The following is a 57,671-nucleotide window of genomic DNA, read 5'->3' on the forward strand; positions in this document are numbered from 1 at the left end:
GGCCGAAAGGAACAAGCGGCGGGTGAATTCTCCGCGGCGCTTTCCCTCTGGAACGGTCCGGCGCTGGCGGACCTCCGAGAGGTACCCGCCCTGCGGGACTATGCCCGGCAAATGGACGAGCGGCGAAATTCGGTATACGAGCAGTGGCTCGAACTGGAAATCAGTCTGGGGCGCCACTCGATGCTCACCGGCGAGTTGTACGGCCTCATCGCCGACAAACCGATCCGGGAGAACCTCTACTACCTCCTCATCATCGCCCTCTACCGCAGCGGCCGGATCTCCGAATGCCTCGACGTCTACAACCGCTTCCGCCACAGCCTGGTCGAGGAACTGGGCATGGAACCCAGCCCGCGGCTGCAGGCCCTGCATCACGCCGTGCTGGCCCGCGAGCCGTGGCTGGAGCCCTCCGCCGCGCCGCTGCTGGCGGCGGCCTGTGCGCCGTCGCCGTGACGCTTCCTCAGTCCGCCGCGCCGGGACGCTCCGGCTCCGGCCCGTGCAGCAGGGCGGACAGATGCGCGCCGGCCTCGGCCGCCGCCCGCTCGGCGTCCCCGGCCCGCACCGCTTCGAGGAGCCTGCGGTGGGAGGCGAGACCGGACCCGGCGCCGCACGGGTCCACGCACGTGATCACGCTGGCCAGCACGGCCTCGTAGAAGCCCCGGTACAGAGCGGCGAGAACGCCGTTCCCGGTGTACTCCACCAGTGCCGTGTGGAACTCGGTGTCCTCCTGCGGCACGGCCTCCCAGCGCCCCGCGCGCGCCGCCGCCTCGCACGCCGAGAGGCGGGCCTCCAGAGCGCGCAGGCCGTCCTCGTCCCCCACGTGGGCCGCGAGCCGCGCCGCCTCGACCTCCAGCCCGCGCCGCACCTGGAGCACGTCGCGCAGCTCGGTCGTGCGCAGGCGGCCCAGCGCACCGGACAGCTCGCTGGTGGCCCGGACGTACGTGCCCCTGCCCTGCCGGACGTGCAGGAGCCCGGAGTGCGACAGCGCCCGGACCGCCTCGCGCACGGTGTTGCGCGCCACCCGGAGTTCGTCGGACAGCTCGGTCTCGGTGGGAACGCGGTGCCCGACCGGCCAGGCACCGGTGGTGATCTGCTGCCGCATGTGCTCGATCACCTGGTCCACCAGGAGCGCGCGGCGGACCGTCATCACGACGAAAGCCTCGTCAGGAGCTCGGAATTCAGCATGGAGAGGAAGGACTCCGCATTGTCCCGGAGGAAGAAGTGCCCGCCCTCGATCTCGTGATACCGGAAGTCCGCGGTGGTCTGCTCGGCCCAGGCGCGGACGTGCTCGACCGGCGCGAGCGCGTCCCCGGGGCTGGTGAAGGCGGTGAGCGGGCAGGACAGCGGGGCCGCGGCACGGTACCGGTAGGTGTCCACCACCGTCAGGTCGGCGCGCAGGGTCCGCACGACCATCGTGCGCAGCTGCTGGTCCTCGAAGACCCAGGCCGGTGTGCCGTGCATGTCCATGACCCGCTGGACGAACTCCTCCTCGGGAAGGTGGTGGATGGCCGGCCACGGCGGCGGGATCTGCGCCGCGCCGCGGCCCGACACGATGACGAACTCGGGTGCCGGGTGGCCTTCGGCGCGCAGCCACCGCGCGGTCTCGAAGGCGAGCAGGCTGCCCATGCTGTGCCCGAAGAGGGCGTAGGGCCGGTCGGTGTGCGCGGCCAGCACGGCGCCGAGACCGGCGACGACGTCGTCGAGGCTGCGCACCGGCTCCTCGCGGAAGCGCTCCTCGCGGCCGGGCAGTTGGACGGCGTTGACCTCCACTCCGGCCGGAAGCCGGTGCGCCCAGCTGCGGTACATCGACGCTCCGCCGCCCGCGTACGGGATGCAGAAGAGCCGCAGCCGGGCGTCGGCGTCGGGCTTGGGGGTGATCAGCCACGGGCTCGTGAGGTTCGTGGTTTCCATGTGCTCTCCGGGACCTTTCGGGGTGGGGCGGTTCAGTGCGAGGAGGGGGCCGGAAGCCGTCCGGCGCAGGCGTCCAGGGCGTCGGCGACCGTACGCGTGTGCCGCACCGCCTCAAGCGACCGTCCCCGTACGAAGCCGCGCGCCCGGGCGGCGTCGAGCCAGTCGAGCAGGCCGCCGAAATGGTCATCGGGGTCGAGCAGGACGAGGGGTTTGTCGTGCACGCCGACCATGCGTTCCGTCCACGCGGTGAAGATCTCGTCGCAGGTGCCGAGGCCGCCCGGCAGCGCGAGCAGGGCGTCGGCCTCCTCGGTCATCCGCTGTTTGCGGGCGCCGAAGCCAGGGGTGACGATCAGCCGGTCGCTGGCGTGGTCGGCGCGGTGCAGCAGCGACTCCGACACGATCCCCACCGTCTGCCCGCCGGCCGCCCGGGCGGCGGTGGCCACCGCGCCCATCATCGAGACGTGCTCGCCGCCGGAGACCAGCGTCCAGCCGCGGGCGGCGACGGCGGTGCCCACCTCTTCCGCCAGCTTCAGGTACCGGGCGTCGACCGAGTCCGAGGCGCTGCAGAACACACACACCGAGAGATTCATGCAAGCCGTCCTGTCCGATCTGTTGTGCGAGGGAGTGGTGGCCGCGTGAAGGCCGTCGTCGACATGAGTGCGGAACTGCCCGAGGACACCGTCCACGTGTGGTGGGGGAGGGTGGGCGACGTGCGTCCGCACCACCGCGAGCTGCTCGACGAGCGGGAGCGGGAACGCCTCGCGGAGATGCGCAGGGACGATGCCGCGGCCCGGTTCGTCATGGGCCGCACCCTGCTCCGGCTGGCCGTGGGCGGGTACACGGGCATCGCGCCCGGCGACGTGCCCGTCGTCGGGGAGTGCGACGGCTGCGGAGGGCCGCACGGCAAACCCCGGGTGGCCGTGGGCGGTTCCGTCGAGGTGTCGCTGTCCCATTCGGGCGAGCACATCGTCCTCGCCGCGGCCCGCGAGACGCCCCTGGGCATCGACGTGGAGAGCGACGACGGAAGCGTCGACCTGCTGCGGCTCGCGCCCCGCGTGCTCTCGCCCGGGGAGCGCCCCGCCTACGAGGAGCTGCCGGAGGCGGCGCGCAGGCGTCGGCTGCTGTCCGTGTGGACCTGCAAGGAGGCGGCGCTGAAGGCGACCGGCGACGGACTGCGGTTCCCCATGCACCGGTTGGGCGTGGCGGATCCGGAGGGCGCGCCGCGTCTCACGCACTGGGAGGGCAGGCCGGGGCCGGCCGCGAGGATGCGGCTGGCCCGGCTCGCCGCGCCCCGCGGCTACACGGCGGTGCTCGCCGTCCTCGGATCGGCCGGCTTCACCGTCCGGCACGGGGACCTCGCGGACCTGTCCGGGGCGGGTACGGATCATCGGCGTGCGGCCCGCTCCGCCGCCACCAGCCGTGCGGCCTCGGCGCGCAGCGCCACCTTGTTCACCTTCCCGACGCCGGCCAGCGGCAGGGACTCCACCGGCACCAGCCGCTCCGGCAGCTTGTAGCGGGCCAGCCCCTTGTCCTCCAGGTGGCGCCGCAGCTCGCGAAGGGTCGGAGCGGCCGGTGCCGGCGGGGGCCCGGCCGCCACCACGAAGAGGCAGACGGCCTCGCCGTACAGGGGATGCGGCATCGCCACCGCGGCGGCGGCGCGGACGCCCGGATGGGTCAGGACCACGGCCTCCAGCTCGTCCGCGGGGATCTTCTCGCCGCCCCGGTTGACGACGTCCTTCACCCGTCCGGCGACCACCAGGTTGCCGCTGGGGTGGAGCCGCACCAGGTCGCCGGTGCGGTAGTGGCCGTCCGCGGTGAAGGAGCGGGCGTTGGTCTCGTCCTCGCCGTAGTAGCCGGCCAGCACGCTCGGTCCCCGGGTGAGGAGTTCACCGGTCTCGCCGGGGCCCACCTCGCGACCGGATTCGTCGACCACGAGGAGTTCGTCGCCGGCGGCCGAGGGACGGCCCTGCGTCTCGTCCACCACCGCGTCCGGGTCGTCGAGCCGGGTGAAGTTCAGCAGGCCCTCGCTCATCCCGTAGACCTGCTGGACCCGGCAGCCCAGTTGCTCGCGCACCCGGCGGGCGGTGGTGGGGTCCAGCCGCGCACCGCCGACCTGGAGCACTCGAAGGCTCGACAGGTCGAACTCGCCCGTCTCGGCGGCCGCGAGCCACTGGAGGAGGACCGCGGGGGCCAGGGCGCAGTGGGTGACCCCTTCGCGCTCGACGAGCGCCAGGGTCCGCCGTGGGTCGTCGGGGGAGTCGAGGACGATCCGGCCGCCGCGGGAGAGGGTGCCGAGGATGCCCGGGTGGCCGAGGACGAAGCTGTGCGACGCCGGCATCACCGCCAGGTAGACGGAGGAGTCGGACAGCCCGGAGACCTCGGCCGCGGAGCGGATCACGTGTCCGAACGCCTCGTGGGGGCGGGGTATCGCCTTCGGCGGGCCGGTGGTGCCGCTGGAGAGAAGGAACAGCGCGTTGTCCCGCGGGCCGGGCGGCTCCGGGGCCTCGTCCGCGGCGTGGAGCGGCCCGCCCGGGGCGTCCACGCCGGGCACCACACCGCCCAGGGTCAGCGAGGTGAGGTCGGCGAGGTCCGCCCGGACGGGCACGCCCTCGCCCGCCGCGGCCCCGTCCGCACGGGTCACGAGCAGCATGCGGATGCCCGGGTGCCGCTCCCGCAGGCGCTCGGCCATCGCCAGGTGGTCGAAGCGGCGTGAGCGCAGCGGCACGGCCATCGCGACCGGCCGGGTGACGCTCAGGACGTGGTCGAGTTCGTGCTCGCGCAGCGCGGGCAGGGCCACCACGGGGGGCGCGCCGAGCCGGATCAGGGCGAGCGTGGTGATCACGTACTCCAGGCCGTTGGGCAGCTGGACGAGGACGGGGTCGCCGCGGCCGATGCCGAGGCGCCGCAGCCGGGAGGCCGCCGCCTCGACGGCGGCGGCGAGTTCGCCGTACGTGAGGCGGTGACCGGCGTCGACGACGGCGCAGCGGTCCGGGTACTCCGGTGCGGAGCCGAGCGCCACGTCGGTGACCAGCCGGGGCTGCCACCATCCGCGGCGGCGGTACTCCTCGGCGCGCTCGCCGGGGACGCGCACGATGCCGTCGGTCACCGGGCCACGCTCCCGGACCCGGCCTCGGACCCGGCCTCGGACCCCGTCCCGGATCCGGCGCCGGCCTCCTGGTCGATCGCGTCGGCCAGTTCCGCCAGGGAGTAGTCGTGCCGGTCCCAGAGGTCGACGTGGCCGCGCAGCCGCTCCTCTATCTCCAGCTCCAGCTGGGCGGTCTCGGTGGAGTCCAGACCGAGACCGGACCGCAGACGGCATCCGGGCGTCAGCTCCTCCTCCTGCACACCCAGTTCCATGAGAATGCTGCGCAGTTCATCGAGAGTCGCGTTCACAGAACCTCCTGGAGAAAGGCTTCTCCGCATGGGATTTTGACGGTAAACCGAGTGCCTGGCGGCCGTGCGTCACGTGGTAAGCCGTCATGCTAGCGCCCTGATCGGTGAAATATTCGTCGGATCTGCGGGAGTTCTGCGGTTCTTTAGTGTTGGATATCCGGTCTGCCAGGCGGATTTTAAGGACGGTTTTAGAACGACCGTTTACTTTGATCTCCTGAGACAAATTGGATCCGCAGGCTTTCGGTTGGAAGGGCTTGAACAGATGACGGCGGAAGCAATTCCCGTGGTGGCCTCGTCCGGAGAGGGTCGGGCGGAGGGCGACCTGACCCCGTACGGAGGGGTGGCGGCCGATGCGGCCTGGCGCGACGAGGTGCTGAGGCTCGCCGAGCAGCACAACGCGGTGATTCTCGCGCACAACTACCAGCTCCCCGAGATCCAGGAAATCGCGCACCACGTGGGCGACTCGCTCGGGCTGAGCCGAATCGCCGCCGAGTGCGATGCCGACACCATCGTCTTCTGTGGTGTCCACTTCATGGCGGAAACGGCCAAGATGCTTGCCCCGGAAAAGCGCGTCATCATTCCGGACGCCCGGGCCGGCTGCTCGCTGGCCGACTCCATCACCGCCGAAGAGCTGCGTGCATGGAAAGCAGAACACCCGGGCGCCGTGGTGGTCTCGTACGTGAACACCACCGCCGAGGTGAAAGCGGAAACCGATATCTGCTGCACCTCCTCCAACGCGGTCGAGGTGGTCGAGTCGATTGCGGCCGACCGTGAGGTCCTCTTCTGCCCGGACCAGTTCCTCGGTGCCCACGTGAAACGGGAAACGGGCCGGGCGAACATGCACATCTGGGCCGGCGAGTGCCATGTGCACGCCGGTATCAACGGGGCCGAGCTGGCCGACCAGGCGGCCGCCAACCCCGGAGCCGAACTCTTCGTCCACCCCGAGTGCGGCTGCGCCACCTCGGCCCTCTACCTCGCCGGCGAGGGCATCGTGCCCCAGGAGCGGGTGAAGATCCTCTCCACGGGCGGGATGCTCGACGCGGCCCGCGAGACCGGGGCGACCTCCGTCCTGGTGGCCACCGAGATCGGCATGCTGCACCAGCTGCGCAAGGCGGCGCCGGAGATCGACTTCCGCGCCGTCAACGAGCGCGCCTCCTGCCGCTACATGAAGATGATCACGCCGGCCGCGCTGCTGCGCGCGCTGCGCGATGGCGCCGACGAAGTGCACGTGGACCCGGAGGTGGCCGCGCGCGGCCGGGCGTCCGTACAGCGGATGATCGCCATCGGCCGGCCGGGCGGTGGCGAATGACCGGTCCGTGCTGGGAAGCCCGCGCGGACCTGGTGGTGGTGGGGACCGGCGTCGCGGGCCTCACCGCCGCCCTCACCGCCGTCGGACTCGGGCTGCGGGTCCTGGTGGTGACCAAGGGCGGCCCCGGCGACGGCAACACCCCGCACGCCCAGGGCGGTGTGGCCGTCGTCCTGCCCGCCGCACACGAGCCCGGGGACACCGTCGAGCGGCACGCCCGGGACACCCGCGTGGCCGGCGCCGGGCTGTGCGAGGAGGACGCGGTCGAGCAGATCGTCACGTACGGTCCGGACGCGGTCGAGCGGCTGCGCCGGACCGGCGCCCGGTTCGACACCGGCGACGACAACGCCCTGGCCCGCACGCGAGAGGGCGGTCACAGCGCCTTCCGCATCCTGCGCGCCGGCGGCGACGCGACAGGCGCCGAGGTCGAACGGGCCCTGCTGGCGGCCTCCCGCGACCACCGCGTCGCCGTACTGACCGGACACACCGCCCTGGACGTGCTGCGCACCCCCGGCGGGGAGGTCGCGGGCCTCGCCGTGCTGGACTCGGCCGCGATACCGGGCCTGATCAGCGCCCCCGCCGTGCTGCTCGCCACGGGCGGTCTCGGACAGCTCTACCAGGCGACCTCCAACGCGGAGGGCGCCACCGGCGACGGACTCGCCCTGGCGCTGCGCGCCGGAGCGGGCCTGGCGGACCTCGAGTTCGTCCAGTTCCATCCGACCGTGCTGTTCACCGGCTCCGGTGCGCGGGGCCGCCGCCCCCTGGTCACCGAGGCCGTCCGGGGCGAGGGCGGCATCCTCGTCGACAGCCGGGGCCGGCGGGTGATGGCCGGCGTGCACCCGCTCGCCGACCTCGCCCCGCGCGACGTGGTGGCCGCCGCCCTCACCCGCCGCATGGCGGAGACGGGAACCGACCACGTCCTGCTGGACGCCACCCACTTCGGGCCGGACGCCTTCCGGCGCCGGTTCCCGACCGTCCACGCCATGTGCGCCGCCGTCGGCGTCGACCCGGCGCGCGAGCCCATACCGGTCGCGCCCGCGGCCCACTTCGCGTGCGGCGGGGTGGTGGCGACCGTCGACGGCCGCACCGACGTGCGCGGGCTGTACGCGGCCGGGGAGGTCGCGCGCACCGGACTGCACGGGGCCAACCGGCTCGCCTCCAACAGCCTGTTGGAAGGGCTCGTCGTGGGGGAGCGGGCGGCGCGGGCCGTCGCGGCCGACCTCCGTGACCGCACCGCGCCGGCTGTGGACGCGGCCCCCTGGCCGAACCGCCCGGCGGCCGTGGCGGACCGTGCCGTCCTGCAACGGGCGATGAGCGGCCACGCGGGCATCGGCCGCACCGCGGCCGGCCTGGCGGAGGCCGCACGCGTCATCGCCGCCGACGCCCGCCACCGGCCGCTCGACACGACCTCGGCGGTCGAGGACGCGGCGCTCACCCTGGTGGCCGAGGCCCTCCTCGGCGCCGCGGCCGAGCGCCGCGAGACGCGCGGCTGCCACGTGCGCACCGACTTCCCCGGCACCGACGACATCACCTGGGGCCGCTCGACGACCGTCCGTCTCGACGCGGCCACCGGCCGTCCGTCCGTCCACCGTCCCGTTCCCGTCGGAGGAGCCGCATGATCGCCGAGGCCTGGTCGTCCGCGACCGACGAACGCCTGCGCGCCGCCGGCATCGACACCGAGGACGCCCGCCGCGTCGTCGGCGAGGCGCTCCGGGAGGACCTCCGCTACGGCGCCGACGCCACCACCGACGCCACCGTGCCCGCCGACGCCGTCACCGAGGCCGTCGTCGCCTCCCGCCGGCCGGGCGTGCTGGCCGGCACACCGGTGGCGCTGGCCGTGCTCGACCTCGTCACCGGGGGACGGTTCGAGGTCACCGAGTACCGCGCGGACGGCGACCGGATCGGCCCGGGCGAGGTGGTGCTCCGGCTGACCGCGCCCACCCGCGAACTGCTCCACGCCGAGCGCACCATGCTCAACCTCCTGTGCCATCTCTCCGGCATCGCCACCCTCACGGCCCGGTGGAACGACGCACTGGCGGGCACCGGCTGCACGGTCCGCGACAGCCGCAAGACCCTGCCGGGGCTGCGCCTGCTGGAGAAGTACGCGGTGCGCCGCGGCGGCGGCGAGAACCACCGCTTCGGCCTCGGCGACGCGGTCCTGATCAAGGACAACCACATCGTCGCCGCCGGATCGGCCGGCGCCGCGCTGCGGGCCGCCCGCGCCCACGCGGCCGGACTGCCCTGCGAGATCGAGGTGACCACGCTCGCCGAGCTGGACGAGGTCCTGGCCCTCGGCGCCGACGAGGTGATGCTGGACAACTTCGGCGTCGAGGAGTGCGCCGAGGCGGTCCGCCGCCGTGACGCCACCGCGCCCCGCACCCGCCTGGAGGCCTCGGGAGGCCTCACCCTCGACGTCGCCGCCGCCTACGCACGGACCGGCGTCGACCTGCTCGCCGTCGGAGCGCTGACCCACTCGGCGCCCGCCCTGGACCTGGGGCTGGACTTCGCCCCCCGCACAGAAGGAGGAGAGGGGCAGTCATGATCCGACGCGAGACGGCCGCCGCCGCCGACACCGCCGACCGCCCCGCCGACGTTCCCGACCGCCGCATCGCGGTGGTCGGCATCGGCTGCCGGTTCCCCGGCGCCGACGGCCCCGGGGCGTTCTGGCGCAACCTGCGGGACGGCACCGAGAGCGTCACGTTCTTCGACGAGGAGCAGCTGACGGCCGCGGGGGTGCCGCAGGAGCTGCGCGCCGACCCCGACTTCGTCCCGGCGCAGGCCGTGCTGGAGGACGAGTTCGGCTTCGACGCGGGCTTCTTCGGCGTCAACCCCCGTGAGGCGGACATCATGGATCCGCAGCACCGGCTGCTGCTCACGTGCGCCTGGGAAGCCCTGGAGGACAGCGGCCGCCGGCCCGACCAGCCCGGCGGCACCGTCGGCGTCTTCGCCGGCGGCTACCGCAGCGACTACCTCCGGCACGTGCGCACCGACGGGGACGCGGCCGCCGAGTTCGCCCGCGACGTCGCCAACGACAGCGACTACCTGGCCACCCGGATCTCGTACAAGCTCAACCTGACCGGCCCGTCGGTGACCGTGCAGACCGCCTGCTCCACTTCGCTGGTCGCGGTGCACCTCGCCTGCCAGAGCCTGCTCCTCGGCGAGTCCGACACGGCTCTGGCCGGCGGTGCCACGGTCCGCTCGGGCCAACAGCGGGGCTACGTCTTCCAGCGCGGGGGCATCCTCTCCTCCGACGGCCACTGCCGCGCCTTCGACGCCGCCGCCGAGGGCACGGTCATCGGCGACGGCGTGGGCGTCGTCGTGCTGCGCCGGCTGGCGGACGCGATCGCCGACGGGGACCCGATCAGGGCCGTGATCCTCGGCTCGGCCGTCGGCAACGACGGCGCCGACCGCGTCGGTTTCACCGCCCCCGGCGTGCAGGGGCAGGCCGAGGTCGTCCGGACCGCCCTGGAACGCGCCGGGGTCCACCCCCACACCATCGGCTACGTCGAGGCACACGGCAGCGGCACACCGCTCGGCGACCGCATCGAGGTCGACGCGCTCGACCGCGCCTTCCGCGCCGCCGGCTGGCGCGAGGGCGACTGCGCCCTCGGCTCCGTCAAGACGAACATCGGGCACACGCACGCGGCCGCCGGCATCGCCGGTCTGATCAAGACGGTCCTCTCGCTCCAGCACGCCGCGCTGCCGCCGACCCTCCACTTCGAACGGGCCAACCCGCGCATCCGCTTCGCCCGCACCCCCTTCCGGGTCAACCACCGGCTCACCCCCTGGACGGCCGGATCCGGCCCCCTGCGGGCCGGGGTGAGCTCCTTCGGCCTGGGCGGTACGGGCGCGCACGTCGTCCTGGAGCAGGCACCGCAGCCGGTCCCCGCCGCCGAGGACGCCGGTCCCCGTGACCGCCGGTACCTGCTGCCGGTGTCGGCCGGCACCCCGGAAGGCGCCGAACTCGCCGCCGAGCGGCTGGCCGCACACCTCGCGGACCACCCCGGACTGCGGCTCGCCGACGTCGCCCGGACGCTCCAGAACGGCCGGATCCACCTCCCGCACCGGCGGGTCGCCGTCGCCCGCGACCTGGACGAGGCGGTCGCCGCGCTGCGCGGCGCGTCCGCCGACGCCCTCTTCGCCGGCCGGGCGGCGCCGGACGCCCCTCCGGTCGCCCTGCTGCTGACCGGCCTGGGAGACCAGTACCCCCAGATGGGACGTCAGCTCTACGAGAGCGAACCGGTCTTCCGCGCCGAGGTGGACCGCTGCGCGGCCCTGCTGAAGGAGCAGTCCGGCATCGATCTGCCGGCCCTGCTCTACCCCGGGCCCGCTCCCGCCGACGAGCCGGAGCAGGGCACCGACCTGCGCAGGCTGCTCGGCCGCGGGGCCGCCGCGGTCGAGGGGCTCAGCGAGACCGAGGAGGCCCAGCCGGCCCTGTTCGTCGTGGAGTACGCGCTGGCCAGACTGCTGGAGCACCGCGGGGTCCGGCCGGACGCCCTCATCGGCTACAGCCTGGGCGAGTACGTCGCGGCCTGCCTGTCGGGCGTGCTGACCCTGGAGGACGCGCTGCGGCTGGTGGCCGCCCGGGCCGAGCTGATCGGCCGGCTCGCGCCCGGAGCGATGCTCGCGGTGCCGCTGCCCGAGTCGCGGGTCCGCCCGCTGCTCGACGACCGGCTCTCCCTCGCCGCGGTCAACGGGCCGGACCTGTGCGTCCTGTCCGGCGAGCCGGACGCCGTCGCCGCCGTCGAGGCCGACCTCGCCGCCGAGGGCGTGGCCGCCCGCCGGCTCAACGCCTCGCGCGCCTTCCACTCCGTCATGATGGAGCCGATCGTCGAGGAGTTCACGAAGCTCGTCGCCGGCTTCACGCTCAAGCCGCCGGCCATCCCGTACCTGTCCAACGTGACGGGTGACTGGATCACCGACGACGAGGCCACCGATCCCGGCTACTGGGCACGGCACCTCCGCGAGCCCGTCCGGTTCGCCGACGGGGTCCGCGAGCTGTGGTCGGAACCGACCAGGATCCTCCTGGAGGTCGGCCCGGGCTCCACGCTCGGCGGCATCGCCCTGCGCAACCGTCCGGCCGGGGACGCCGCGGCACAGCTGGTGCTCGCCACGCTCCCCCCGTCCTTCGACCGCCGGTCGGCCGCCGGGTTCCTGTACGGCACGATCGGCAAGCTCTGGCTCGCCGGAGTCCCGGTGGAGTGGCCCGCCGTCGACGGGGACCCGGCCAGGATCGCGCTGCCCACCACCCCCTTCGAGCTGCGCGAGCACCGGGTCGCCCCCCACTGGGAGACCCGGCCGGCCGCGCCCGGGGCGCCCGCGCCGGTGCGCAGGGAGAACCTCGCCGAGTGGTTCTCCGTGCCGGGCTGGGAACCCCTGCCGCCGCTGCTCACCGGGCCCGGCACCGCCGACGAGCCCGCCACCTGGCTGGTGTTCCTCGACGACCAGGCGGTCGGCGACCACGTCGTCGCACGACTGACCGAGCAGGGCCACCGCGTGGTGACCGTACGGCCCGGCGACGCGTGGCGGGCCCCGGCCGACGGGCACGGCACCGTACGGCCCGACCGGGCCGAGGACTACGCCGCCCTGCTGCGGGAACTCGACAGGGCCGGCGCCCTGCCACGGCACGTCGTGCACTGCTGGACCGTGACCGGCCCGGGCGACCGCGCGGATGCCGCCGAGCTCCGGTGGCGCGCCTTCGACAGCCTGCTCTTCCTGGCCCAGGCCCTCGGCGGGACCGCCGCCGAGGAGGTGGCCGTCACCGTCGTCTCCGACCAGCTCCACCCGTGGGGCGGCAGCGGGTCGCAGCCGCTCAAGGCCCTGCTGCTGGGCCCCACCCAGGTGTGGCCGCGCGAGTCGGCGGGCGTCGCCTGCCGCAGCGTGGACATCGGCCTCACCGCCCCGGCGGGCCGCCGCGACACGGCCCGGTCGCTCGACGCGCTCGTGGCGCAGCTGCACCAGCCGGTCACCGACACCCAGATCGTGCTGCGCGGCACCGGCCGCTGGCGGCGGGTGTTCCTGCCCGCCCCGATCGACGGCACGGAGCAGGACCACCCCCGGCTGCGCCGAGGCGGCACGTACGTGATCACCGGCGGCCTGGGCGGCATGGCCCTGGAACTGGCCGGTCACCTGGCCCGCACGGCCGGCGCCAACCTCGTGCTGATCGGCCGCCACGGGCTGCCGCCCCGCGAGGACTGGGACGTCCCGGCCGCCGGGACGGGGGCGGACGCCGCGCTCCTCCGGCGCATCGAACGGGTACGGCACCTGGAGGAGCTCGGCAGCCGCGTCGAGGTCGTCCGCGCCGACATCACCGACGGCCCGGCGGTGGCTGCGGCGATGCGCCGGGCCGCGGAACGCTTCGGCACCGTGCACGGCGTCATCCACGCCGCGGGCGTGCCCGGTGGCGGCCTGATGCAGCTCAAGGACCCGGAGGCGGCCGCCGAGGTGCTCGCGCCGAAGGTGAACGGCACGCTCGCACTGCTCGACGCCTGCCGCGAGGTCGCCGACGGCCTGGACTTCGTCCTCCTGTGCTCCTCCCTGCTGTCGGTCACCGGCGGGCTCGGGCAGGTGGACTACTGCGCGGCCAATGCCTTCCTGGACGCCGTGGCCCACCACCACGACGCCCTCGGCGACCTGCCGGTCACGGCGGTCAACTGGGACGCCTGGCGCGAAGTGGGCATGGCCGAGCGCACCGTGGGCGGCGCCGCCGCGGCGGACACCCCCGCGGAGACCGGCCATCCGCTGCTGGGCCGGCGCCTCGTCGCCACCGGGCGGCACGCCGTCCACGCCGCCGAGTTCAGTGCCGACCGCAGCTGGCTCGTCGACGAGCACCGGATGCTGGGTCACCCGGTCGTCCCCGGAACCGGACACCTCGAACTGGTACGGGCGGCGCTGGCCGACCACTCCGGCACGGAGCTGCGGGAACTGTCGGACATCACCTTCTACTCCCCGATCGTGGTGGACGAGGACCGCTCCCGCGAGGTGCGGGTGGTCCTCGACCGCACCGGCGACGACTACACGTTCTCGGTGGTCAGCCGCCACGACGGCAAGGCCGCCTGGCAGCTCAACTCCACCGGCAGCGCGAGCGTCGGAGACCGGGGGACCCCGGCCGGCACGCACCTGGACCTCGCGGCACTGACCGGGCCGAAGGGCCTGCGCCCGCTGGATCCCCCCGTGCACGAGGGCCCGATGGGCTTCGCGGGCCGGTCCCTGTGCCTGGAGCGCATGTACGCCGGCGACGGGGAGTTCCTGGCCCTGCTGGCCCTGCCCGCGGAGTTCGTCCACGAGGTCCCGGAGCTCGCGCTCCATCCCTCCCTCATGGACCTCGCCACCGCCTTCGTCGGTGTCCACGTGGCGAAGGAGTTCCGCATCCCCATCTCCTACGGCCGGATCACGCAGTTCGCACCGCTCACCGCCCGCGTCTACAGCCACCACCGCTACGCCGTGGCCGACGACGCGGGTCTGGAGACCCTCTCCGCCGACGTGACGATCACCGACGAGGAAGGCCGCGTACTGGTCACCGTCGAGGGGTTCACCCTGAAGCGGACCGGCGACCTCACCGACCGGCTGGCGGGCCTGCGCGCCGGAACGTCCGACGAGATCGTCCGCTACCGCTTCCCCCAGGCGGAGCAGGAGCGCGAGGCACCCGGCGTCGCCTTCCTGAGGCAGCAGCTGGAGCAGGGCATCCTGCCGGGCGAGGGCGTGGCGGCCTTCGACCGGATCCTGGCGGCGGACCCGGGCCCCCAGGTCGCCGTGTGCACCCAGGACCTCGCCGCCGTCATGGCCCAGGTGCTGACCGAAGGCGCACAGCCGCAGGGGACCACGGCGGGCGGTGCTCCGGCCGGCCCCGCCCATCCCCGGCCGCACCTGATGACGCCGTACGCCGCGCCGCGCGGTGCCACCGAGAGCGCCCTGGCCGCGCTCTGGCAGGACCTGCTGGGCCTGGACCGGGTCGGCGCGCACGACAACTTCTTCGACCTGGGCGGGCATTCCCTGCTGGGCATCCAGCTCGCGGCGCGGCTCCGCACCGACCTGGGCGCGGACGTGGCCGTCGGCACCGTGTTCAACGCGCTCACGGTCGCCGAGCTCGCCACGGTCGTGGACCGGACGAGGGCGGAGGCCCGGTGACGGCCGGCCGGCCGGCGGCCCCTCCGGGGAGCGAACGCAACGACAAAGGCATGGAGGAGAACATGGAAGCACTGCGTACGGTCGGCGTGGCCGGCGCCGGCGTGATGGGCCGCGAGGTGGCCCAGGTACTGGCCCAGAACGGACTGCGCGTCGTCCTCGTCGACATATCCGAGGAGGCGCTGGCGGGAGCCCGCACTGCCATCGATCAGAAGGTCCGATTCCAGCGGCTGCTGGGCGCCGGCGGACCGGTGGTCCCGGCGGCCGAGGTACTGGAGCGCATCACCTTCGCCACCGACTACAGCGGGTTCACCGAGGTGGACTTCGTCATCGAGAACGTCACCGAGGACTGGGACACCAAACAGCGGGTGTACGCGGAGATCGACCAGCTCTGCCCGGAGCACGCGGTCTTCGCGGTGAACACCTCGTGCATCCCGATCACCAAGGTCGGCGGCTCGGTGTCGCGCCCGGACCGGGTCATCGGCACCCACTTCATGAACCCGGTCACGCAGAAGCCGGTCGTCGAGGTGATCCGGGGGCACCACACCTCGGACGCGACCGTCGACACCACGCGGCGGCTGCTCGCGGCGATGGGCAAGGAGGGCATCGTCGTGAACGACTCGCCCGGCTTCGTCTCCAACCGCGTCCTCATGCTGACCATCAACGAGGCGGTCTTCCTCCTCCAGGACGGGGTGAGCACCGCCGAGGACATCGACCGGATCTTCGTGACCTGCTTCGGCCACACGATGGGACCGCTGGAGACGGCCGACCTCATCGGCCTGGACACGATCCTGCTCTCGATCGAGGGCCTGTACGCGAGCTTCGCCGACAGCAAGTACCGGCCGTGCCCGCTGCTGCAGCGGATGGTCCACGCGGGCCTGCACGGACGCAAGAGCGGTCGCGGCTTCTACGACTACGGCGGCCGGGCCACCGCCTGACCGGGCCCGCCCCGCCGCCCTCCCGCCTCCCTCCCCTCTCCCCTTCCCTTCTCCGCTCCTTCCCACCACACCCATCACAGAGAGGTCCCGATGGACGCCATCAAGTCCGCCACCAGGGAATTCATCGGCAAGTACGTGCGCAACCGCGAGCTCGCCGACAGCGACGACCTGTTCGCCTCCGGGTACGTCAACTCGCTCTTCATCATGCAGCTGGTGATGTTCGTCGAGAGCGAGCTGGCGACCCCGGTCGCCGACGACGACCTGGAGATGGACAACTTCCGCAGCGTCGACGCCGTGGTCGCCTTCGTGGCGCGCAAGGCGACGGCCGGACATGCCGCCTGACGACCACGGGGGACGCACGATGCAGTTGACGGCACGGCAGGAGAGCCTGTTCGCGGAGGCCCGGTCCTACGTGGCACAGGACATCGCTCCGTACGCCGGATCATGGGACGAGAACCAGGCCGTGCCCGAGGAGGCCGTCACCGGTTTCGCCGCGCGCGGCCACCTCGGCGCACTGGTGCCCAGCGAGTACGGCGGCGCGGGGCTCGACGCGGTCTCCTTCGGTCTGCTGAACGAGGCGGTCGGCGCCGGCTGTTCGTCGATGCGCAGCCTGCTGACCGTGCACAGCATGGTGGTGCACGCGGTGACCCGCTGGGGCGGCGAGCGGCAGCGCGCCCACTGGCTGCCCCGCCTCGCGAGCGGCGAGAGCGTCGGTGCCTTCGGCCTCTCCGAGGCCGGGGCCGGCAGTGACGCGGGGCAGCTGCGCACCACCGCGGAACGCCTGCCGGAGGGCGGCTACACCCTGACCGGCCACAAGATGTGGACCACCTTCGGGCAGCGGGCGGACGTCTACCTGGTGTTCGCCCGCCTGGAGGGTCGGATCACCGCGTTCCTCGTTGGACGCGACGCACCCGGGCTGGACGTCGTACCCGTCACCGGCATGCTGGGCACCCGGGCCTCCCTGCTCGCGGAGCTGCGGCTGGAGGACTGCCGGGTGCCGGCCGACGCCGTCGTGGGACGGCCCGGATTCGGCCTGTCCGCGGTGGCCACGAGCGCGCTCGACATCGGCCGCTACAGCGTGGCGTGGGGGTGCGTCGGCCTGCTCGCCGCCTGCGCGGACGCGTCCATGGCGCACGCGGACGAGCGCGTCCAGTTCGGCAAACCGCTGGGCGAGCACCAGCTGGTGCGCCGCATGATCGCCGACATGGTCACCGACACGACGGCGGCCCGGCTGCTGTGTCTGCGGGCGGGCCGGCTGAAGGACGCGGGCGACCCGGAGACCGTGAACGCGACCTGGATGGCCAAGTACTTCAGCTCGGTCAAGGCGTTCCGCGCGGCGGCGGACACCGTACAGATCTTCGGGGCCGCGGGCTGCGCGGAGGGCCACCCGGCCCAGCGCATGCTCCGGGACGCGAAGGTCATGGAAATCATCGAAGGAAGCACCCAAGTGCAGCAGGACTACCTGGCGCAGGCCGCCCTGCGGGAGCGTGCCGTATGAGCGAGACCCGCAAGACCGTGAAGTGTGTCGTGTGGGACCTGGACCACACCGTCTGGGACGGCGTGCTCCTGGAGGACGGGAAGGTCGCGCTGCTGCCCGGCGTCGCCGACGCCATCCGCACCCTCGACGCGCGCGGCATCCTCCACTCGATCGCCAGCCGCAACGACCACGCGGCCGCCATGGCCCGGCTCGAAGAGCTCGGCCTGGCCGAGTACTTCCTGCACCCGCAGATCAACTGGGGGGCCAAGTCGGAGTCCTTGCGCTCCGTGGCCGAGGCGCTGAACATCGGCCTCGACGCGATCGCGTTCATCGACGACCAGCCCTTCGAACGGGACGAGGTCTCCTTCGCGCTGCCGCAGGTGGTCTGCCTGGACGCGGCCGCGGCGCCCGAACTGACGCGGATGCCCGAGCTGATGCCGCGGTTCGCCACCGAGGACTCCCGGCGCCGCCGCGAGATGTACCGGGCGGACCAGGTCCGCAAGGAATCCGAGGAGAGGTTCGGCGGGGCCCAGGACGAGTTCCTGGCCGGCCTGGACATGCGGTTCGAGATCACCCCCGCGGGCGAGTCCGACCTCCAGCGCGCCGAGGAACTCACCGTCCGCACCAACCAGTTGAACACGACGGGCGTCACCTACTCCTACGAGGAGCTCGACGCCTTCCGCACCTCGGACCGCCACCTCCTGCTGACCGCCTCCCTGACCGACCGGTACGGCCCGTACGGCACCATCGGACTGGCCCTGGTCGAGACCGGCGAGGAGGACTGGCACCTCCGGCTCCTGCTGATGTCCTGCCGGGTGATGTCGCGCGGCGTGGGCACCGTCCTGATCAACCACGTCAAGCGGCGGGCCCGGGACGCGGGCGCCCGCCTGATCGCGGACTTCGTGCCGACCGACCGCAACCGGATGATGTACGTCTCCTTCAAGTTCAACGGCTTCGACGAGATCTCCCGCGAGGACCACCTGGTCCGGTTCGCCGCAGACCTGTCGTCCATCCCCCCGGACCCCGCGTACCTGGAAGTCCGGGCATCGGCCTGACCCGGTTGAGGCGGCCGGCTCCCGCCTCGTCCCACCCGTTTCCGTACCCCTAGGACACATCGTGAAGCTCTCCCAGAAGAAGGCACTGGTCACCGGAGGCTCGCGCGGCATCGGCCGCGGGGTCGTCGAGCGCCTCGCCGCCGAAGGCGCCGACGTGGCCTTCACCTACCGCGAGCGGGAGGCGGAGGCCAAGGAGGTCGTGGCGGCCGTCGAGGCCGCGGGCCGCACCGCGCACGCCATCCGCGTGGACCTCACCGAGGTCGCCGAGGTACGCCGCACCGTACGGGAGGCGCACCGGCTCCTGGGCGGCCTGGACATCCTGGTGAACAACGCCGCGGCGGCGGCCACCGCGACGCGCATCGACGCGACGACGGAGGAACAGTTCGACGGGGCGATGGCGGTCAACGCCCGTGCCGTGTTCTTCGCCCTCCAGGAGGCGTCGCGGCTGATGAACGACGGCGGCCGCGTCATCAACCTCTCGACCGCCAACACCGCGCTGCCGGTGCCCGGCGTGGCGCTGCACGCGGGCAGCAAGGCGGCCGTCGAGCAGTACACCCGCGTCGCGGCCCAGGAGCTCGGCCCGCGCGGCATCACGGTCAACGCGATCTCGCCCGGGGCCACCGACACCGAGCTGCTGCGGGCCAACATCACCCAGGAGGGCATGGAGCTGGCCGTCAAGATGACGCCGCTGGGCCGGATCGGCGAGCCCGCGGACATTGCCGGCGTGGTGGCCTTCCTCTGCGGCCCGGACGGCGGCTTCGTCAGCGGCCAGAACCTGCGCGTGACCGGCGGCATGGTCTGATCCCACCGCGCCGACCACAGCCGAGAGCCCGACAGGCCGTCCGACCTGTCGGGCTCTCGGCTGTCGCGGGACGCGGACCTAAGCGGTGCTCAGTTCCTTGGCCGCGGGCTCCTCGGCCGTGTCCGCGGGTGCCTCGCGCTCGCGGCGTGCCGCCAGGCGCTCGCGCCACGACCGGACGCGCCGGAAGAGCGCCTCGTAGTCGGCGTCACGCAGGATCACTGCGTCGACGGCCATCATGACGAGGCCGAAGGTCATCAGGCCCATGCCGGCCATGATGCCGATGTGCATCCCCAGGATGCCCAGGACGACCCCCTCGCGCAGCCAGCGCCGTGAGGTGAACGCCGCCGGAACGACGAGCAGTTGCACGACGATGGTGAAGTAGGTGATTAGCGTCGTCAGCACCACGCTGTCCATCAGCTGGGGGAAGGCCGAGCTGTACGTGTACTGCCAGACGTTGCTGATGTAGTACAGCGCGGTGCCCTCCTGCCACTGCGGCGCGGCCACCTTCCACAGCGCGGAGACGACGTAGACCACGCACGCCTGGAAGACGATCAGTACCGCGGCCGTGTTGTGCAGCGAGGTCCGCAGGTGCGGCCGGCCGGCGCGCTGCTCCAGCCGGGCGCGGACGCGGCGGGAGAGCGGGCTGAAGCGGGCGTTGACCGTGGCGCCCATCAGCAGGATCAGCACGATGCCGGTGAGTGCGTCGCCGCCCTCCCACATCGTGTAGTTGCGGTGGTGGATGGAGGTCATGAACACCGCGTGCACGATCGTCAGGCTGCGCGAGCCGAACACCGTCCAGGCGAGGGAGACCGCCAGTCCGGCGAAGAACACCAGGTTGAACCAGGTGCTGCTGTCGCTGAGCGCGTACAGCGAGAAGATGTTCTTGTCCTCGACCAGGGCCTTGAAGCCCGCGAAGCCCGAGTAGCCGTCCGGGCCCCAGAGGAACTCCCGGTAGGGGATGTTGGAGACGTAGTACAGCGTGGTGCTCAGGCCCAGCAGGATGCGGCAGAGCGAGAGGCCGACGAGGTACTTCGGATGGCTCGAGACTCCGCGCAGCGCACGCGCGGCGGACGTCTTCAGCTTGTCCACGGCTGGGCTCCCGGCTGGTAGTCGAACCATCCGAGGTCGGTGAACACCTCGGGGCGGGGCTCCTCGGACGAATGGCGTGCGGCGAAGCGCTGCACGGGCGTGTACGTGTAGTAGGCGCGCAGCCGGGTGATCCTGCCGTCCAGGTGGAGCTCGTCCACCAGCGGGGACAGGACGGTGGCGGCGTCCTTCTTCGCCGCCTCCCGCAGGGCCGTCAGCTCGCTCTGCTGCCCGGAGAAGTCGGAGAGGGCCTTCCTGCGGGCCTCGTCGACGGCCGCCTCCTTCTCGTGCAGGCTGCCCTGCTCGACGCCGAGGTACAGGCCGACCGCGCCCATGCGGTTCGGCGCGAGGCGGATCTCGCGCGCGGTGCCGGCCATCTCGCGGGACAGCGACGCCGGCTCGGTGGTGTGCGTACCGGTCTCGTTCTCGTACTCGACCTGGTAGAAGACCTCGCCGTTGTAGTCCACCGAGTACGGCGCGAGGAGCATCCAGCTCTGCCGGAAGTAGGTGTCGGCGACGGGTGCCACCGTCTTGTAGGCCTCGGTCCGCGCGGGCGAGACCGGGGCGTTGACGATGAGCGTCATACCGACGAAGGCCAGGCCGAGCAGGGGCGGCAACGCCATGCTCAGCAGCCTCCACCGGCTCGTTTCGGCGTGTGGTGCCGTCATGACCGGGGCTCCTCTTCCTGCACGGCGGGCCGGGGGCGGGTGCTGCCGCCGATGCCCCAGAGGTGGGCGGGGACGGGGGTGAGGACGATCCAGGTCTGGTCCCGGATCTCCTCGCCGAACACGTTCACCGTCGCCTGGGTGAGCTGTTCGACCAGCTCCCGTTCGGTCTGTTCGGTGAGGCGCTGTTCGAAGATCTTGACCTCGATGAAAGGCATGGTGGTTCCTGTCTGTTCAGACGGCGGCGGGCGCGGCGCCGCCGGGGTTCGGGGCCGCGCCCGTGACGGCGGTGAGGGCGGCGGTCAGGGCGTCGACGAGGTGATCGACCTGGGAGTCCAGCAGTCCCGGGTGGCAGGGCAGGTTCATGTGCTGCTCGAACCAGAGCCGTTCCGCGACCGGGCACTCGCCGGGACCGTGGCCGCGGAAGCGCCACTCCGGCGTCAGGTGCAGCGGGAAGTAGCGCAGCTGGACCTCCACGCCCCGCGCGTCGAGCTCGCGCAGCAGCGCGTCGCGCGTGTCGCGGTCGTGCACGAGGAAGGTGTAGAGGTGGTAGGCGTGCCGGACGCCCTCCGGTACGGCGAGCGGCCGGGCCTGCGGGAACGCCGAGACGACCGCGTCCAGCCGGCGGGCGATCAGCCGGCGGCGTTCCACCAGCTCGTCGAGGCGGTCGAGTTGGGCCAGGCCCACCGCGGCCGCCGCCTCGGACATCGTGGCGTTCGTGCCGGCGTTGCGGATGCCGGAGCAGGCGCGGTCGTAGATCTCGTCGGCGAACATCATCCACGGCAGCGCGGCCGGTGCCGCACCGGTGTCCGCCCCGTGCCGGACGTAGTCGCCGTCCACCTCGTTGTTGCGGTAGCGGCCCACCCGCTCCGCCCAGTCGTCGCGCTCCAGGGTGATCATGCCGCCCTCGCCGAGGGTGGTGATGTTCTTGGTGGAGTGGAAGCTGAAGGTCGAGATGTCGGCGAGCGAACCGGGCCGGCGGCCGTGGTAGTCGGCGCCGAGCGCGTGGGCGCTGTCCTCGATCACCGTGATCCCGCGGGGCCGGGTGAGCTTCATGACGGCGTCCATGTCGGCCGGGCAGCCGCCGTAGTGGACCAGGATCACCGCCCGGGTCCGGTCGGTGAGCAGCGGCTCCAGCGCCGCCGGGTCCATGTTCAGGGTGAGCGGGTCGATGTCGCAGAACCTGACCTCGACGTCCAGGTCGAGGAGCGGCTGGATGCTGGCCTGGAAGGTCTGCGGCGTCACCACGACCTCGTCGCCCGGCGCCAGGTCCAGCAGCCGGATGGCGATTTCCAGGGCCACGGTCCCGCTCGTCACCGACAGGGCGTGCCGGGCGCCGACGTAGCGGGCGAAGGCCTCCTCGAAGGCCTCCCGCCACCCCCCGGCGGAGAGCGTGGCGTCGGAGGACACGAGCTGTCCCAGGACGTCCAGTTCGCGTGCGCCGATGACGCTGCCTCGACGGCCGCCCGGCACGGCGTAGCGTTGCTGCATGCGGAGGTACCCCCATGACTGAAAGGCGTCCCGCACCGTGCGGGACGTGGGCTGTTGGGTGCCCGCGTGACGGGGTCGGCGGTGTGGGGCACGCGGGCGTTCGTGGCCGTTCGGCCGATGCCTGCCCGGTCGGGCCGGGGCCGGCTGTCAGCCGGCGGCGGCCATGCGCTGCGCGAGCTCCGCGGACAGCGCCTTCTTGTCGACCTTGCGGAGTCCCGTCAGGGGGAAGGCGTCGATCACCTCAAGGCGGTCCGGGAGCTTGTACTCCGCCAGTCCGCGGGCCCGCAGCAGGCGCTTGAGCTCGGGCAGGCGGGGCGGTTCACCGGCGGGGACGATGAAGGCGCACACCCGCTCGCCCATGAGCTCGTCGGGCATCGCCACCACCGCGGCCTGCTGGATCCCCTCGTGCGCGGCGGTGACGTGCCGCTCGACCTCGGTCGCCGAGACCTTGTCGCCGCCCCGGATGATGACGTCCTTGACGCGGCCCTGGACGACCATGTCCCCGTCGTCGGTGAGGCGCACGAGGTCACCGCTGCGGTAGAAGCCGTCCTCGGTGAACGCGCGGGCGTTGTGCTCCTCGGCCCGGTAGTAGCCGGGCAGGGTGTACGGCCCGCGGGTGAGCAGCTCCCCGGTCTCGCCCGGGGCCACGGGGCGGCCCTCGGAGTCCACCACGCGGATCTCGTCGGCGGGGGAGATGGGCCGGCCCTGGGTGGTGAGCACCCGGTCGAGGGGGTCGTCGTAGCGGGTGAAGGTCAGCAGGCCCTCGGCCATCCCGAACACCTGCTGGAGCTGGCAGCCGAGGGTCGGGGTGATGCGTGCGGCGACCTCGGGGTGGAGCTTGGCGCTGCCGATCTGCAGGACCTGGAGACTGCTCAGGTCCCGCTCGCTCCACTCGGCGGCGTCCAGCCACATGTGGGCGATGGTCGGCACACACGAGGTCATGGTGACCCGCTCCCGCTCGATGAGCGCGAAGCACTCGTCGGGGTTGGGCGTCCTGGCCAGTACGACCGTGCCGCCCGTGCTCAGGGTGCCGAGCACGCCCGGGCAGCCCCAGGTGAAGTTGAACTCGATCGGCAGGACGGCGAGGTAGACGGTGTCGCCGTCGAGCTCGCAGACCTCCGAGGCGGCGCGGATCTGGTAGCCGTAGTCCTCGTGGGTCCGCGGGATCAGCTTGGGGAGCGCGGTCGTGCCGCCGGACAGCAGGAAGAAGGCGGCGTCCGCCGGGTCCGCGCCGGCCGGCGCGTCCGGGGCCGGGACCGGGGCCTCGGTCGCCGACAGCTCGGCCAGTGAGCCGTGGGGGCCGGGGTCGCCGAGGACGAACACCTCGCGCAGGGTCGGAACCGAGGCGAGGACCTCCGTGGCCAGGTCGCGGTGGTCGAAGCCCTGGTGGACGTCGGGGACCACGTAGGCGACGGCGCCGGAGTGCGCGCACAGGTGGCTGATCTCGTGGTGCCGGTGCGCGGGGAGCGCGAAGACGGGCAGTGCGCCGAGCCTGAAGAGACCGAAGCAGACGGCGACGAACTCCGGGGTGTTGGGGAGCTGGACCACGACGCGGTCGCCCGGCCCGATGCCGCGCGCGGCGAAGCCCGCCGCCAGCCGGTCCGCCCACGCGTCGAGCTCGGCGTACGTGACGCGCCGGTCGCCGCCGACGAGGGCGGTCCGGCCGCCGTACGCCGCCGCCCAGCCGCGCAGCAGCTGCCCCAGCGTCTCCTCCCGCCAGTACCCGGCCTTCCGGTATGCCGCCGCGGTGGCCTCAGGCCAGGGAACGCATCCGTCAAGCATGTGAAGTCCTTTTCTCCAGCCATCGCAAACGACGGCTTCCGAGGCTTATATTTTGGTGATGTTAACCGAGGCCTCAGAGTTCGGAAACCGTGAATATCGGACGCTTTAGGACTCGACGCTGTGCATGAATAGCTCTTCTTAAGAGTCTTTTTAGAGGGGGCGGCTAGGGTCGATTCAAGTCAGTCGTCAGACGGATCCGAACGGTGCGGTGCAGCGAAATTGAGCAAGCAGGGTGTAATTCCGGATAGCAAGCCTGAGCTGCAGCGTATGCTCGCCGAGCGGCTCGGCGTCAATCCATCCGAAGTGGCGGACGACGTCAATCTCCAGGATCTCGGCATGGATTCGATCGGCGTCATGGGCATGGTCTCCGGATGGCAGCGAAACGGCCTTCGGGTCGATATCGCCGAATTCACCGCGGCGCCCAGCCTCAAGGCCTGGTGGCAGCTCATCTCCGGATAGTTCCCGGAGAGGTCCCCGCAGAGCACAACATGTCATCCATCAGTAATCCATCGGAGTCATGATGCAATTCGGCGTGAATTTCTTTCCCGTGGTCGACCCGGCGAGGAAGAGCGCGAGCGACTACTTCGACGAGGCCCTGCGGCTGGTGAGCCTGGCCGAGGAGCTCGGCTTCGAGCACGCGCAGTGCGTGGAGCACTACTTCTCCCCGTACGGCGGCTACATGCCGGACCCGGTCACCTTCCTCACCGCGGCCGCCGCGCGCACCAGCCGGATCCGCATCGGCACCGGCGCGGTCATCCCCGCGTTCACCCACCCGCTGAAGCTGGCCGGCAAGCTCGCGATGCTGGACAACCTCTCCCACGGGCGGCTCGACGTGGGCTTCGGCCGGGCCTTCCTGCCGCAGGAGTTCGAGGCCTTCGGCATCGACATCGACGAGAGCCGGGCGCGGTTCGCCGAGGGCGTCGAGGTCTGCCGTCGCCTCTGGTCGGAGCAGGACGTGGTGTGGGAGGGCTCCTTCCACCGGTTCGGGCCCGTCACGATGCTCCCGGAGACCGTGCAGAAGCCGCACCCGCCGATCTTCATCGCCTCCGCGATGAGCCCCGACTCGTGCGCCGCCGCGGGCCGGGCCGGCCACCACCTCCAGGTGGTGCCGTCCGTGACCTCCCGCGAGCAGCTCCAGTCGATGCTGGCGGGCTACCGCGAGGCCTGGCGGGAGGCCGGCCACCCGGGCACCCCGCGCATCCAGATCAAGTACACCTGCTACGTGGCCGAGGACCGGGCCACCGCGCTCGACCTCGCGGAGACGTTCGAGGTCAACTACGTCGAGCACATGGCCGAGGCGGTGGCGAGCTGGGGCCGCACGCGCAGCGACGCGTACCAGGGCTACGAGAAGTTCGTGGAGAAGGTCAAGAAGTACGACTTCCGGCAGTCGCACGCCGACAACAAGGTGCTGGCCGGGACCCCGGACGAGGTGCGCGAGCAGATCGCCGTGCTCGTCGACTGGTTCGGCGCCGACCCCACGCTCAGCCTCCAGTTCAACCCCGGCCACATGCCCTACGAGGACGCCGAGCGCGCCATGAGGCTCTTCGCCGAGCACGTCATGCCCGCGTTCACCGGCCTGGAGCAGGCCGGATGACCCACGCCTCCGACGCCGACGTCGCGGTGGTGGGCCTGGGCGCCTGGGGCTCCTCCGCCCTGTGGCAGCTGGCCTCGCGCGGGGTGCGGGTGCTCGGCTTCGAGCGGTACGGCCTGGGCCACCCCTTCGGCGCGTCGCACGGCGGCAGCAGGATGTTCCGGGTCACCTGCCTGGAGCACCCCGGTCTCGTGCCGCTGGCGAAGCGGTCGCGGGAACTGTGGCAGCAGCTGGAAACCCGCACGGGCCGCGCCCTCTTCGACCAGGTGGGCGCGGTCCTCATGGGCCCCGCGGACGGACACATCGCGGGCGGTTCGCTGCGGGCCGCCCGCGAGCACGACCTGCCCGTGGACACCCTGACCGCCGCCGAACTGAGCCGGTGGCTGCCCCAGCACGCGGCCTTCCAGGACGGCGACATCGGGGTCCGCGAGCCGGAGGCCGGGCTGATCAGGCCGGAGGAGGCCGTCCGGGCGGCCGTCGGCGCGGCGGCCGCGGCCGGTGCCCGCGTCTTCACCGACACCCGAGTCACCGAGATCGAACTGACCGCGGACGGCGCGGTGGTCCGCACCCCCGTCCGCGACTTTCGCGTCGGCCAGGTCGTGGTGACGGCGGGCCCCTGGCTCGACACCCTCGTACCCGGCCTGCCCCTGGAGACCGTACGCGTCCCCCAGACGTGGTTCCGGCCGACCGGCGACCCCACGCCCTTCACCCTCGACCGACTGCCGCCCTTCATGCGGGAGCTCGGCGGGCGCGGCGCCATCTGGGGCCACGGCTCGCGCGGCGGCCCCGACGTCAAACTCGGCCTGGAGGACGGCGGAAGCGCCTTCCGGGTCACCCCCGCCGACGACTGCGACCGCGGGGTCACCCCCGAGGACTGGACCGCGGTGGCGGGCCTGCTGTCCGAGGCCGTCCCCGGCATGGGGGCCGCGCCGTCGCGGACGGAGGTCGGCATGTTCGCCCGCACCCCCGACAAACAGTTCCTCATCGGCCGACCGCACGGCGACCCGCGCCTGGTCATCGGCGGCGGCTGCAACTTCCACGGCTTCAAACACTCCACCGGCATCGGGGAGGCACTGGCCGACATCGTCCTCGGCCGGCCGACCAGCTGTCCGCTGGACTTCACCGATCCCAACCGATTCCTGTAAGTCCTCGCCGGGAGAAAGTCTCAAGCATGCGTGACAGGGAAGAGACGCGCCGGCCGCTCACCGGAGCCCAGCTCGGTGTCTGGTTCGCCCAGCAGGTCGATCCTGCCAACGCGGCCTACAACACCGCCCAGTACGTCGAGGTCGAAGCCCCCGCCGACGCGGCCCGCCTCGAGCGGGCGCTGCGGCGCGCGCTGGCCGAAACCGATGCCCTCAACGTGCGGTTCGCCGTGCACGACGGGCAGCCCCGGCAGCTGCCGGAACCGGCGGCCGCCGGGCCGTGCCTCGACGTGGTCGACCTGAGCGCCGACGCCGACCCGGCGGCCGCCGCCGACCGCTGGATGCGCGAGGACGCCGCCACCACCGTGGACCTGCTGCGCGGACCGCTGTTCCGCAACGCCCTGCTCGTCCTCGGACCCGACCGGTTCCGCTGGTACCTGCGCTGCCACCACACCCTCCTGGACGGGTACGGATTCCGGCTGCTGGCCATGCGTACCGCGGAGGTCTACACGGCCGAAGCGGCCGGGACCGAGCCCCGCCCGCGCTGGTTCGGCGCCCTCGGCGACCTCGCCGGCGCCGAGGCCGACTACCGGTCCTCCGAACGCTTCGGGGCCGACCGCGCCCACTGGGCCGAGCGGATGGCCGGCGCCCCGGACGCCGTCACCCTCGCCCGCCGGCCCTTCGACGGCCCGGCCGTCGCCCCCCTCACCGCCGGCCCCGCCCACGTCCCCGCCGGGCAGCGGGAGGACCGGGCCGACCTCGTGGTCGCCGCGCTCGCGGGCTACCTGCACCGCATGACGCAGGCCGAGGACATCACGCTGGGCATCCCCGTGGCCGGCCGCTGGGGCGCCGCCGCCAAGACCCCCGGCGTCGTCGTCAACGTGCTGCCCCTGCGGCTGTCGGTGCCGCGCGGCACCACCGTCGCCACCCTGCTCGCGCACACCTCCGAGCGGTTGCGCGAGCTCCGCCGCCACCAGCGGTACCGCAGCGAGGACGTCCTGCGCGACCTCGGCATGGTCGGCCGGCAGCTGACCGGCCCGCTCGTCAACATCAAGTACTACGACCGGGAGCTGCACTTCGCCGAGGACCGGGCGACCGTCGCCACGGTCGCCCCCGGCCCCATCGACGACCTCTCCGTCGTCGTCGGCGACGACCCGGAGACCGGCGTCCTCACCGTCGCCTTCGAGGCCAACCCGACCCGCTACGACGAGGCGGAACTGGCCGCCCACCACCGGCGGTTCACCGGATTCCTCGCCGCCTTGGCCGAGGCGGACCCCGGCACCCCGCTCGGCCGGGTACCGGTGCCCGCCACCGCCCCGCGCCCCGCCGCCCACCGCGCACCGGTCCCCGCACCGCGCGGCGCCACCCTCCACGAGGCGTTCGAGGCCCAGGCCGCACGCACGCCCGACCGCACCGCGGTGACCAGCGGCGCGACCCGGCTCGACTACCGGCAGCTCAACGAGCGCGCCAACCGCCTCGCGCGCCTGCTGCTGAGCCGCGGCCTGGGCCCCGGCCGGCTCGCCGCCCTGGCCCTGCCGCGCGGCGCGGACCTGGTGACCGCGCTGCTCGCCGTACTCAAGACGGGCGCGGGCTACCTGCCGCTCGACCCCCAGTACCCCGTGGACCGGCTCCGGTTCACGCTCGACGACGCGGCCCCGGCCCTGGTGCTCTCCGACGCCGGCGCCGCCGACCGCGTACGCGGCGCCGCCGACCTGCTGCTCCTGGACGACCCGGCGGTCGCCGCCGAGCTGAACGGGCTCCCCGGCAGCGACCTGACCGCCGCGGAGCGCCCGCCCGGCGCCGGCCCGCAGGGCCTGGCCTACGTCATCTACACCTCCGGCTCCACCGGCCGCCCCAAGGGGGTGGCGGTCACCCACCACAACGTCCTGCGCCTTTTCCAGCGGACGGACCACTGGTTCGGCTTCGGCGCCGAGGACGTGTGGACCCTCTTCCACTCCTACGCGTTCGACTTCTCCGTGTGGGAGATCTGGGGACCCCTGCTGCACGGCGGACGGCTCGTCGTCGTGCCCTTCGACACCAGCCGCTCCCCGGCCGACTTCCTGCGCCTGCTCGTCCGGGAACGGGTCACCGTCCTCAACCAGACCCCCTCCGCCTTCCACCAGCTCGTCGCGGCCGAGCGGGAACGCCCGGACCTCTCGGGGCGCCTCGCGCTGCGCTACGTCGTCTTCGGCGGCGAGGCGCTGGAGACGCACCGCCTGGAGGACTGGTACGACCGCCACGGCGACGACGCGCCGCGCCTGGTCAACATGTACGGCATCACCGAGACCACCGTGCACGTCACCTACGCCGCCCTCGACCGCGAGACCGTGCGGGCCGCCCGCGGCAGCGTGATCGGCGAGCCGATCCCGGACCTCGACGTGTACGTGCTGGACCGCGAGCTGCGGCCGGTGCCGGAGGGCGCCACCGGAGAGATCTACGTGGCCGGCCCGGGCCTGGCCCGGGGCTACCTCGGGCGCCCCGGACTGACCGCCGAACGCTTCGTGGCCGACCCCTTCGGCGCCCCCGGCAGCCGCATGTACCGCACCGGCGACCTGGCCTGCGTCCAAGACGACGGCAGCCTGTACCACCTCGGGCGGGCGGACGGCCAGGTGAAGATACGGGGCTTCCGCATCGAACCCGGCGAGATCGAGGCGGCGTTCGAACGCCACCCGGACGTCGGCCAGGCCGCCGTGGTCGTCCGCGAGGACCGGCCCGGCGACCGGCGCCTCGTGGCGTACGTGGTGCCGGCGGCCGGCGCGCGACCCGACGCGGCCGGGCTGCGCCGGCACGCGGAGCGGATCCTGCCCGCCCACATGGTCCCCGCCGCCGTCGCCCTGCTCGACGCGCTGCCGCTGACCGCGAACGGCAAGCTCGACCAGCGGGCCCTGCCCGCGGTCGCCGCCACCGCGGCCGCCGCGGACACCCCCGCGACGGCCGGGGGGAGCGCGCACGAGGCGACCGTCGGCACGCTGTTCGCCGAGGTCCTCGGCCTGCCCGCGGTCGGCCCCCGGGACAACTTCTTCGACCTGGGCGGCCACTCGCTGCTCGCCGCCCGGCTCATCTCCCGCATCCGGACCGAACTGGGCGTCGAACTCGCCATCGGCGGGCTCTTCGAGAACCCGACGGTCGCCGGGATCGCCGGCCTCCTCGACGACGCGGACGCGGCCGTGCCCGCCCTGCTGCCGGCGCCGCGCCCCGAGCGGGTGCCGCTGTCCTTCGCCCAGAGCAGGCTGTGGTTCCTCAACCAGGTCGAGGGCCTCGCCGCCACGTACAACGTCCCGCTGGCGATCCGGCTGTCCGGACCGCTCGACGGGAAGGCGCTCGACGCCGCGCTGGGAGACGTGATCGACCGGCACGAGAGCCTGCGCACGGTCTTCCCGCAGACCGCGGGCGTCCCGCACCAGCACGTCCTGCCCGCGGGCGACCGCCCCGTGGGGACGGTCGTCGTCGAGTGCCCGCCCGAGGAACGGCCGGACCGGATGCGGGCGGCCCTGGCACAGGGCTTCGCGCTGGAGAGCGAGCTGCCGCTGCGGGCCTTCCTGTTCCGCACCGGACCCGTCGAGCACACGCTCCTCGTGGTGATGCACCACATCGTCGCGGACGGCTGGTCCGTCACCCCGTTCACCGAGGACCTCGCCACCGCCTACGCGGCCCGGTCCGAGGGCCGCGCGCCGGCCTGGCCGGCCCCGCTGCCCGTGCAGTACGCCGACTACGGCCTCTGGCAGCGTCGCGTCCTGGGCGACGAGCGGTCCCCCGACAGCCGGATGGCCCGGCAGCTCGCCCACTGGACCGAGCGGCTGGCCGATCTGCCGGAGGAGCTGTCGCTGCCCGCCGACCGGCCCCGCCCGCTCGCGCCCGGCCACGGCGGCGGCACCGTCGGCGGCCGGGTCGACCCCGCACTCCACACCCGGCTGACCCGCCTGGGACGGGACCGCAGAGCCACCCTCTTCATGGTCCTCCAGGCCGGTCTCGCGGCCCTGCTGACCCGGCTGGGCGCGGGGGAGGACATCCCGCTCGGCACCCCCGTCGCGGGCCGCGCCGACGAGGCGCTGGACGAGCTCGTCGGATGCTTCGTCAACACCCTCGTCCTGCGCACGGACACCTCGGGCTCGCCGACCTTCAACGAGCTGCTGGAGCGGGTCCGCGGCACCGACCTGGCCGCCTACGCGCACCAGGACCTGCCCTTCGACCGGCTGGTGGAGGTCCTCAACCCGCCCCGGTCACTGGCCCGGCACCCGCTCTTCCAGGTGATGCTGGCCCTGCGCGAACCGGCCCGGGACATCACCGGCATGCCCGGGCTCACCGCCCGCGTGGAGCCGTGCGACACCGAGACCGCGCGGTTCGACCTGTCGTTCGTGTTCGCGGAGGCCCCCGGAGAGGACCGGACGCCCGGCGGCATCGACTGCTCGCTCCAGTACAGCGGCGACCTCTTCGACAGGGGGACCGCGGAGCGGCTGCTGGCCCGCCTCGTACTGCTGCTGGAGGCGGCGGCCGACGCCCCGGACGTACCGATCGGCCGGCTGGAGATCCTCACGGCCCAGGAGCGGGAGGGCCTGCTGGAGACCTGGCAGGGACCGCGGCTGGAGGTCGCGGACACGACCGCCGCCGCACTCTTCGAGAAGCAGGCGGCCCTGGTCCCGGACAAGACGGCCGCCGTCTTCGAGGGCGAACGCCTGACCTACGCCGAGCTCAACGCCCGCGCCAACCGGCTCGCCCGCCACCTCGTCGGGCAGGGCGTCGGACCGGAGCAGGTGGTCGCGCTGGCCGTGCCGCGCTCCCTGGAGATGGTCGTCGGCATGCTCGCCGTCTTCAAGGCCGGGGCGGCCTACCTCCCCGTGGACCCCGACTATCCCGCCGACCGCATCCGCTACATGCTGGAGGACGCCCGCCCCTCCCAGGTGCTGACGACCGCCGCGGCCGCCCACGTGCTCCCCGGTACCGCCGCCCCCCTCCTCCTGGACGCCCCGGAGACCGCGTCCCGCGTGGCGGCCCTGCCCGCCACCGATCCGACGGACGGCGAGCGCCGCGCTCCGCTGCTCCCCGACCACCCCGCGTACGTCATCTACACCTCGGGATCCACCGGGCGGCCCAAGGGCGTGGTGGTCTGCCACACCGGCATCCCCAGCCTGCTCGCCAACCAGATCGAACGATGTGCCGTCGGACCGGACAACCGGGTGCTGCAGTTCGCCACGGCGAGCTTCGACGCCGCCTTCTGGGACGTCGCCATGGCGCTGTTCACGGGCGGCACCCTCGTCCTGGCCCCCGCCTGGCGACTGCTGCCCGGACCCGAGCTCTCCCGGCTGGCCGCCGCCCACGACATCACCCATGTGACGCTGCCGCCGTCGGTGCTGGCGATGCTGCCGGTGCAGGGCGGCCTGCCGGCGTCCACCACGATCGTCGTGGCGGGCGAGGCCACCCCGGCCGACCTGGTCACGCGCTGGTCGCACGGCCGCCGGATGGTCAACTCCTACGGCCCCACCGAGATCACGGTCTCCTGCGCGATCAGCCCGCCGCTGGACGCGACCGGAGAGCTGCCGATCAGCCCGCCCTCGATGAACACCCGCCTCCACGTCCTGGACGCCGGACTGCGGCTGCTCCCGCCCGGCGTGCCCGGCGAGTTGTACGTGGCGGGCCCCGGCACGGCCCGCGGCTACCAGGGCCGCCCCGACCTCACCGCCCTGCGCTTCGTGGCCGACCCGTACGGTCCGCCCGGAACCCGCATGTACCGCACGGGGGACCTCGCCCGCCGGCGCCCCGACGGCCGCCTGGAGTTCCTCGGCCGGGCCGACGACCAGGTCAAGATCCGCGGCTTCCGGGTCGAACTCGGCGAGATCGAGGCCGCGTTGAGCGTCCGCGAGGACGTGGTCCAGACGGCGGTCGTGGTCCGTGAGGAGGGGCCCGGCGACCGGCGGCTCGTGGCGTACGTGACGCTCGCCCCCGGCGGCGCCGCACCTCAGGACCTGCGGGCGTGGCTGGCCTCGTCGCTGCCCGACCACATGGTCCCGTCGATCGTCGTCGCGCTGGAAGCGATGCCGCTCACCCGGTCCGGGAAGATCGACCGCGTCGCGCTGACCGCGCGCCCGGTGTCCTGGACGACGGGCGCCGCCTCGTACGTCGCCCCCGGCGAGGGGCTGGAGCGCCGCATCGCCGAGGCGTGGTGCGCGGTGCTCGGCCTGGAACGGGTCGGCAGCCAGGACAACTTCTTCGACGTCGGCGGCCATTCGCTGAGCCTGATCGCCCTCCAGCAGCGGCTCGTCGAGGAGCTCGGCCGCCCCGTCCCGGTCGTGGACCTGTTCGCCCATCCCACGGTGGCCGCGCTCGCCGCGCACCTGGCCACCGCCGCCGACGGCGATCCGGCGGCCCGGAGCGGCGACGCCGACCGCGCCCGGCAGCGCGCCGGACTCCAGCAGAAGGCCATGGCTCGCCGGGCCGCCCACAGGAACGGAAAGGGAGCGCAGCGCAATGGCTGACGACTTGCAGACGGTGCGGGACCTGGACATCGCCGTCGTCGCGATGGAGGGCCGCTTCCCCGGGGCCCGCGACGTGCGGGAGTTCTGGGCCAACCTGGTGGCCGGCGAGGAGTCCGTCCGGCCGGTCCGCGACGAGGAGTACCTCGCCGCGGGCGGCGACCCGGCCGCGCTCGACGACCCGTACCTGGTCAAGGCGGCCGCGGCGATGGACGGCGCCGACCTCTTCGACGCGGACTTCTTCGGCCTGCGGGCCGAGGAGGCCGAGATGATGGATCCGCAGCAGCGGGTCTTCCTGGAGGTCTGCCACCACGCCCTGGAGCAGTCGGGCCACGACCCCGACCAGTTCGACGGGGTGATCGGGGTCTACGGCGGTGCCAGCCAGAGCAGGTACTACCTGTCCCATGTGCGCCCCCGCTTCGACGAGTCCACCGACCCGCTGCGGGCCTGGTCGGCGTCCATGGGCAACGACCCCGGCGTCTTCGCCACCCGCGTCGCCTACGCGCTCAACCTGACCGGGCCCGCGCTGACCGTCCAGACGGCCTGCTCCACCTCGCTCGCCGCGATCCACCTCGCCTGCCAGGACCTGCTGTCCTACCGCTGCGACGTGGCGCTCGCCGGCGGCTCGTCGATCAACCCGTCCGCCCGGCGGGGCTACCGCTACACGCCCGACGGCCCGTTCTCGCCCGACGGCCATCTCCGCGCCTTCGACGCGCGGGCCGAGGGCATGGTGCCCGGCGACGCCACGGCGGTGGTCGTCCTGAAGCGGCTGACGGACGCGGTGGCCGACGGCGACCGCATCCGGGCCGTCATCAAGGGCACCGCGGTCAACAACGACGGCAGCCGGAAGATCGGGTTCACCGCGCCCAGCCCGCTGGGCCAGGCCGAGGTCGTCCTCGCCGCCCACGCGGCCGCCGAGGTCGACGCCGACACGATCGGCTACGTGGAGGCCCACGGCACGGGCACCCCGGTCGGCGACCCCATCGAAGTCCAGGCGCTCACCCGGGCGTTCGCGGAGACCACGCGGCGCACGGGCTTCTGCGCCATCGGCTCGGCCAAGACCAACGTCGGGCACACCGACGCCGCGGCGGGCGTGGTCGGCCTGATCAAGGCGGCCCTGGTGGTGGAGCACGGGAAGATTCCGCCCACGCTCCACTACACGTCCCCCAACCCGCTCATCGACTTCGCCTCCTCTCCCTTCCGCGTCCAGGACCGCCTCACCGACTGGCCGTCCGGCCCGACCCCGCGCCGCGCGGGCGTGAGCTCCTTCGGCATCGGCGGGACGAACGCCCACGCCGTCCTGGAGGAGCCGCCCGCGCTCCCGGCGCGTGCCGGCGACGGCGGGGACGGCGAGGACTGGGTCCTGCTGCCCTGGTCGGCCCGGTCCGCCGGAGCCGCCGACCGCCTCGGCGCCCGGCTCGGAGACCACCTCGCCCGCACCCCGGACCTGGCGCTCGGCGACGTGGCCCACACCCTGCGCGCGGGCCGCCGGACCTTCCCGCACCGCCGGTTCGCGGTCTGCCGCGACCGCGACCAGGCCGTCGCGCTGCTCGGTGCCCCCGGGTACGCCGCCGCACCGCCCGCCGACGGTCCGGCCGAGCGGCCCGTCGCCTTCCTCTTCCCGGGCGGCGGCGCCCAGTACGAGGGCATGGGCCGCGGCCTGTACGCGACCGAGCCGGTCTTCAGGGAGGCGCTGGACCGCTGCGCCGCCATCCTGGAGCCCGTCCTGGGCTTCGACGTACGGGCCGCCCTGCACCGCGGGGAGGAAGGGCCCCGCTCCAGCCTGCTGCCCGGGCTGGTCGCCACCGAGTACGCCCTCGCCACCCTGCTGATGTCCCGGGGGGTCCGGCCGCAGTCGCTCATCGGGCACTCGGCGGGCGAGTACACGGCCGCCTGCCTCGCCGGCGTGATGTCCCTGGAGGACATGCTGCCGCTGGTCGCCAAGCGGCAGTGGCTGCTGGAGCGGGCGGGCGGGGTCGCGGTGAGCGTGCGGCTCGGCGAACGCGACCTCGACGCCCACCTCACCGACAGGGTCTCGCTGGCCACCGTCAACGCGCCCACCCTGTGCACCGTGTCGGGCCCGGAGGAGGACATCCGGGAACTGGAGGAGCGCTGGGAAGCCGACGGCGTCGAATACCAGCGGGTCCACTTCCCCAGTGCCGTGCACTCCTGGCTGCTCGACTCCATCCTGGACGACTACGCGGCCGAACTCGCCAGGATCACCCTGCACCCGCCGGCCGTGCCCTTCGTCTCCAACGTCACCGGTACGTGGATCACCGACGCGGAGGCGACCAGCCCCGACTACTGGCTGCGGCACACCCGCCGGACCGTGCGCTTCGCCGACGGACTGGCGACACTGCACGCGAGCGGGGAGCCCGTACTCGTGGAGGTCGGACCGGGCCGGATCCTGACCCGGTGCGCCCAGGAGCAGTTCGGCGACGCCGTGCCGACGGTGGAGACCATGCGCCACCCGCGGGCCGATCAGCACGACCAGCAGGTGCTGCTCACGGGGCTGGGCCGGCTCTGGCAGCTCGGGGCCGGGCCGACCCCGGACGGGGGGACTGGCCGGGACGGAGCGGACCGGCCCGGGGGCCGCCGTGTCCCGCTGCCCGGCTACCCGTTCGAACGGACCCGCCACTGGCTCGACGAGGTCCGCCCGGCCGCCCCCGCCCCCGCCGCGGGACCGGCCCCGGAGCGCGACCTGGCGGAGGCCGAACGCGCACTGCGCCGGACCACCCCGGTGACCACGGTCGCGGCGCGACTGCGCGAGGACTTCGACCGGCTCGCCGCGCTGAGGGCCACCGCCTTCCTGCGAACGGCGGGCGTGGACACCACGCCGGGCCGCCGCCACACCCGGGAGGACCTCATCGGCCACCTCCGGCCTGTCGGGCCCTACGGCAAGCTGCTCGACGCCCTGCTGCACATGCTCCACGAGTCGGGCGTGCTGGCCCGTGAGGGCGATGAACTGTGGTTCACCGCCGGCGGCAGCGGCACCGACGTCACCGACACCGCGGAGCAGGAGCGGCTCACCCGGTCCGTGACCGGGCGGCTCCCGTCGCTGGCGAAGGACCTGGAGCTCCTGGACACCTGCCTGGCGGCCTGTGCGGACGTGGTGCGCGGCGACACGGACGGCACCGCCGTGCTGACCCCCGACGGGCGCGCCGACCTCACCGCCGACGTGCTCGAAACCCACATGGACGAGGGCGACTTCGCCCTCTACCGCACGCTGCTCGCCGACCAGGTCGCGGAACTGGCCCGCGCGGCGGGCGGCCGCCCCTTCCGGATCCTGGAGGTCGGCGCCGGACGGGGACGGCTGACCTGGGCCGTGGCCGAGGCCCTGCGGGGCATCCCCGGCGTGCGGTACCACCTCACCGACCTGGGCCGGTCCTTCGTGCTCGACGCCGAGCGCGAGGCCGTACGGCGCGGCATCGACTTCATGTCGTTCGGCGTGCTGGACGTGGCGCGGCCGCCGGCACCCGGCACGCCCGGCGACCCCTTCGACGTGGTGCTCGCCTTCAACGTGCTGCACATCCCGTCCGACCTGCGGGACTGCGTCCGCCACGTCGGGCGGCTGCTGGCCCCCGGCGGCCGGCTGTACGCGCTGGAGACCGTACGCATGCCCTGGGCGTCAGAGCTCTCCGTGGGACTGCTCCCGCAGTGGTGGGCGTTCGCCGACGACCTGCGCCGGCACTCGCCGATCCTGCCGGCCGCCGGGTGGCGCGCACTGCTGGCCTCGGAGGGCTTCGAGGACGTACGGGTCCTCAGCGACGAGCGGGAGGAGCGGCCGCTGATCCCGCACGCGCTCATCGCCGGCCGCCGTCCCGCCGCGCCCGCCCACGAGCCCGTCGCGCGGACCCCCGCCGAGCCCGCCCGGACGCCGGAGGAGTCCGCCGCGCCACGGCAGGCGCGGCCCGCCCTGCGCGACGCCCACCGGGCCCCGTCGACCGACACCGAACGGATCGTCGCCCGGCACTGGGAGGAGCTCCTGCGCGTCGACGGCATCGGGGCCGACGACAACTTCTTCGACCTCGGCGGGGAGTCCCTGCTCGCGCTGCGACTCGTCAAGCGGCTGCGCGACGAACTGGGCGTCGAGCTGCGGGTGAAGAAGCTTATGGAGAACCTCACCGTCGCGGCGATGGCCGCCGAGGCCGACGCGCTGCGCGGCCACGCGGACGAGGCCCCGGCCCCCCGGATCTCCCGCAGTGCCCGCCGGGGGCGGCCCGCCGGCTGATCGCCCGCCCCCACCGCCGAAGTCCCGTCCGAGTCCCGAACCACCGGCGCAGAGCCGGGTGCTAGTCGCCAAGGAGTACACCCATGTCGTCAGCTTCCACGAGCGAGACGCAGGAGCCCGTCACCGATGGCCGGACGGCCCCCGAAGAGGCGGCCGGCGTCCTGGAGTTCCCGGCCACCCACGCCCAGCAGGGACTGTGGTTCTTCTACTGCCTGAGCCCGCAGAGCGCCTTCTACAACGTGTCGATGGTGCACCGGTTCACCGGCGGGCTGGACACCGCCGTGCTCCGGACGGCCCTGAACGACGTCGTCGGGCGCCACGAGGCACTGCGCACCACCTTCCGCGAGGACGACGGGGAACTGCGCCAGGTCGTCGCCGACGCCGTGGACATCGAGCTCTCCGTGCACGAGGCCGCCGGCTCCGGGACCGCCGGCTCCGGAGCCGACGGGACGGCCCCGCACGAGGCGCCCGCGGTGCGCGAGCAGCTCACCGGACTCATCCAGGCCCCCTTCGACCTGGAGAACGGCCCGCTGCTGCGCGCCGCCCTGGTGCGCGTCGCCCCCGAAGACCACCTGCTGGTCCTGTCGATGCACCACATCGTCGTGGACGGCTGGTCCCTGGGCATCTTCCTGCGGGAGCTCGCCGAGGCCTACCGGGCCCGCCGGGCAGGGGAGTCCCCGCAGCTGCCGGAACTGTCCATCCAGTACGGCGACTACGCGGAATGGCAGGCCGAACAGCTGCGCGGCCCGGCGCTGGAGGACGGCCTGGACTACTGGCGCACGCAACTGGGCGGCGACCTGCCCGAGCTGCGGCTCGCCACCGACCGGCCGCGCCCCGAGACCCGCTCGTTCGGCGGCGCCCGCCTCGACTTCACCTTCGACGAGGAGATCACCCGGCGCCTGAAGGAGATGTGCCGGGCCCAGGGCGTCACCCTGTACATGGCGCTGTTCGCCGGTGTCTCCACGCTGCTGCACCACTACACGGGGCAGGACGACTTCGTCCTCGGCACCCCGATGGCCGGGCGCGACGACGCCCAGACCCAGCCGCTCATCGGCTCCTTCGTCAACACCCTGCCGATGCGCGCGGACCTCGCGGGCAATCCCTCCTTCACCGGACTCCTGGGCCGCGTACGCGAGATGAGCCAGGGCGCCTACGCCCACGACGACATCCCGTTCGAGAAGATCGTGGAAGACGTCGCACCGCAGCGGGGCATCGGCGCCAACCCGCTGTTCCAGGTGACCTTCGCGCTGCAGAACTACGAGCTCGGCGGCTTCGAGCTGGACGGCGTGCGCGCCGAGCGGATCGCCGTGGAGGAGGGCACGGCCCGCTTCGACCTGGAGGTCCACTGCTGGGACGACCCGCACCGGCTGCGCGGCTCCTTCGTCTACAGCACCGACCTGTTCGACCGCGTCACCATGGAGCGCATGGCCGCGCACCTCACCCGGGTGCTCGAAGAGGCGCTGGCGGACCCCTCCCGCCGGATCGGGGAACTGTCCCTGCTCACGGACGGCGACCGCCGGGTCCTGGACGCCGTCGGCAGTCCCGCGGCCGCCTCCCGGTCCGACGCCACCGTGCCGGGCCTCTTCGCCGCCCAGGTGGCGGCCCGCCCCGAGGCCACGGCCGTACGGGCCCCCGGCGCCGTCCTGTCCTACGCGGAACTCGCCGCGCGCGCGGGCGCCGTGGCGGCCCGGCTGCGCGCCGCCGGACTCACCGCCGGCGCCCGGGTCGGCGTCCACCTCTCCGGCCCCGTCGACGAACTGGTCGCCACCCTCGCGGTCCTGGAGGCGGGGGGCGTCTGCGTGCCCCTGAACCCGTCCGACGACCCGGCACTGCTGCGCCGCTCGGTCCGCCGCACCGGGCTCGGCCTGCTGCTGACCCGCGGTGCGGACGGCGACTGGGCCGAGGGCCTCACCACCGTCGACCCGGACGCCCCCGACCCGGACGCCGCCGGCCCGCACACCGCGCAGCTTCCCGCGCCGCCCGCCGGCTCCGAGCCCGCCCTCCTGCTGGACGTGCCGGGCGGCCCCCTCGTCCTCGACCACGCGGCGCTCGCCGACCGCCTGGCACGGCTCGCCGGGCTGGCCGCCCTGACCGCCGGCGACGTCGTCGCCCGGCAGGCGCCCTGGGGCCGGGAACGCGCCGTGTGGGAGGCCCTGCTCCCGGTCTGCCACGGTGCGAGCCTGGCCGCCGCCGACGGTCGCGTCACCCCCGAGGGCGCCACCGTCGTGATCGCCGCCGACTCCGACCTGACCGCCGTCCTCGCCGCGGACGGACCGGCCCCCTCACCGCGGGCCCTGCTCTGCCTGACCTCCGCGGCGCCGCCCGCCCCGTCCCTGCGCCGGCACGACCGCCTCGGGACGACGCCGCGCTGGGTGTACGCCACCCCGCAGGCCGGACCCACCGCTGTCGCCGACCCCGCCCCGGCGGACACGGCCCTGCTGTTCACTCCGCTGCGCCCGCTCCGGCTGCTGGACGCGCACGGCGCCCCCGCCCCGGTCGGCGTCCCCGCCGAGGTGCACGCCGCCGGCCCCGGCCTGGCCCGCCGCGCCGCCGGTGACGGCCCGCTGACGTGGGCCGCCTGCGGTGACACCGGCAGGATCACCGCCGACGGGAAGCTCGAACTCCTCGGCCGCCGGCCGGGCACCGCAGTCGTGGCCGGCGTGCCCGTCGACATCGCTGAGGTGACCGCGGCGGTCCTGGCCGAGCCGGGGATCGCCGGCTGCGCCGTCGTCGAGCGTCGCTCCACCGCCGGAGCCACCGAGCTGGTCGCCTACGCCGTCCGCTCGGGGCACGTGACCTCGCAGCGCGTCGCCCAGGCCGCGCGTGCGGCCCTGCCCGGCGCCGCCGTCCTGGCGGCGGTGGTGTTCGTCACCGCCCTGCCGCGCACCCCGGGCGGCCGCGTGGACACCGCCGCGCTGCGCGAGCTGCCCGTCCTCGACGAGGAGCTGGCCGGCGCCTGGGAACGGGCCCTCGCCGAGCGCGGTGTCCCGGCCGCGGTCGTGGTCGCGGAGAGCGACCCGGCCCCGACCGCCGCCGACTTCGTCAACCTGCGGGCCCTTCCCCGCGACACCACCGTCGTGGAGACCCCGGCCGCCGGTGAAGGGGCCGGACACCCGGACGTGCCCGCGATCAGCAGCGGCGGGCCCGCGCTGGACCCCGGCGCCGCCAACCTGGCCGAGGTGCTCCGCCGGGTCGCCGCCGACCCGGCCTCCGGGGACCTCGTCTACGTCGCCGCCGACGGGACCGAGCACCACCAGACCTACGCCGAGTTGCGCGACGAGGCGTCCCGGGTCCTGGGCGGACTGCGCGCGCTGGGCGCCCGGCCGGGCGACAAGGTGATCCTCCAGCTCCAGGACAACCGGGACTTCGTGACCGGCCTCTGGGCCTGTGTGCTCGGCGGATTCGTCAGCGTGCCGCTGGCCGTGGCACCCACCTACGCGGAGGACAACGCCGCCACCAACAAGCTCGCCGGCGCCTGGGCGCTGCTGTCCGGGCCCCTGCTGGTCACGGACCGCGGCCTCGCGGGCCCGCTGCGGAGCCTGGGGAGCCGGCTGGGCTGGAACGACCTCCGCCTCGCGGTCCTCGACGACCTGCGCGCGGCCCCGCAGGCCACCGACTGGCACGACTCCCGGGCCGACGACCTGGTCCTGCTCCTCCTCACCTCCGGCAGCACCGGCCGCCCCAAGGCGGTCGAGCTGCGCCACGGCAACGTCCTGACCCGCTCGGCCGCCGCCCGCCACGTCTACGAACTGACACCGCGGGACGTCTCGTTCAACTGGATGCCCCTGGACCACGTCGGCGGCATCGTGATGTCCCACATCCGCGACGTCTTCGTCGGCTGCCGGCAGATCCAGGCCCCCACCCAGTGGGTGCTCGCCGAACCGCTGCGCTGGATCGCCAAGATGGCCGAACACCGGGTGACGACCACATGGGCCCCGAACTTCGCCTTCGGCCTGATCGCCGAGCGCGCCGACCAGCTCGCCGGACAGGACGGGGACCTGAGCGCCCTGCGCGTCATCGTCAACGGCGGCGAGGCCATCGTCCCCCGGGTCACCCGGCGGTTCATGAAGGCCCTGGCCCCGCTCGGACTGCCCGCCACCGCCATGCGCCCCGCGTGGGGCATGTCCGAGACCTCCTCGGGCGAGGTCGACGACCGCTTCGATCCCGCGGCCACCGCGGACGACGACCAGTTCGTCTGCGTCGGCGCCCCCTTCCCCGGGTTCACCATGCGGATCGTGGACGGGGACGACGCAGTCGTCCGCGAGGGGATACCCGGCCGGCTCCAGGTCAAGGGCCCGGCCGTCACCTCCGGATACCACCTGAACCCCGAGCAGAACGCGAGCTCGTTCACGGACGACGGCTGGTTCGAGACCGGAGACCTCGCCGTGCTGCGCGACGGCAGACTGACGATCACCGGCCGGGCCAAGGACGCCATCATCATCAACGGCCACAACTTCCACAGCCATGAGCTGGAGGAGTGCGTCGAGGAGCTCGATCAGGTCGAACGGTCCTTCACCGCGGCGTGCGCGGTGCGCACCGCCGACAGTTCCACGGACGAGCTGGCCCTGTTCTTCACCCTCGCCGACGGGGTGGCCGAGACCGAGGCGATCCCCCTCATCCGCGCCAAGCTCCTGCGCGAGACCGGCGCCAACGCCTCGTACCTGGTGCCCGTCACCCGGGACCGCATCCCCAAGACCGAGATCGGCAAGATCCAGCGCACCCTGCTGCGCGAGCGGTTCGAGGCCGGGGAGTTCGCGGCGGAACTGCGGCGCACCGGAGCCGCGACGGACGACGACGCGACCCTGCCCAACTGGTTCCACCGGCCGGTGTGGCAGCGGGCCGCCACCGGCCCCCGCGCCGTCACGCCCGACACCGGCCACACCCTGCTCGTCGCCGACCGCCACGGGCTCGCGGACGCACTGGCCGCCCTGCTGCGGGGCCGCGGCGAACGCTGCACGGTCCTGCCCGCCGGCACCCCGTACGCCCCCGGCGCGCACGGCACCGGCGACGCCGTCGACCGCGTCGTCCACCTCGCCGGCTGCGCCCCGTACCAGGAGCTCGCGACCAGTACCGAGGAGCTCGCCGCGGCCTACCGCGAGGGGCCGTTGGCCCTCGCGGAGCTCGTCGGCGCCCTGGTCCGGGCCAACCCCGGAGGCCGGCCGGTGGCCCTCACCGTGGTCGCCACCCACAGCCAGTGGGTGTGCGAGGGCGACCGCGTGGTGCCCGAGCGGGCCGCCTCGGCCGGCGTGGTGAAGTCCGTCGGCCAGGAGTACGACTGGCTGCGGGCCACCCACCTCGACGTGGAGCCGCAGGACCCCGCGGAGTCGGCACACCGGATCCTGGAGATCCTCGACGCCGCCGACGACGACCCCGAGCAGGCACTGCGCGGCGCGGAGCGCCGGGTGCGCCGCATCGAACGGCTGCCCGCGGCCCCGGCCGCGACCACCGGACTGCGCCGCGGCGAACTCGTCGTGGTCAGCGGCGGCCTGGGCGGGCTCGCCGCCGAGACCGCGGCCCACCTGCTGTCCGCGTACGGCGTACGCATGCTGCTGCTGGGGCGCACCCCCCTGCCGGCCGAGGAGGACTGGGACCGGACGCTCGCCTCCGACGGGGCGGCCGCCGGGCGGATCGCCGTCCTGCGGCGGCTGCGCGCCCTGGGCGAGGTCCGGTACGCGGCCGCCGACGTCACCGACGCGGCAGCCGTCCGCACGGCCGTCCGGCACGCCGAGGAGCACTTCGCGGCGGAGGCGACCACCGTGCTGCACCTCGCCGGCCACTTCCACGAGGCGCCGGTGACCGAGGCGGGCGTGGGCGACTGGGCGGAGGTCACCCGGGCCAAGGTGCTCGGCGCCGCCGTCCTGCACCACCTGGTCAAGGACCGGCCGGGCGCCCGCTTCCTGTCCTACTCCTCGGTCAACGGCTTCTTCGGCGGCGCCAACGTCACCGGCTACGCCGCCGCCAACGCCTTCCTCGACGCGCTGGCCGTCCACCAGTCCACCGCGCACGGCATGCGCGCCCAGAGCCTGGGCTGGACCATGTGGGACGAGCTGGGCCTCAGCCGCGGCTACGCCCTCAAGGCCCTCACCGAGGCCCGCGGATACCGCGTCCTCGCCCCCGAGCAGGGCGTCGCCTCCCTCGACGTGGCCCTGCGGCACGCCGCCCCGCAGGTGCTGATCGGCGTGGACCACACCGCGCCGTGGCCCGCCGGCCGGCTGCTGACCCCCGCCGCGGCGCTGCACCGGCTGGTCGGCTACCGCACCGACGGGTCCGCCGACGAAGGCCGGGGCGTCCTCGCCCTGCCCGACCGCTACGGCACCCTCACGCACTGCGAGTTCACCGTGGTCACCGAGCTGCCCCGCACCGAGAACGGAGAGATCGACCGCCGGCGCCTCGCCGAGGCGGGCGGCGCCGGCGCCACGGCCGCCGCGGCCGACGACCGCCCGCGCAGCGCGGCCGAACAGGCCATCGCCGCCATCTGGTGCGATCTGCTCGGCCTGGACGAGGTGGGCGTCCACGACAACTTCTTCGACATCGGCGGGCACTCGCTGCGCGCGGCGATGCTGCTCAGCCGGCTCCGCGGCGAGCTGGGCGTGGACCTGACGATCGCCTCGCTCTTCGAGAACCCCACGATCGCGGGCCTGGCCCGGCAGCTCGACCCGATGACGGCGCAGGACCCGCTGGCCGTGGTGCTGCCGCTGCGCCGCGAGGGCGACGCCGCGCCCCTGTTCTGCCTGCACCCCGGCGGCGGCATCAGCTGGTGCTACTCCGGCCTGCTCGGGGGCCTGCCGGACCGGCACCCGGTCTACGGCATCCAGGCCCGCGGGCTGAACGGCGAGGAGCCGCTGCCGGCGACGCTCGACGAGATGGTCGACGACTATCTGGCGCAGGTCCGCGAGATCCGGCCGGCCGGCCCCTACCACTTCCTCGGCTGGTCGTTCGGCGGGGTGATCGCCCACGCCATGGCCACCAGGCTGACCGCCGAGGGCCATGAGGTCGGCGTACTGGCCATGATCGACGCCTGGCCGGCCGACCCGGAGCTCGACCCGGAGTTCGGCGACGACCTGAACGTCGAGAAGGAGATGCTCGGCGCCCTGCTCGCCGACGCCGGGTACGAGGGCCCCGTCCACGAGGACCTGACCCGCACCGAGGCGCTCCGGATCCTGCGCAGCGAGGGCAGCCCCCTCGGCAGCCTCACGGAGGAGAGCATCACCTCGCTCGTCGCCATCGCCGCGAACAACATCAAGCTGCGCGCCCGCGCACTCACGCCGTACGAAGGCGACCTGCTCCTCTTCCACGCGGACGGGGACGACCGCGACGTGGCGGCGGTGACGCGCAGCTGGCGGAGGTTCAGCACCGGCCGGATCGAGGACCGCCCGATGCCCTACGGCCACAACAGCATCATCCACCCCAAGCCGCTGGCCGAGATCGGCGCGGCCGTCGGCGAGCGGATGGCCGGCGGATGACCGGCCTCGACGCCACGAAGCCACACGCCACACCCGGCCCTCCCGGGCCGCACGACACCCTGCGGAGACGACCGTGACCCATCCGTTCGACGACCCGGACGGCACCTACCGCGTGCTGGCCAACGACGAGGGCCAGCACTGCCTCTGGCCGCAGACCCTGGACGTCCCGCAGGGCTGGACCACCCTGCGGGAGGCGGGCACCCGGCAGGAGTGCCTCGACTTCATCACCGGCAACTGGACCGACCTGCGTCCGGCGAGCGTGGCGGCCGCAGAGGACGGCGGCAGGTGAGCGACGACCGGAGGCCCGTCGGCGTCGACCTGCTGAACCCCGACGTCTACGCGGTGGACAACCAGCCCCGGCTGTGGCGGCGGCTGCAGAACGAGACCCCGGTCGGCTGGCACGAACCCACCCCCGGCGTCCCCGGGTTCTGGGTGCTGTCCCGGTACACGGACATCATGGAGGTGTTCAAGGACACCACCACCTTCAGCTCGGCCCGCGGCAACATCCTGGGCACCCTGCTGGCCGGCGGCGACCCCGCCGGCGGGCAGATGCTGGCCGTCACCGACCCGCCGCGCCACCGGGACCTGCGCCGCATCCTCCAGGGCGGCTTCTCGGCGCGGTCGATGCGCCGGATCGCCGACAGCGTCCGAACGGTGGCGCGGCGGCTGGTCGCGGAAGCCGTCGAACGCGGCGGCTGCGACTTCGTGGCGGACATCGCGGCACGCATCCCACTGGAGGCGATCTGCGAACTGCTCGCCGTCCCCGTGGAGGACCGGGCGCGGATGCTGGAGCTCACCTCGGCGGCGCTCGACGCGGACAGCACGCCGATGGAGGCCGCCCGGGCGCAGAGCGACATCATGAACTACTACGCCAAACTCGCGCCCGAGCGCCGGGCGAACCCGCAGGACGACGCCGTGAGCATGCTCGCGAACGGCACCCTCGACGGGCGGCCGCTGAGCGAGGTCGAGGTCTTCCTCAACTGCTACAACCTCATCATCGGCGGCGACGAGACCACCCGCTTCTCGGGCGCGGGCGGCCTGCTCGCGCTGATCGAGCACCCGGACCAGTGGCGGGTGCTCAAGGAGCGGCCCGACGTCATCGACAGCGCCGTGGAGGAGATCGTCCGCTGGACGTCGCCGGCACTGCACATCGCGCGGGTGGCGACGGCCGACACCACCGTCCGGGGGGCCCGGATCGCCGCGGGCGACATCGTCACCCTGTGGATCGGCGCGGCCAACCGGGACGAGGAGGTGTTCGAGGATCCGTACGCCTTCGACCTCGCCCGCACGCCCAACAAGCACATGGCGTACGGCTTCGGACCCCATTTCTGCCTGGGCGGCGCGCTCGCCCGGATCGAGATGCAGATCCTCTTCGAGGAGATCCGGGACCAGGTGGGCTCCGTCAGCCTGACCGGCGACGTCGAGTACTCGCGGTCCAACTTCCTCACCGGCGTCAGCAGGCTGCCCGTCGCCTTCACCCCGAGCACTCCCTGATGTCCCCGGCCACGACCACGGAAGAGGCATGATGCCGAGCACCACCGGCCCCCGACTGCGCCCGGCGCTGGACGCCGTCCCCGGCTACACACCGCCGCGGGTCCCCACCGGCACCGCACCGGTCCACAGGCTGGCCGCCAACGAGAGCCCCTACCCGCCGCTGCCCGGAGTCCTGGAGCGGCTCGCGGCCACGGCCGGGCAGGTCAACCGGTATCCCGACCTGGGGTGCCGCGAGCTGGCCGCCGAACTCGCCGCCCGGCTGGACGTCCCCGCCGCCCACATAGCGGTGGGCACCGGCTCGGTCGGCGTCACCCAGCAGCTGCTGCAGATCACCGTCGGCCCGGGGGACGAAGTCCTCTTCGCCTGGCGCTCCTTCGAGGCGTACCCGGTCATGACCCGGCTCGCCGGCGCCGTACCGGTCCAGGTGCCGCTGACCGGCGACGAACGCCACGACCTCCGGGCCATGGCCGAGGCCGTCACCGAGCGGACCCGGCTGATCATCGTCTGCAACCCCAACAACCCGACCGGCACCCTCGTGGGCCGCGCCGAGCTGGAGACGTTCCTGGACCGGGTGCCGACCGACGTCCTGGTGGTCCTGGACGAGGCGTACGTCGAGTTCGCGGACGGCCCGGACCACCCCGACGGCATCGGGTTCTACCGCGACCGCCCCAACGTCTGCGTGCTGCGCACGTTCTCCAAGGCCCACGGTCTGGCGGGGATGCGGGTCGGGTACGCCGTCGCGCACGAGCCGGTGGCCGCGGCCCTGCGCAAGGCCGCGGTCCCCTTCGGCGTCAGCCAGCTCGCCCAGGACGCGGCGGTCGCCTCGCTGCGCGCCGAGTCCGCGCTGCGCGAGCGGGTCTCCGCGGTGAAGGCCGAACGCGCCCGGGTGACGGGGGAACTGACGGTTCGGGGGTGGACGGTGGAGCCCATGCACGCGAACTTCGTGTGGCTGCGACTGGGCGCGCACACGGCGGAGTTCGCCGACCTGTGCGCCGCGGCGGGCGTGTCCGTCATGGCGTTCCCGGGCGAAGGCGTCCGGGTCACCATCGGGGACCCCGCCGCCAACGACGCGTTCCTGCAATGCGCTTCGCGCTTCCGGACGGGGCGGGCGGCCACGGGCGAGCAGCGGTGCACCGCATGACCGCCACCCTGGCGACGTCCCGTTTCAAGGACGTGATGGCGGGCGTGGGCGGCCCGGTGACGATCGTGACCGCCTTCGACGAAGGCGCCCCGCACGGGACCACCGTCACCGCGTTCGCCTCCCTTTCCCTCGACCCGCCGATGGTCACCGTCGCACTGAGCGAGAACTCGACCCTGCTCCCCAGGATCGTCCGGTCGGGGCGGTTCGGGGTGAACGTGCTGGCCGCGTCACAGCGGGGACTGGCCCACCGCTTCGCCCGCCCGGGGGTGGACCGCTTCGCCGGTGCGAATTGGCGTGCCGATGACGGGCTGCCGCGGCTGGCCGGCTGCCTCGGATGGATCGCGTGCGACGTCACGCAGGCGGTCCGGGGCGGCGACCACTTCCTGCTGCTCGGAGCGGTGAAGGACGCTCAACGCAGCGGACCGGAAACTCCTTTGATCTACGCGGACCGTGCCTTCGGTACACTTTTGCCCTGCCCTGAGACCATGCCCGCCGTCACGTCAAGGACTGTTTCATGAGCGAACGCGTCATCACCCCCCGCAACCGGGGGTTCCTTTTCCTGGACTCGCACCCCGCCGGCTGCGCCCGTCTGGTGAACGACATGTGGCACGCGGTCGCCGCCCGGCCCGCGGCTGCCCTTGATGATGACGCGCCCGTGGCTCTGATCATCGGGTCCTCCTCCGGTTACGGACTGGCCGCCACCGTCGCCGGGCTCGCCCGCGCGGGGATCCGCGGCATCGGGGTCTCCTTCGAGAAGGCGCCGACCGAGCGCCGCACCGGCACCGCGGGGTGGTACCGCACCGCCGCGACCGCCGAACTCGCCCAGGACGCCGGACGGGAGATGCACTTCCTCAACGGCGACGCCTTCTCCGACGAGATGAAGGAGCAGGTGGCCGACCTGGTGAAGCGGCGCTTCGGCCGGCTCGACCACCTGATCTACTCCGTGGCGGCCCCCCGGCGCACCGACCCCGAGACGGGGACCACCTTCTCCTCGTCCCTCAAGCCGATCGGCGCGACGGCCCGTACCAAGACCCTCGTCTTCGACGAGGACGGGAAGCCGGACGTCCGCGAGGTGTCGACCGAGCCCGCCGACGAGGGCGAGATCGCGCAGACGATCGCCGTGATGGGCGGCATCGACTGGGCCCGGTGGGTGTCCCACCTGGCCGACCGCGGACTGCTCGCCGACGGCTTCAGCACGGCGGCCCTCTCGTACATCGGCTCTCCGCTGACGGCCGACATCTACCGGGAAGGCACCATCGGCGCCGCCAAGGCCCACCTGGAGCAGACCGCCCGGGAGCTCGACGCCCGACTGCGCGACCTCTGCGGGGGGCGCGCGGTGACCTCCGTCAACGGAGCCGCCGTCACCCAGTCGTCGACGGCCATTCCCGGCATCGCCCTCTACACGGGGCTGCTGCGGGGCGTCCTCGGGGACCGGATGGTCTCCCCGGTCGACCAGCTGGCGGAGCTGTGGGACCAGCTCACCGGCGTGCAGCCGCTCGTGACGGACGACGAGGGCCGGGTCCGCCTCGACACGTGGGAGCTCGCGCCCGAGGTGCAGGAGGCGGTCGCGGAGCGCTGGCAGACCGCCACCACCGAGACCATCACGGACCTCGCCGACCTGGAGTGGTTCCGCGACAGCGTCCGGCAGCTGTACGGCTTCAGCGCGCCCGGCATCGACTACCCCGCCCCCGTCGAGACCGAGGTTCCCTGGCCCGCCGGGCGATGAGCACGCCCTTCACGTACATACCCGCCCAGGACCCGCTGTTCGGTGTGGTCGACGTCGAACTCGACCACGAGGGCGGGTGTCTCGTCGTGGACGGGGAGCGGGTCGCGCGCGTCGAGGTGAGGCGGGCCGCCGGTACGTCGGTGGAGAGCCACGTGCCGATCGGGACGCGGGACCCGGATCGTCTGGCGATGACCGTCGACGGGGCGGAGGTGCCGTTGCGGCCCGCCAAGGGGTTCCTGACGCGCAAGTCCTACCGGGTGGACGTCGGCGCGTACCGGCTGGTCCCCGACTCGCTCGACGGGAGCAGGCTGCTCCGGGACGGAGCGCTCCTCGGGGTCTTCTCTTCGAGCGGGGACGGCCGGGTGTCCGTCGAGTGGAAGGGCGAACCGGGCGCCGACGACGCGGCCGTCGGGTACGCGCTCGCCGCCGCGTTCGGGACGGGCGCCGAGCCGATGTGGAAGCTCACCCTGGACGCCCTGCTGGAGTTGTGGCCGTAGGGGCGGCCTGCCGTTCGTGCGTGCCGGGGAGCCCCCGGCGTACCTGAAGCATTTCGGGATACGCCGGGGGCTTTGTCCTGTCGACGGGACGGGACGGACGGGCGGCGCCGCCGGGCCCGTACGTGGCGCCGAGTGGTGCCGGAGTGGTGTGGCCCTGGGAGTGGTGGTGCCATGTGGCTCAGGATGGCGCAACGATGGCACCGCTCCTGACCTGCGGTTTTGTAAATGGTGGCACATATGGCGCCAGATTGGCTCGCCATGGCGCCATATGTGTGTCATGCTGTGGGACATGGACCTCACGCCCTATGTCGCCAGTCTTCGGCACGAGCTCGCGGTGGCCGCCGAAGCGGGTGGCGACGATGCTCGCGCTCTCGCCGAGCGCATCACCGCACCGCTAGAGTCGGCAGCCAGACTCACCCTCCTGAACGCCCTGTCGGACGCCATGGGTGAGGTCACCCGGGAGCTCGCTCCGGGCTCGGTGGACGTACGGCTGCGCGGGCTCGAGCCCGAGTTCGTCGTGACGGCGCCGCCGAAGGACGAGCCCTTCGTGGCGCAGGGCTACGAGGAAGCGCATGCCCTGCCCGCCGTGCCGATCGCGCCGGAAGGAGAGGACAGCAGTACCGCACGCATCAACCTCCGACTCCCCGGCCACGTCAAGACACGTGCCGAGCAGGCGGCCGCGCGGGAGGGGCTGTCGCTCAACGCCTGGCTGGTCAGGGCCGTTTCGGGCGCGCTCGAACCCGGCGGCGGACGGCAGGGCGAGGCGCCGGCACCCCAGCGGGGCGGCGGCAGGAAGAGCTTCACGGGCTGGGTGAGCTAGCTCTCCCGGAGCACCGTTTCGGCGTGCGAGAGGCCGACCACTTTCGCGTCAATCTTCACGTCCCCGGAGCGGGGGCGATCACCAGACTCACGAGGACGGGACAGTCATGCCTTCTTACGACACCAAGGGACCCATCACCGCGAACATCCACGTCGAGGTCGGTGTCGCCCGGATCAGTGCCGGGGACCGGACCGACGCGGTGGTCGAGATCCACCCCCGCACCGCCGGCGACAAGGACGACCAGCGCGCCGCCGACGAGACCAAGGTCGACTTCTCCGACGGCACGCTGACGGTCCGTACGCCGAAGGCGCGCGGGCTGTTCTCCGCCCGCGGTTCGGTCCTGGTCGAGGTCGCGCTGCCGCAGGGTTCGCGGCTCCTCGGGACGCTGGAGATGGGCGACATCAGCTGCAAGGGGACGCTGGGCGAGTGCGAGGTCCGCACCAGCGCCGGCGACATCCGGCTCGACCAGGCCGGTCCGGTGCGGCTGAAGACCCAGCACGGGGACGTGCAGCTCGACACGGCGACGGGCGACGTCGACGTGACCACCGGTTCGGGCGAGGTGCGGGTCCGCACGATCGGCGGCGACGCCGACATCAAGAACTCCAACGGCAACACGTGGCTGGACGACGTGGCGGGCGATCTGCGGCTGAAGGTCGCCAATGGAAACATCACCGTCGGCCGGGCGCAAGGGTCGGTGACGTCAAAGAGCTCGAATGGCAACGTTCGCATCGAGGAAGTGGCGCGCGGCACGGTGGAGCTTCAGACTAAGGCCGGCAACCTCGAAGTCGGGATTCGCCAGGGGACTGCCGCCTGGCTCGACATCAACTCCCAGTCCGGAACGGTCTACAGCACCCTCGGATCCGCCGAAGGCCCCACAGAGGGCGCGGAGACCGTCAAGGTGCACGCGCGGACCAGCCTCGGTGACATCACCATCCAGCGTGCGCACGGCGCCTGACGTCAGAGCTCTGCCTCGCAACCGCTACGAAATGGAGGGGGCACGATGAGTGCCGCGACCGAACAGATGGCCCCGCCCAAGGGGATCAGCGCAGTCGGCCTGCGCAAGTCGTACGGCGAGAAGGTCGTACTCGACGGGATTGACCTGCATGTGCAGGCGGGCACGATCTTCGCGCTGCTCGGTCCGAACGGAGCGGGGAAGACCACCACGGTCCAGATCCTCTCCACGCTCATCGCCGCCGACGGTGGCGAGGCGACCGTGGTGGGGCACTCGCTGGAGCGGAGCGCGGACGCCATCCGTGCCCGGATCGGTGTCACCGGCCAGTTCGCGGCGGTGGACGGGCTGCTGACCGCCGAGGAGAACATGCTCCTCATGGCGGACCTGCACCACCTCGACCGCGCGGAGGGCAAGCGCCGCACCGCCGAATTACTCCGACAGTTCGAACTCACCGAGGTGGCCGGCAAGATGGCCTCCACCTTCTCCGGGGGCATGCGCCGCAAGCTGGACCTGGCGATGACCCTGGTCGGCAACCCGAGCCTGATCTTCCTCGACGAGCCGACCACCGGCCTCGACCCGCGCAGCCGCCGCACCATGTGGCACCTGATCCAGCAGCTGACCGCCCAGGGCGTGACCATCTTCCTCACCACGCAGTACCTGGAAGAGGCCGACCAGCTCGCGGACCGGATCGCCGTCCTCGACAAGGGCAAGATCGTCGCCGAGGGCACCGCGGACGAGCTCAAGCGCCGCATCCCCGGCGGGCACATCCGCCTTCAGTTCTCCGACGCGCCCAGCCTGGACGCCGCCGCCCGCCGGCTCGGCCTCGACGAGGGCGCCCGCGACGAGGAGAAGCTCACCCTGCAGATCCCGAGCGACGGCAGCATCCCCGCGCTGCGCGCCGTCCTCGACCTGCTGGAGGGCGCCGGTGTCACGGCGGACGCGCTGACCGTCCACACGCCCGACCTGGACGACGTCTTCCTCGCCCTCACCGGTGACGGGTCGCGGCACCACGCGACCACCGTTCCCAGCACCGCCAACACGGCGCAGGAGGCCCGCCGATGAGCACCACGTACGCGATGCGCGACTCGATGACGATGCTGCGCCGCAACCTCAAGCACGCACAGCGCTACCCCTCGATGACGATCTCGATCGTCGCGATGCCGATCCTGATGCTCCTGCTGTTCGTCTACGTCTTCGGCGGCGCACTCGGCGCCGGCATCGAACTGCCCGGCGGCGGTACGGGCGACCGCGGCGACTACACCAACTTCGTGGCTCCCGGCATCCTCCTGATGGCGGCCACCGCCGGCGCGGTCTCGACGGCCGTGTCGGTCTGCACGGACATGACCGAAGGCATCATCAACCGCTTCCGGACCATGTCGATCTCGCGCTCCTCGGTGCTGACCGGGCACGTGGTGGGCAATGTCATCCAGACCATGATCAGCCTGGTTCTGGTCATCGCCGTCGCGCTCCTGGTGGGCTTCCGGCCCAACGCCACCGTCGTCGAGTGGATCGCCGCCCTCGGCATCCTGGCCCTGCTCGCCTTCGGCCTCAGCTGGCTGTCCGCGGCGATCGGTCTGGGCTCCAGCAGCGTGGAGGCGGCGAGCAACGCGCCCATGCCGCTGACCTTCCTGCCCTTCCTCGGCAGCGCCATCGTCCCGCCGGAGTCCATGCCGGTCGGACTGCGCTGGTTCGCCGAGTACCAGCCCTTCACCCCGATGACCGACACCCTCCGCGGCCTGCTCATGGGTACGGAGATCGGCAACAGCGCGTGGCTGGCGCTTGGTTGGGGCGTCGTCCTCAGCGTCCTCGGCTACTTCTGGGCCCGCTCCGCCTTCAACCGCGAGGCGAAGATCTAGTCCCCCTCGCACCACGCAGGAACCCGAACGGGGCTGCCCGGCCGAAAGGCCGGGCAGCCCCGTTCTTCGTGCTGCCGCCGTCCCGTCGACGGGACAGCGGGCCGGCGGAAGCGCAAAGAACGGGGCGCGGTGGCCGAAAACGCAAGGAGGAATCGCTCACCAGTACCCGTCCGGCAGAGCTGTGCGGGCGTTCCTTGCCTCGCCGGAGGGCCACTCCTACGATCAATTGCGGAAGTGCGGGAAATAGGCCGTGACCGATCCGGCCCGCTGCGTCAGCGCACCCGGTACTGCATTCCGCTTTCTGATTTCTGCTTTCCGCTTCCACCGAAATCTGCAGAGGGGTCATGGTCATGCACACGCGCAGCCACGCAACGGAAACCGGAACCGGACTGGTCGTCGAAAGCCCCTTCATATGGCGGGCGCGACGGCCCGGACACCGCCATCAACTGATCTGCTTTCCGCAGGCGGGCGGCGGCGCCGGAGCCTTCGCCGACTGGGTGCAGGAACTCCCCGCCGACATCGAGGTCGTCGCGGTGCAGCTGCCCGGCCGGCAGAACCGGATCATGGAGGACCCCGCCACCGAGGTCGGCCCGCTCGTCCGGGCCCTGACGCAGGCCCTGCGCCCCGTCCTGGACGGCCCGTTCTCCTTCTTCGGCCACTCCTGCGGGGCCCTGCTGGCCTTCGAGCTGGCGCTGGCGCTCCAGTCGCGCGGTGGCCCCCGGCCCGCCCATCTGTTCCTCTCCGGCCAGGCCTCGCCCGAGCCCTTCCGCAACCGCCCCCAGCTGCACGCACTTTCCGACGAGGAGTTCCGCGCCGAGGTGCTGCGGCTCGGCGGCTTCGACGAGGAGCTCGCCGACGACGAGGACGCCATGGAGGCACTGCTGCCCTCCGTGATGGACGACTTCTCCCTCTGGGAGCAGCACGCGATGCCCGTCGACGCGCGGCTGGACGTGCCCATCACCGCACTGGTCGGCGAGTCCGACAGCCGGGCCCCGCTGAACGAGATGGAGACCTGGGGCGCGCACACGGACACCGCCTTCGACCTGCGTGTCTACCCCAGCGGGCATTTCTATCTCTTCGAGCCCGGGCTGAGCTCCGAGCTGCTCGAATTCATCGCCGGTACGGTGCTGGAGCCCTAAGCTCCCCAACGGGTCGCATCGCGAGCGGTGCGGTTTTCCGCGGGCAATTCCTGTGTGGCAGCTTTTTCGGGCTTGTCGCACCGCCCGCCGGCTGAGATCAATGAGAAATCAAACCCACGAGATTCCGGTCTTCATGTCCAACCATTGGGGGATGGTCGCTTTGTGCTCGTTCCATGACACGGCGGTGCCGGTGGCGACGATTCCTGAGATGTTCGAGAAGCAGGTCGTCGCCGCTCCGGACGCCGTCGCACTGGTCTTCGGCGAGACCTCGCTGACCTACCGCGAGGTCGACGCGCGCGCCAATCGCCTGGCGCGGCTCCTGGCCGGACGCGGAGTCGGACCGGAGTCGGTCGTGGGCGTGGCCGTGCAGCGGTCGCCGGAGCTGTGGGTGGCCGTCCTCGCGGTGCTCAAGGCGGGCGGCGCGTACCTGCCGATGGACGCCGCGTACCCCGCGGACCGCCTCCGGTACATGGTCGAGGACTCCGGCGCCCGCCTGGTCCTGGCGGACGCCGCCACCGGCGGCCTGCTGCCCGAACTCCCCACCCCCGTACTGCTGCTGGACGCCCCCGAGACCTCGGCGGCGGTCGCCGCCGAGGCGGCCGGCCCGCTCGCCGACGCGGACCGGATCCGCCCGCAGCGGGTGGCGCAGACCGCGTACGTCATCTACACCTCGGGCTCCACCGGCCGCCCCAAGGGCGTCGCCGTCACCCACAACGGCCTCGCCCCGCTGCTGGCCACGCACGCCGAGCGGCTGAAGGTGAGCCCGGCGAGCAGGGTGCTGCAGTTCGCCTCGCCGAGCTTCGACGCCTCGGTGTGGGAGATGTGCATGGGCCTGCTGTCCGGCGCCACCTTCGTGCTGGCCGACAAGGAGGCGCTGGCCCCCGGCGCCCCGCTGGCCGACACCATCGCCCGGCACGGCGTGACCCACGTGACGCTGCCGCCGCCGGTGCTCGCCGCCCTCCCCGCCGGGGCCATGGCCTCCGTCGAGACCCTCGTGGTCGCCGGTGACGCCACCACCCCCGAGCTGGTCGCCACCTGGTCGGCCGGCCGCCGCATGATCAACGCGTACGGGCCCACGGAGACGACCGTGTGCGCCACGATGAGCGCGCCGCTGGCCGGCGACGGCCGCGTACCGCCGATCGGACGCTCGATCACCGACACCGACGTGCACGTCCTGGACGACGCGCTCTGCCCGGTGGGCGCCGGAGTGATCGGCGAACTGTACGTCTCGGGCGCCTCGCTGGCCCGCGGCTACCTGGGCCGCCCCGACCTGTCCGCCCAGCGCTTCGTGGCCTGCCCCTTCGCCGGGCCCGGCGCGCGGATGTACCGCACCGGCGACCTCGTGGAACGGACGCCGGAGGGCGAACTCGTCTTCCACGGGCGCGTCGACACCCAGGTCAAGATCCGCGGCATCCGGATCGAGCCGCTCGAGATCGAGGCGGTGCTCAGCGGCCACCCCGGCGTGGCGGACACCGCGGTCCTCCCTTACGAGCGGCGCGGCAGCCGCCAGCTGGTGGCCTACGTGGTCCCCGCGGCCTCCGGCGGCCCCGGCCAGGCGGGCCCGCAGGGCAGCGCCTACGGCAGCATCGCCCTCGACTCCGGCTTCGGCGTCGGCGAGCTGCGCGCCTTCGCCGCCGACCAGCTGCCCGACCACATGGTCCCGGCGGCCTTCGTCCTGCTGGACCGGCTGCCGCTGACCCCGAACGGCAAGCTCGACAAGGCCCGCCTGCCGGAACCCGAGTTCAAGGGCGAGACCTACCGGGCCCCGCGCACCCCGCAGGAGGAGATCCTCGCGGAGCTCTTCGCGAAGGCCCTCGGCGTGGGCCAGGTCGGCATCGACGACGACTTCTTCACCCTCGGCGGTGACAGCATCCAGTCGCTCCAGGTGGTGTCCTGGGCGCGGGCGCGCGGCCTGGTGGTCACCGCCCGCCAGGCCGTCGAGCACCGCACCGTCGCCCGCCTCGCCGAGATCGCCGTCACCAACGGCCAGGGCGCCCCCACCGGCCCGGTCCTGACGGAGCTCGCCGGCGGCGGCACCGGGTGGATGCCGCTGCTGCCCGTCGCGCGCTGGATCCGCGACTGGGGCCCCGGCTTCGGCCGTTTCCTGCAGGCCATGGTGCTGGAGCTGCCCGAGGGCATCGACCGCGCCGGACTGGCCGCCACCCTGACGGCCGTGGTGGACCGCCACGACCTGCTGCGCTCGCGCCTCGTCGCCGACGCCGCGGGGGAGGGCGACGGCGAGGCCGACGGCCTGGTCGTCGCGCCCGCCGGCTCCGTGGACGTGGAGCCGCTGCTGCGCCGCGTCGCGTGCGACGGCCGCCGGGACGCCGAGTCCTGGCGGGACCTGCTGCTCGGAGAGCTGGAGGAGGCCGCGCGGCGGCTGGACCCGGCGGCGGGCGTCGTCGCGCAGTTCGTCTGGTTCGACGCGCCCGGCGGCGAGGAGGGGCAGGGCGGCGAGGCCGGCGAAAACGCCGGCGCCGGACGGCTCCTGCTCGTCCTCCACCACCTGATCGTGGACGGCGTGTCCTGGCGCATCCTGATGCCCGACCTCGCCTCGGCCTGGCAGCAGATCAGCGCCGGCCGCACCCCCGAACTGCCGCCCGTGGCCACCTCGATGCGCCGCTGGGCGCACGCGCTGGCCGACGAGGCCCTGCGCCCCGAGCGGGTCGCGGAGCTGGACCTCTGGCGCTCGATCGTCGAGGGGCCCGACCCGGTGCTCGGCGCCCGCCGGCTGGACCCGGCCGTCGACGTACGGTCCTCGGTGCACGTCACCCACGTCCGGCTCCCGGCCTCCGTGACCGAGGCCGTGCTGACGGACCTGCCCGCGGCCTTCCACGGCGGGGTCAACGACGGACTGCTGGCCGCGCTGGCCCTGGCGCTCGCGCAGTGGCGGCGTACCCGCTCCGTCGACGAGACCTCCGCCCTGATCCGCCTCGAAGGACACGGCCGCGAGGAGGCCGCCGCCCCCGGCGCGAACCTCGCGCGCACCCTGGGCTGGTTCACCACCGCCTTCCCGGTGCGCCTGGACCTGGCCGGGGTGGACCTTGACGAGGCCTTCGCGGGCGGACCGGCCGCCGGCCTCGCCGTCAAGAAGGTCAAGGAGCAGCTCCTCTCCCTGCCCGACA

38 protein-coding genes and 1 pseudogene (2 of these 39 cut by a window edge) are annotated in these 57,671 nt (G+C 73.3%); 29 read left to right on the forward strand and 10 right to left on the reverse strand.

Annotation, left to right across the window (positions count from 1 at the left end; genetic code table 11):
• Nucleotides 1-450: the 3' portion of a BTAD domain-containing putative transcriptional regulator gene (locus ACFYZ4_RS17605; RefSeq protein ID WP_384342213.1), read on the forward strand. It extends 354 nt beyond the left edge of the window; the window shows 450 of its 804 coding nt (coding positions 355-804); its start codon lies off the left edge, out of view; it ends in the stop codon at nucleotides 448-450.
• Nucleotides 451-457: 7 nt separating this feature from the next.
• Here the strand turns inward: ACFYZ4_RS17605 and ACFYZ4_RS17610 are convergent, their stop codons facing one another.
• Genes ACFYZ4_RS17610 through ACFYZ4_RS17620 form a run of 3 tightly spaced genes read right to left on the reverse strand, consistent with a single transcriptional unit; the run spans nucleotide 458 to nucleotide 2,498 of the window.
• Nucleotides 458-1,144: a FadR/GntR family transcriptional regulator gene (locus ACFYZ4_RS17610; RefSeq protein WP_384342220.1), complete on the reverse strand. Its 687-nt coding sequence runs from the start codon at nucleotides 1,142-1,144 to the stop codon at nucleotides 458-460.
• On the reverse strand, nucleotides 1,144-1,908 hold the full coding sequence (locus ACFYZ4_RS17615; RefSeq protein WP_390784279.1) for a thioesterase II family protein: 765 nt from the start codon (nucleotides 1,906-1,908) through the stop codon (nucleotides 1,144-1,146). The genes ACFYZ4_RS17610 and ACFYZ4_RS17615 overlap by 1 nt, the downstream gene beginning before the upstream one ends.
• Nucleotides 1,909-1,940: 32 nt before the next feature.
• On the reverse strand, nucleotides 1,941-2,498 hold the full coding sequence (locus tag ACFYZ4_RS17620) for a TIGR00730 family Rossman fold protein (protein WP_384342209.1): 558 nt from the start codon (nucleotides 2,496-2,498) through the stop codon (nucleotides 1,941-1,943).
• A gap of 210 nt (nucleotides 2,499-2,708) precedes the next feature.
• On the opposite strand from ACFYZ4_RS17620, the pseudogene ACFYZ4_RS17625 reads away from it, so the two are divergent.
• A pseudogene (locus ACFYZ4_RS17625) lies at nucleotides 2,709-3,140 on the forward strand (4'-phosphopantetheinyl transferase family protein); the annotation flags it as partial.
• Between the two features lie 152 nt (nucleotides 3,141-3,292).
• Here the strand turns inward: ACFYZ4_RS17625 and ACFYZ4_RS17630 are convergent.
• Both ACFYZ4_RS17630 and ACFYZ4_RS17635 read right to left on the reverse strand, forming a co-directional pair.
• On the reverse strand, nucleotides 3,293-5,014 hold the full coding sequence (locus ACFYZ4_RS17630) for a (2,3-dihydroxybenzoyl)adenylate synthase (protein ID WP_390784280.1): 1,722 nt from the start codon (nucleotides 5,012-5,014) through the stop codon (nucleotides 3,293-3,295).
• Nucleotides 5,011-5,301, reverse strand: a complete 291-nt coding sequence (locus ACFYZ4_RS17635; protein ID WP_384342206.1) for an acyl carrier protein — start codon at nucleotides 5,299-5,301, stop codon at nucleotides 5,011-5,013. Before ACFYZ4_RS17635 ends, ACFYZ4_RS17630 begins: the two co-directional genes overlap by 4 nt.
• Before the next feature lie 262 nt (nucleotides 5,302-5,563).
• Between ACFYZ4_RS17635 and nadA the strand changes: the two genes are divergently transcribed.
• From nadA to ACFYZ4_RS17680, 9 genes are all read left to right on the forward strand, one after another.
• Nucleotides 5,564-6,610 carry a quinolinate synthase NadA gene (gene nadA / locus ACFYZ4_RS17640; protein ID WP_384342205.1) on the forward strand — a complete coding sequence of 349 codons (1,047 nt, stop codon included), beginning with the start codon at nucleotides 5,564-5,566 and terminating at the stop codon, nucleotides 6,608-6,610.
• Complete coding sequence (locus ACFYZ4_RS17645) at nucleotides 6,607-8,226, forward strand: L-aspartate oxidase (RefSeq protein ID WP_384342204.1); 1,620 nt, start codon at nucleotides 6,607-6,609, stop codon at nucleotides 8,224-8,226. Before nadA ends, ACFYZ4_RS17645 begins: the two co-directional genes overlap by 4 nt.
• Nucleotides 8,223-9,149 (forward strand): carboxylating nicotinate-nucleotide diphosphorylase, encoded by a 927-nt coding sequence (gene nadC, locus ACFYZ4_RS17650; RefSeq protein ID WP_390784281.1) that lies wholly within the window; start codon nucleotides 8,223-8,225, stop codon nucleotides 9,147-9,149. The genes ACFYZ4_RS17645 and nadC overlap by 4 nt, the downstream gene beginning before the upstream one ends.
• Nucleotides 9,146-14,734 carry an SDR family NAD(P)-dependent oxidoreductase gene (locus tag ACFYZ4_RS17655; RefSeq protein WP_390784282.1) on the forward strand — a complete coding sequence of 1,863 codons (5,589 nt, stop codon included), beginning with the start codon at nucleotides 9,146-9,148 and terminating at the stop codon, nucleotides 14,732-14,734. Before nadC ends, ACFYZ4_RS17655 begins: the two co-directional genes overlap by 4 nt.
• Nucleotides 14,735-14,796: 62 nt before the next feature.
• The gene (locus ACFYZ4_RS17660; RefSeq protein ID WP_390784283.1) at nucleotides 14,797-15,669 is read left to right on the forward strand and encodes a 3-hydroxyacyl-CoA dehydrogenase family protein; all 873 of its coding nucleotides are present in this window, start codon (nucleotides 14,797-14,799) and stop codon (nucleotides 15,667-15,669) included.
• Nucleotides 15,670-15,759: 90 nt separating this feature from the next.
• Nucleotides 15,760-16,011: a phosphopantetheine-binding protein gene (locus tag ACFYZ4_RS17665; protein WP_351584595.1), complete on the forward strand. Its 252-nt coding sequence runs from the start codon at nucleotides 15,760-15,762 to the stop codon at nucleotides 16,009-16,011.
• Nucleotides 16,001-17,167, forward strand: a complete 1,167-nt coding sequence (locus ACFYZ4_RS17670) for an acyl-CoA dehydrogenase family protein (RefSeq protein WP_384342196.1) — start codon at nucleotides 16,001-16,003, stop codon at nucleotides 17,165-17,167. Before ACFYZ4_RS17665 ends, ACFYZ4_RS17670 begins: the two co-directional genes overlap by 11 nt.
• Complete coding sequence (locus ACFYZ4_RS17675) at nucleotides 17,164-18,201, forward strand: HAD-IIIC family phosphatase (protein WP_384342194.1); 1,038 nt, start codon at nucleotides 17,164-17,166, stop codon at nucleotides 18,199-18,201. The genes ACFYZ4_RS17670 and ACFYZ4_RS17675 overlap by 4 nt, the downstream gene beginning before the upstream one ends.
• Nucleotides 18,202-18,262: 61 nt before the next feature.
• Nucleotides 18,263-19,003, forward strand: coding sequence for an SDR family oxidoreductase (locus ACFYZ4_RS17680; RefSeq protein ID WP_384342192.1), 741 nt, complete (start codon nucleotides 18,263-18,265; stop codon nucleotides 19,001-19,003).
• 78 nt (nucleotides 19,004-19,081) lie between these two features.
• Here the strand turns inward: ACFYZ4_RS17680 and ACFYZ4_RS17685 are convergent, their stop codons facing one another.
• From ACFYZ4_RS17685 to ACFYZ4_RS17705, 5 genes are all read right to left on the reverse strand, one after another.
• Complete coding sequence (locus ACFYZ4_RS17685; protein ID WP_384342190.1) at nucleotides 19,082-20,092, reverse strand: hypothetical protein; 1,011 nt, start codon at nucleotides 20,090-20,092, stop codon at nucleotides 19,082-19,084.
• Nucleotides 20,080-20,757 (reverse strand): DUF5819 family protein, encoded by a 678-nt coding sequence (locus ACFYZ4_RS17690; protein ID WP_390784284.1) that lies wholly within the window; start codon nucleotides 20,755-20,757, stop codon nucleotides 20,080-20,082. Before ACFYZ4_RS17690 ends, ACFYZ4_RS17685 begins: the two co-directional genes overlap by 13 nt.
• Entirely contained in the window at nucleotides 20,754-20,972 is a 219-nt protein-coding gene (locus tag ACFYZ4_RS17695; protein ID WP_390784285.1) for a 4-oxalocrotonate tautomerase family protein, read from the reverse strand. Before ACFYZ4_RS17695 ends, ACFYZ4_RS17690 begins: the two co-directional genes overlap by 4 nt.
• 16 nt (nucleotides 20,973-20,988) lie before the next feature.
• Nucleotides 20,989-22,245, reverse strand: coding sequence for a DegT/DnrJ/EryC1/StrS family aminotransferase (locus tag ACFYZ4_RS17700; RefSeq protein ID WP_384342186.1), 1,257 nt, complete (start codon nucleotides 22,243-22,245; stop codon nucleotides 20,989-20,991).
• Between the two features lie 147 nt (nucleotides 22,246-22,392).
• The gene (locus ACFYZ4_RS17705) at nucleotides 22,393-24,027 is read right to left on the reverse strand and encodes a (2,3-dihydroxybenzoyl)adenylate synthase (protein ID WP_384342184.1); all 1,635 of its coding nucleotides are present in this window, start codon (nucleotides 24,025-24,027) and stop codon (nucleotides 22,393-22,395) included.
• Between the two features lie 219 nt (nucleotides 24,028-24,246).
• On the opposite strand from ACFYZ4_RS17705, the gene ACFYZ4_RS17710 reads away from it, so the two are divergent.
• From ACFYZ4_RS17710 to ACFYZ4_RS17795, 18 genes are all read left to right on the forward strand, one after another.
• Nucleotides 24,247-24,486: a phosphopantetheine-binding protein gene (locus tag ACFYZ4_RS17710; RefSeq protein ID WP_390784286.1), complete on the forward strand. Its 240-nt coding sequence runs from the start codon at nucleotides 24,247-24,249 to the stop codon at nucleotides 24,484-24,486.
• A 73-nt stretch (nucleotides 24,487-24,559) separates the two neighbouring features.
• Nucleotides 24,560-25,621, forward strand: coding sequence for an LLM class flavin-dependent oxidoreductase (locus tag ACFYZ4_RS17715; RefSeq protein WP_384342180.1), 1,062 nt, complete (start codon nucleotides 24,560-24,562; stop codon nucleotides 25,619-25,621).
• Nucleotides 25,618-26,763 carry an N-methyl-L-tryptophan oxidase gene (gene solA / locus ACFYZ4_RS17720; RefSeq protein ID WP_384342178.1) on the forward strand — a complete coding sequence of 382 codons (1,146 nt, stop codon included), beginning with the start codon at nucleotides 25,618-25,620 and terminating at the stop codon, nucleotides 26,761-26,763. The genes ACFYZ4_RS17715 and solA overlap by 4 nt, the downstream gene beginning before the upstream one ends.
• A gap of 26 nt (nucleotides 26,764-26,789) precedes the next feature.
• On the forward strand, nucleotides 26,790-33,230 hold the full coding sequence (locus tag ACFYZ4_RS17725) for an amino acid adenylation domain-containing protein (RefSeq protein ID WP_390784287.1): 6,441 nt from the start codon (nucleotides 26,790-26,792) through the stop codon (nucleotides 33,228-33,230).
• Nucleotides 33,223-37,458 (forward strand): type I polyketide synthase, encoded by a 4,236-nt coding sequence (locus ACFYZ4_RS17730; protein ID WP_390784288.1) that lies wholly within the window; start codon nucleotides 33,223-33,225, stop codon nucleotides 37,456-37,458. The genes ACFYZ4_RS17725 and ACFYZ4_RS17730 overlap by 8 nt, the downstream gene beginning before the upstream one ends.
• 83 nt (nucleotides 37,459-37,541) lie before the next feature.
• Complete coding sequence (locus ACFYZ4_RS17735; protein ID WP_390784289.1) at nucleotides 37,542-44,921, forward strand: alpha/beta fold hydrolase; 7,380 nt, start codon at nucleotides 37,542-37,544, stop codon at nucleotides 44,919-44,921.
• 73 nt (nucleotides 44,922-44,994) lie between these two features.
• Nucleotides 44,995-45,210 carry an MbtH family protein gene (locus tag ACFYZ4_RS17740; RefSeq protein WP_384342170.1) on the forward strand — a complete coding sequence of 72 codons (216 nt, stop codon included), beginning with the start codon at nucleotides 44,995-44,997 and terminating at the stop codon, nucleotides 45,208-45,210.
• Nucleotides 45,207-46,415: a cytochrome P450 gene (locus ACFYZ4_RS17745; RefSeq protein ID WP_390784290.1), complete on the forward strand. Its 1,209-nt coding sequence runs from the start codon at nucleotides 45,207-45,209 to the stop codon at nucleotides 46,413-46,415. Before ACFYZ4_RS17740 ends, ACFYZ4_RS17745 begins: the two co-directional genes overlap by 4 nt.
• 28 nt (nucleotides 46,416-46,443) lie before the next feature.
• Complete coding sequence (gene hisC / locus ACFYZ4_RS17750) at nucleotides 46,444-47,556, forward strand: histidinol-phosphate transaminase (protein WP_390784291.1); 1,113 nt, start codon at nucleotides 46,444-46,446, stop codon at nucleotides 47,554-47,556.
• Nucleotides 47,553-48,074 carry a flavin reductase family protein gene (locus ACFYZ4_RS17755; RefSeq protein ID WP_390784292.1) on the forward strand — a complete coding sequence of 174 codons (522 nt, stop codon included), beginning with the start codon at nucleotides 47,553-47,555 and terminating at the stop codon, nucleotides 48,072-48,074. Before hisC ends, ACFYZ4_RS17755 begins: the two co-directional genes overlap by 4 nt.
• The gene (gene fabV / locus ACFYZ4_RS17760) at nucleotides 48,071-49,282 is read left to right on the forward strand and encodes an enoyl-[acyl-carrier-protein] reductase FabV (protein WP_390784293.1); all 1,212 of its coding nucleotides are present in this window, start codon (nucleotides 48,071-48,073) and stop codon (nucleotides 49,280-49,282) included. The genes ACFYZ4_RS17755 and fabV overlap by 4 nt, the downstream gene beginning before the upstream one ends.
• Nucleotides 49,279-49,779, forward strand: a complete 501-nt coding sequence (locus ACFYZ4_RS17765) for a hypothetical protein (RefSeq protein WP_390784294.1) — start codon at nucleotides 49,279-49,281, stop codon at nucleotides 49,777-49,779. Before fabV ends, ACFYZ4_RS17765 begins: the two co-directional genes overlap by 4 nt.
• 289 nt (nucleotides 49,780-50,068) lie before the next feature.
• A complete protein-coding gene (locus ACFYZ4_RS17770; RefSeq protein WP_351288658.1) occupies nucleotides 50,069-50,599 on the forward strand; it encodes a toxin-antitoxin system HicB family antitoxin in 531 nt (176 codons plus the stop codon).
• A 106-nt stretch (nucleotides 50,600-50,705) separates the two neighbouring features.
• A complete protein-coding gene (locus ACFYZ4_RS17775; RefSeq protein ID WP_351288656.1) occupies nucleotides 50,706-51,554 on the forward strand; it encodes a DUF4097 family beta strand repeat-containing protein in 849 nt (282 codons plus the stop codon).
• A 45-nt stretch (nucleotides 51,555-51,599) separates the two neighbouring features.
• Nucleotides 51,600-52,613, forward strand: a complete 1,014-nt coding sequence (locus ACFYZ4_RS17780) for an ATP-binding cassette domain-containing protein (protein ID WP_390784295.1) — start codon at nucleotides 51,600-51,602, stop codon at nucleotides 52,611-52,613.
• A complete protein-coding gene (locus tag ACFYZ4_RS17785; protein ID WP_351288652.1) occupies nucleotides 52,610-53,407 on the forward strand; it encodes an ABC transporter permease in 798 nt (265 codons plus the stop codon). The genes ACFYZ4_RS17780 and ACFYZ4_RS17785 overlap by 4 nt, the downstream gene beginning before the upstream one ends.
• A 350-nt stretch (nucleotides 53,408-53,757) precedes the next feature.
• Nucleotides 53,758-54,546, forward strand: a complete 789-nt coding sequence (locus tag ACFYZ4_RS17790; RefSeq protein ID WP_390784296.1) for a thioesterase II family protein — start codon at nucleotides 53,758-53,760, stop codon at nucleotides 54,544-54,546.
• A gap of 208 nt (nucleotides 54,547-54,754) precedes the next feature.
• Nucleotides 54,755-57,671 carry the 5' portion of an amino acid adenylation domain-containing protein gene (locus ACFYZ4_RS17795; protein WP_390784297.1) on the forward strand. Its footprint extends 3,701 nt past the window's final position, so only the first 2,917 of its 6,618 coding nucleotides appear in the window; its start codon is at nucleotides 54,755-54,757; its stop codon lies off the right edge, out of view.

The sequence above is a fragment of the Streptomyces sp. NPDC001513 genome (genome assembly GCF_042894695.1).
In the GTDB taxonomy this organism is placed as follows: domain Bacteria; phylum Actinomycetota; class Actinomycetes; order Streptomycetales; family Streptomycetaceae; genus Streptomyces.

Excerpts from the sequence above, each read along its gene's own strand:
- ACFYZ4_RS17695 (WP_390784285.1), bottom strand. The coding sequence starts at position 20,972 with ATGCCTTTCATCGAGGTCAAGATCTTCGAACAGCGCCTCACCGAACAG.
- ACFYZ4_RS17770 (WP_351288658.1), top strand. The coding sequence starts at position 50,069 with ATGGACCTCACGCCCTATGTCGCCAGTCTTCGGCACGAGCTCGCGGTG.
- ACFYZ4_RS17785 (WP_351288652.1), top strand. The coding sequence starts at position 52,610 with ATGAGCACCACGTACGCGATGCGCGACTCGATGACGATGCTGCGCCGC.
- ACFYZ4_RS17690 (WP_390784284.1), bottom strand. The coding sequence starts at position 20,757 with ATGACGGCACCACACGCCGAAACGAGCCGGTGGAGGCTGCTGAGCATG.
- ACFYZ4_RS17655 (WP_390784282.1), top strand. The coding sequence starts at position 9,146 with ATGATCCGACGCGAGACGGCCGCCGCCGCCGACACCGCCGACCGCCCC.
- ACFYZ4_RS17780 (WP_390784295.1), top strand. The coding sequence starts at position 51,600 with ATGAGTGCCGCGACCGAACAGATGGCCCCGCCCAAGGGGATCAGCGCA.
- ACFYZ4_RS17730 (WP_390784288.1), top strand. The coding sequence starts at position 33,223 with ATGGCTGACGACTTGCAGACGGTGCGGGACCTGGACATCGCCGTCGTC.
- nadA (WP_384342205.1), top strand. The coding sequence starts at position 5,564 with ATGACGGCGGAAGCAATTCCCGTGGTGGCCTCGTCCGGAGAGGGTCGG.
- ACFYZ4_RS17620 (WP_384342209.1), bottom strand. The coding sequence starts at position 2,498 with ATGAATCTCTCGGTGTGTGTGTTCTGCAGCGCCTCGGACTCGGTCGAC.
- ACFYZ4_RS17675 (WP_384342194.1), top strand. The coding sequence starts at position 17,164 with ATGAGCGAGACCCGCAAGACCGTGAAGTGTGTCGTGTGGGACCTGGAC.
- hisC (WP_390784291.1), top strand. The coding sequence starts at position 46,444 with ATGATGCCGAGCACCACCGGCCCCCGACTGCGCCCGGCGCTGGACGCC.
- fabV (WP_390784293.1), top strand. The coding sequence starts at position 48,071 with ATGAGCGAACGCGTCATCACCCCCCGCAACCGGGGGTTCCTTTTCCTG.
- ACFYZ4_RS17660 (WP_390784283.1), top strand. The coding sequence starts at position 14,797 with ATGGAAGCACTGCGTACGGTCGGCGTGGCCGGCGCCGGCGTGATGGGC.
- solA (WP_384342178.1), top strand. The coding sequence starts at position 25,618 with ATGACCCACGCCTCCGACGCCGACGTCGCGGTGGTGGGCCTGGGCGCC.
- ACFYZ4_RS17700 (WP_384342186.1), bottom strand. The coding sequence starts at position 22,245 with ATGCAGCAACGCTACGCCGTGCCGGGCGGCCGTCGAGGCAGCGTCATC.
- ACFYZ4_RS17790 (WP_390784296.1), top strand. The coding sequence starts at position 53,758 with ATGCACACGCGCAGCCACGCAACGGAAACCGGAACCGGACTGGTCGTC.
- ACFYZ4_RS17735 (WP_390784289.1), top strand. The coding sequence starts at position 37,542 with ATGTCGTCAGCTTCCACGAGCGAGACGCAGGAGCCCGTCACCGATGGC.
- ACFYZ4_RS17765 (WP_390784294.1), top strand. The coding sequence starts at position 49,279 with ATGAGCACGCCCTTCACGTACATACCCGCCCAGGACCCGCTGTTCGGT.
- ACFYZ4_RS17645 (WP_384342204.1), top strand. The coding sequence starts at position 6,607 with ATGACCGGTCCGTGCTGGGAAGCCCGCGCGGACCTGGTGGTGGTGGGG.
- ACFYZ4_RS17705 (WP_384342184.1), bottom strand. The coding sequence starts at position 24,027 with ATGCTTGACGGATGCGTTCCCTGGCCTGAGGCCACCGCGGCGGCATAC.
- ACFYZ4_RS17670 (WP_384342196.1), top strand. The coding sequence starts at position 16,001 with ATGCCGCCTGACGACCACGGGGGACGCACGATGCAGTTGACGGCACGG.
- ACFYZ4_RS17665 (WP_351584595.1), top strand. The coding sequence starts at position 15,760 with ATGGACGCCATCAAGTCCGCCACCAGGGAATTCATCGGCAAGTACGTG.
- nadC (WP_390784281.1), top strand. The coding sequence starts at position 8,223 with ATGATCGCCGAGGCCTGGTCGTCCGCGACCGACGAACGCCTGCGCGCC.
- ACFYZ4_RS17610 (WP_384342220.1), bottom strand. The coding sequence starts at position 1,144 with ATGACGGTCCGCCGCGCGCTCCTGGTGGACCAGGTGATCGAGCACATG.
- ACFYZ4_RS17775 (WP_351288656.1), top strand. The coding sequence starts at position 50,706 with ATGCCTTCTTACGACACCAAGGGACCCATCACCGCGAACATCCACGTC.
- ACFYZ4_RS17725 (WP_390784287.1), top strand. The coding sequence starts at position 26,790 with ATGCGTGACAGGGAAGAGACGCGCCGGCCGCTCACCGGAGCCCAGCTC.
- ACFYZ4_RS17615 (WP_390784279.1), bottom strand. The coding sequence starts at position 1,908 with ATGGAAACCACGAACCTCACGAGCCCGTGGCTGATCACCCCCAAGCCC.
- ACFYZ4_RS17755 (WP_390784292.1), top strand. The coding sequence starts at position 47,553 with ATGACCGCCACCCTGGCGACGTCCCGTTTCAAGGACGTGATGGCGGGC.